Genomic DNA, 56,995 nt, shown 5'->3' with positions numbered 1-56,995 from the left:
CAGCGGCTTGCCCGCGACCTCGATCAGCGGTTTGGGACGGGTGGCGGTCAGCGGGCGCATCCGCTTGCCCAGCCCCGCCGCCATCACCATCGCGGTCGTGGGAACGGTGCCGCCGGGCAGCGGGCGCAAGGCACGCGGCCGGCTCATGCCGCCAGCACTCCGGGATCGCCGCGCAATTCGGGCGGGATATTGTCCGCGAACCATGCGGCGACGGGCGCCAGTACCGGCTGCGACAGGTCACGCTCCAGATAGGCCCAGACGCGCGGGCACAGGGCGGTGTAGCGCGCCTTGCCGTCGCGCTGCCAAAGGCGGGTGAAGATGCCGAGGATCTTGGCGTTCCGCTGCGCGCCCAGCACATGGTAGGCGTTCAGAAAGCCATCCCCCTCGCCCGTCGCGGCCAGATAGCGGGCCAGCATCGCCTCCTCGATCGACGGCTCCACGTCGCGGCGTGCATCCTGCAACAGCGAGACGAGGTCGTAGGCGGCGTGCCCGGCCAGCGCGTCCTGAAAGTCGAGCAGCCCCAGCGACCGCTGTGGGCCGACCAGCATCAGATTTTCGACATGATAGTCGCGCAGCACGGCGACCGGCTTGTCGGTCAGGCCGTGCGCGAACACCGCATCCCATGCCGCGCGGTAGCCGGCGGTATCGACTTGCCGCCCGACGGCGGGCGCATACCACTGGGTGAACAGATCCACCTCGCGGTGCAGGACCGCCGCGTCATACGGCGCCAATCCTTCCGGTGCATGCGCGCGCAGGGCGACCAGCAGGTCGACCGCCGCCGCATAGAGGGGCGTGGTCGCATCCGGATCCGCCTCGATCGCTTCGCGCATCCGGGCATCGCCGAAATCTTCGAGCAAGACCAGCCCGCGCGCCTCGTCCAGCCCCAGGATCGCCGGCGCAGCAAAGCCCTTGGCGGTCAGCCAGCGTGCGACCGACAGGAACGGCCGCGGGTCCTCATGCGGTGGCGGCGCATCCATCAGCACCGCGCTGCGCGTGCCGTCGGTCACCCGGAAATAGCGGCGGAACGACGCGTCGCCGGCGAGCGGCGCGATTGCTGCGCCCTCCCAGCCACAGGTCGCGAGAAAGGCGGGCGCATCGGCGGGCGGGGTCATATCGGCCATCGCTGCTCCCATGCCTCCGGCACCTTCGCTGTCAAGCGGCGACCGCCATCCGGCGTCATCTCCAGCGACAAAGCGAGGGCATCGGGCCATGCGTCGGGCCCCGCCCGATCGGGCCATTCCACGACCAGCAGCGAATCCCAGCGTGCTTCCTCCAGCCCCAGTTCCTCCAACTGGTCCGCGCTGTCCAGCCGATACAGATCGACATGCAGAACGGGGAAATCGACCTCGGGCGGGGCATAGGGCTGCACGATCGCGAAGCTGGGCGACGGCGCCTCACCCGCCAGCCCCAGTGCGGCGAGCAGGCCGCGCGCGATGCTCGTCTTGCCGGCGCCCAACGGCCCTTCCAGCGTGATCATGTCGCCGGGGCGTACACGGGTGGCCAGCGCACGGCCGAACGCCTCGGTGGCGGCTGCGTCGGGAAGGATCAGCATCACGCCGGGATAGAGCGACGGCGCTCCCAAGTCATCCCTGACGGCGCGGCAGGTCCACCGTCGCCAGCGTGCCCGCGCCCAGTTCGGATACCAGCGACACGGTGCCGCCATGCGTCTCGACGAATTGCCTGGCGAGCGGCAGGCCCAGCCCCAGCGCGCGCCCGCCGGTCGCCTTGATCGCAGGCTCGGCGAACCGGTCAAAGGCATGGGCGACCGCCTCGGCCTCCATACCGGGTCCGTCGTCGGACACGATGATCCGCGCCCGCGCCGCATCGCCGTCCGCGTGCAGCAGCACGCGACCGCCCTCCGGCGTATGCTCGATCGCATGCCGCAACAGGTGCTCCACCGCTTCCTTCAGCCGCCTGCGATCACCACTGATCCGCCCCACCGAGCGCGACACCTCCACCGCGAAGTCGAGCCGGCGCCGGTTCGCGGCTGACCGCAGCGTATCCGCCGCCGCGCGCACCACCTGCCCCAGATCGACATCCTCCAACCGCGCAGCGCCATCCGCCGCCACCGTCAGGTCGAGCACATCGTCGACCAGCAGGCCCAACCGCTCGGTCGACTCCAGGATCGCCTCGACATAACCCTTGGCCTGATCGGGCAGCGCGCCGGCATAGCCGCCGTGGAGCATTTCCGCGAAGCCGCTGATCGAGGTCAGCGGCGTGCGCAACTCGTAGCTCATGTTCGCGACAAAGGCGGTCTTCACCTTGTCCGCCGCTTCCAGCGCATCCGCCCGGTCGCGCAGCGCCTGTTCGGCGCGGCGGCTGTCGGTGATGTCCAGCATGGTGAACAATGCGTTGCCATCGGGCAGCGGCACGCCGGCGAACTCGAAATGCCGGCCATCGGCGAAGGCGACGCGCCCACCGCGCTGTTGCCGGTCCTGCGTGGCGGAGCGGACCAGTTCCGGCATCAGTTCGGCGCGGTTCGGCGTCATCAGCTTGTTGGCGATCTTGGCGGCCAGCGCGTCGACGCGCGGATGCGCCGCCAGGAACTCTTCCTCGACATCCCACAGGCTGCGGAAGCGGTTGTTCCACAACTGCAACCGGCCATCGGCGGCGAACACGCCCAGCGCCTCGAACAGATTGTCGAAGGTGGCGGAGCGCACGCGCAGCAACGTGTCGCGGGCGGAGGCGAGCTGCACCTGCTCGGTGCGATCCTCGAAGATCAGCAACAGGCCACCATCGGGCAGCGCCTGAGCCACGACGCGCAGGTGGATGCCGCCCGACAGGTGCCAATGTTCCTCGATCGCGCCCTCGGTCTGGCGGAACCATTCGTGGCGCTCCGCCCGCCAGCCGGGAAAGTCGCGCACTTCGGGCAGGCGCTTGGCCTCGCGCATCCGCTCCAGCACCCGGTCAAATTCGGGCCGGTCGGCCAGCCATTCGCTGCGCATCGCGAACATGCGCCGAAACGGCTGGTTGCAGAAGACGAGGCCGCGGTCCGGTCCGAACTGCGCCACGGCGGCCGAGAGGCGATCCAGCATCGCGCGCTGCGCCTCGGCAAAGCGCTTGGCGCCGGCGCGCGACTGTTCAAGATCCTCGATATCGATCGCAAAGCCCGCGATCCCGCCGGTGGGCAGCGGCACGTCGTAGATGCGCAGCGAGCGGCGGGCGCCGTCGATCGTGGCGGGCAGGATCTGCTCGTGCGGCCGCCCCTTGTCGCGCGCGGCCGCCGCCCCGGCAAGCGGGCCGCCCCGCCCCGATCCTTCCACCAGCTCCAGGCCGCGCGACACGACATCGGCGGCATCGCGCCCTTCGACCGCATCGACATAGGCGCTGTTGACCATGGTCAGGCGCAGATCCGCCTCGCGGTACCACATCGGCAGCGGCGCCGCCTCGATCAGCCCGGTCAGCGCCTCGAACGCGCCCCCCAGCCGAGCCGCCTCTCCGCCCAGCCGCGCGATCTCCGCCTCGCTCTCGGTGCCGTCAAACGCCCAAACGACGACGCTGCCGTTCGCGCCCAGTTCCAGCGGTGCACGCGCACCCTTCAGCACCAGCGACCGCCCCGAGCCCTGCGGGCGCAGCGCGCGGGTGAAGCTGCGTCCCCCGCGCTGTGCCGCGCCGACATCGGCGGTGAGCAACGCACCGTCCTGCGCCGATAGTCCGACCCCCTCGCCGACCAGCTCGGCCAGGAAACGCGGCACCTCCGAAAAGCCCAGCCAGTCGGCGAGCCGTGCGCTCATCTCCACCCGGCCGTCGGCACGCACCAGCATCGGCAGCGCGGGCGCGGAGCGGAGCAGCGCCGCAGCATGCGCCATCTCGCCTGCCCGCCGCCTTGCGGTCGTCCGGGCGGCGGTGCCGAAATAGAGCATCGCCGCCGATCCCAGCAGCAGGAGGCAGATGACCGCCCCCAATGCCAGCGCCTGGACCGTGTCGAGAACGATCATGCGCGGCGTGAAGGGCGGAGGCGAGTCATGGCGGCCGGCATGTAAACCGATAAACGCCGCCAGCGAAAGCCGATGCGCGGTGCCGCCCGAAAAGAAGAGCCGGCCGGACACATGGTCCGACCGGCTCTCTTGCATGCCCGTCGAAAGAGGTGCGGAGTTACATCTTCACCGACACGCCGACGTACGTGAAGCGGCCGATATTGTCGAAGATGGCGTCGTTACCGTTGCCGAGCAGCCCGTAGGGGGGCTTCTTGTCGGTGAGGTTGTCGACGCCGCCGTAGAAGCGGAAGCGGTCGTTGACGTCCACGGAGGCGCGGATGGCGTGGTAGAATACGCGCGGATAGTAGACGACGTCGGCATAATAGGGGTCGAGGGCCGGGACGCCGTTGGTGTCGTGCTGGGCCTCCCAGTCGGTGATCGACTGGCGTCCGATGTAGCGGACCTGGTAACCGAGCGTCCAGTTGTTGTGGGTGTAGTCGGCCGAGACGTTCACGTTCCAGATCGGATCGCCCAATTCGCCCTTGATCCGCTCGGGTTGCTGCGGATTGTCGAGATAGGGATAATCCGTCCGGTTGCGCACCCAGGTGCCCACCGCACGCAGCGCCAGGCGATCGTCGGCACCGAAGCGGTGGTTGTACGCGACATCCAGATCCAGACCCTTGGCACGCAGCTGGGCGAAGTTGACCGTGCTCTGCAACAAGGCCGGCTGCGCGAATTCGCCATTGGCCTGGCGCGGGTTGATCAAGCCGCAGAACTGGTTGTCCAGCGAGGCCGCGTCATAGCACGCATCCAGGATCGTCTGCGCCTCCACCGAGGCAATGACGTTGCCGATCTTGATGTCGTAATAGTCCGCGGTGATCGCCAGACCCGGCAGGAAGGACGGCTGCACGATCACGCCATAGGTCCAGCTCCGCGAGGTTTCCGCACCCAGGTTCGGGTTGCCGCCCGACAGGATCTCGGTGCTGCCCGCGCGCGCGCCGCTGTTGATGAAGCCGGCCGGCAGGCCCGCCGCCGCACAGTTCGCCGCGCGATTGGCACGACCCTGGCCGATGAAGTTGGCATCGCAAGGGTCGTCGACCTGCGCGAAATTCTGCGTCGCGGAGGAATAAAGGTCGCCCAGCGTCGGCGCACGCACCGCCTTCGAATAGTTCACGCGGAACTTGATGTCGCGGATCGGCGCATAGAGGCCGCCCAGATTATAGGCCCATACCGTGCCCGTCGCGCCCTTGTAGTCCGCCACGCGCACCGCGCCGGTCGCGGTCAACTCCTCGGCAAAGGGCAGATTGCGCAGCAGCGGCAGCTCCAGCTCGCCATATGCTTCCTTCACCTCGAACGAGGGGGGATTGAAGGCGGGAATGGCGTTCAGGAAGGTCGAGCCGCTGCTGACCAGCTCGTCATAGGCATAGCTGGCCGTCTCGCGACGATATTCGCCGCCGAGCGCAAAGCGCACCGGGCCGCCGGGCAGCTCGAACAATTGTGAACTGTCGCCGACCACGTTGGCGTTGATGTCGAACTGCGTCGCCTTGCCGCGCCGCTCGGACGTGGTGTTGATGTAGTTCAGCGCTTCCTGCGTCGGCGAACCGTTACCCAGCACGTTGATCGGCACGCAGTTCGGATCGGTGACGCTCGTCTGGTTGATCCGGCAGACGATCTGCCCCGCCGCATTGCGGACCGCATCGACCGCATTGTAGAAATTCTGGTTGAGGCGGTTGTTGTAGAAGGTCGAGCGGCTGCGGAACTCGCCGTAATTGACCGCGAAGTCGTACTTCCAGTCGCCGTTGAACGTACCCTCGGCGCCGACCACGATGCGGTAGGTGTCGCGGCGATCGAACTCGTCGCGCGTGCCGAAGTCGTTGTTGTTGCGGTTCAGGCGGAAGAAGTCCGCGCCTGCGGGCAGCAGCGAGCGGATCGTCGCGGCGGCGGCCGGTTGCAGATAGGGATTGTCCAGCGAGATCGGGATGCCGATCGACTGGCGGGTGAAGGCGTTGCTGGCGGGGCGGCGGATCGGATTGCCCGCGGCGTCGACATCGGCGACCGTGCCCTGCTCGCCACCCTGCGCAAAGGTCGGCGTGCCCTGGTTGAAGCTTTCGACGCGGACGAACTTCGCCTCGAAGAACGGCTTGAACGCATCCGACACGTCGTAGTGACCGATCAGATTGGCGACATAGCGGGTCAGCGCCGGGTTCAGCGTACCGCGATCGTTCAGCACGGCGCCGTCGCCGCCGTTGTTGTTGCCCGAGCCGATCGGGCGGAAATCGGTGCCGTAATTATATTCGCGCAGCGATCCGTCGGTGTTGAAGCCGAAGACGCGCGGCACGCCGGTGGGCAGGCAGCCCGCAGTCACGCCGGACCCGCAAGACAGGATGTTGCTGCCGTTATAGGCGATGAAGTTGCCGCCATTGTCGTAGCCGAAGCTGCGGACATCCGTCAGGAAGGTGCGGTTCGGCGTGGTGTTGTCCGCCGCCGGACTGTCGACCAGCTGGAACTGGCGACGACCGCTGAACGCGCCGGTCAGGTCGGGGCGGTCGGTATAGGTCAGCAGGTCCTGCTTGTTATATTCCAGCGCCAGCGCGATGTTGCCGCGCCCTTCCGCGAAATTCTTGCCGAAGGTGCCGGACAGGCGATAGGTGCCGCGGTCGCCCTTGTCGCTGGTGCCGCCCTGGGCGTTGAGCGAGACGCCGTCGAAATCGCGCTTCAGCACGAAGTTGACGACGCCGGCCATCGCGTCGGATCCATAGACGGCCGAGCTGCCGCCGGTGACCACGTCGACGCGGTCGAGCAGGTCGGTCGGAATGGTGTTGGTGTCGACCAGGAAGTCACCCTCGGACGAGGTGACGTGACGGCGGCCGTTGACCAGCACCAGCGTGCGGGTGACGCCCAGGCCGCGAAGGTCGAGCAGGTTGAGGCCCGAGGTGCCGATGAACTGCGTGGAGTTCGCCTGGCTGTAGGTGGAGCGCAGCGACGGCAGGTCGTTCAGCACGTCGCCGACCGAAACCGCACCGGTACGCGTCAGGTCCGCGACCGACAGGCTGGTCACCGGGATCGGCGAGTTCAGCGTCGGACGCGAAATGCGCGAGCCCGTCACGACGATCTCGCTGCCGGTGTCCTCCAGCGCCGGCGGCGCGACTTCGGTCTGCGGCGCGCCGATCTGGTTCTGGTCCGCCGATGGCGACTGCTCACCGACCGGCGTTGCGGTCTGCGCCGCCGCGGCGCCGGCTGTGCCCCCAAGGACGAGTGCGATGGTGGAAGCGGTGAGCGCCAGGCCCAACCTCCGAACGGATACGCAGTTCATGTCATAACCCTTTGACTACTCGGCATTACCGAGGTCGGGCGTCAGACACCTGCCAGAAACAAAGGGCAATGATCCTGCACTAGTTGACTGTAAATTTCTCCAGGTGTTGCCTCGATGCAACATCGCGCCGCAATTTTTGCAGCGCCGCGGTCGACGGGCCGGACATGATCATGCGTCGACACGAAAAAGCCGCGCCCGCCGATATGGCGAGCGCGGCTTCCGTTCCGCCGAGGCGGAATCGATCAGTAGCGGTAATGGTCCGGCTTGAACGGGCCTTCGACCGGCACGCCGATATAGCTGGCCTGCTTCTCGGTCAGCTTGGACAGCTGCACGCCCAGCTTCTCCAGGTGCAGCGCCGCAACCTTCTCGTCGAGGTGCTTGGGCAGGACGTACACTTCGTTCTTGTAGTTCTCGGACTTGGTCCAGAGCTCGATCTGGGCGAGCGTCTGGTTGGTGAACGAGGCCGACATCACGAACGACGGGTGGCCCGTCGCGCAGCCCAGGTTCACCAGGCGGCCCTTGGCCAGCACGATGATCTGCTTGCCGTCCGAGAATTCGACCAGATCGGTGCCCGGCTTCACCTCGGTCCACTTGTAGTTGGAGAGGGCGGCGATCTGGATCTCCGAGTCGAAGTGGCCGATGTTGCAGACGATCGACATCGGCTTCATCGCCTTCATGTGATCGGCGGTGATCACGTCGGCATTGCCGGTCGCAGTCACGAAGATGTCGGCACGCTTCACCGCCTCGTCCATCGTGACGACCTCGAAGCCTTCCATCGCCGCCTGCAGGGCGCAGATCGGATCGATCTCGGTGACGAGCACGCGCGCGCCGCCGTTGCGGAGCGACTGGGCCGAACCCTTGCCCACGTCGCCGAAGCCGGCGACCGCGGCGACCTTGCCGGCCAGCATCACGTCGGTGGCGCGGCGGATCGCGTCGACCAGCGATTCCTTGCAACCGTACAGATTGTCGAACTTCGACTTGGTCACCGAGTCGTTGACGTTGATCGCCGGGAAGGGCAGTTCGCCCTTCTTGGCGATCTCGTACAGGCGGTGGACGCCCGTGGTCGTCTCTTCCGACACGCCCTTCAGGTTCTTCACCGTCTCGGTCAGATAGCCCGGATACTTGGCGATGAACGCCTTGACCGAACGCTGGAACTCGACTTCCTCTTCATTCTCCGGCTCGCCGAAGGTCGCACCGGCCTCCAGCTTGGCGCCCCACAGCGCGAACATGGTCGCGTCGCCGCCATCGTCCAGGATGATGTTGGCGGTGGTGCCGTCAGTATCGGCGCCCCAGTTGAAGATGTCGCCGACATAGTCCCAATATTCGGCCAGCGTCTCGCCCTTTACGGCGAATACGGGAATGCCGGCGGCCGCGATGGCGGCGGCGGCATGGTCCTGCGTCGAATAGATGTTGCAGGTCGCCCAGCGCACGTCCGCGCCCAGCGCCACCAGCGTTTCGATCAGCACCGCGGTCTGGATCGTCATGTGCAGCGACCCGGTGATGCGCGCGCCCTTCAGCGGCTGCGACGCACCGAACTCGTCGCGCAGCGCCATCAGGCCGGGCATTTCGGTTTCAGCGATCTTGATCTCGGCGCGGCCGAAATCGGCAAGGCCGATATCCTTGATGACGTAATCGGTGGTCTCGGCAGCGAGCGCAGTGGCCACGAGCAAATCTCCTGGGTGTGTGAATGCCCCCGCCTCTACGCGCTATGCCCCCATGGATCAAACATAAAGATATCTTTATATGTCGATCCGAACTTCCGTCAGGCGGTTCCGCCGCCGATCACCAGCAGGCGCGGATCGACGCCAGCGGCGGCAAAGGCATGCGTCCACCGCTCCTCGGCCGGGGTATCGAACAACAGCGTGGTGTCGCCCGCGACGTTGAACCAGCCCGGCCGGGCCAGCTCGCCATCCAGTTGCCCGCCCTCCCAGCCGGCATAGCCCAGCGCCACCACCCAGCGTTCCGGCCCCGTGCCTTCCGCGATCGCCCGCAGCACGTCGACGGTGCCCGACAGCGCCCAGCGATCGGCCACGTTGATCGTGTCCTGGCCGCGCCATTCCAGCGAATGGACGACAAAGCCGCGGCGCGGCTCCACCGGCCCTCCGAAATGGACGGGAGCATCGGGTGCGGCGCCATGCGCGATCTGGAATTGATCAAGCAGGTCGTGCAGGGTCAGGCCCTCGATCGTCGCGCCCAGGCCGATGCCCAGCGCACCATGTTCGTCATGGCCGCACATCGCGATCACCGCGCGCTCGAACCGGGGGTCGCCCATGCCGGGCATGGCCAGAAGGAACTGGCCGGACAGAAAGGTCGCATCGTTCACGACGGCCAACATAGGCAGCCTGTCGCGCGCTCGCCACGCTTGAAATCAAGGTCGGATCGAACGCATGACCGCGCATGGGCCGCACGCACCTCCGCGTCGCGGCCGGGAGACCATGATGACGATCACCATCGGCGAACGCCTGCCCTCCGCCACGCTCGTCAAGGTGACGAGCGACGGGCCCGACCAGGTGGATGCCGCCAGCTATTTCGCCGGGCGCCGCGTGGCGCTGTTCGCGGTGCCAGGTGCGTTTACCCCCACCTGTTCGGCGCAGCATCTGCCCGGCTTCGTCGCGCAAGCAGAGGCGCTGAAGGCGAGCGGCGTGGACGAGATCGCCTGCACCGCGGTGAACGACGCCTTCGTGCTGCGCGCCTGGAGCAAGGCGAGCGGCGCGGACGGGGTGACGATGCTGGCCGACGGCAATGGCGATTTCGCCCGTGCGCTCGGCCTGACGATGGATGGATCGAAGTTCGGCATGGGCACGCGCAGCCGGCGCTACGCCATGCTGGTGAACGACGGCGTGGTCGAGCATCTGTTCGTCGAGCAGCCCGGCGAGTTCAAGGTGAGCTCGGCCGAGCATCTGCTGTCGGTCCTCTGATCCATACGGCACCCTGGGCGAGCGGGTCGGACCGCACGCGGAACGGTCTGCCCCGCCGGAGCGTTTTCGTTGTCGGACCGTATCGAGGGAGTCAGAACCATGACCACCAGGACTGAGACCGACGCCGAGCAGAAGAAGTCGCTGACCGAAAAGGCGCAGGACGCCGCCAAGACGGCCGGTGAGAAGGTATCCTCGGCATCCAGCGCCACCGTGCAGGCGGCCAAGGACCATCCCTATGCCGCGGCCGGGATCGCCGCGGGTGTCGCCGCCGCCGTGGCGGGTGCCGCGATCGGCGCGACCAAGCTGCGCGAAGGCGACAGCGAGGACGAGAAGACGTACAAGTCCGCCCAGTAAGGCCCTGATACCGTACCGATCCGGGGAGGGCCTGCTGTGCCCTCCCCTTCTCGTTCGGGCGTTCGGCCTGCCCCGCCTTGCCTCATGGCCGCATTGGTCCTAGCTCGTCGGGCATGACCCAAGCTGAAACCGTTGTCGCCGAACTGGACCGCCTCTACACCGCCTCCGTCGACCGGCTGAAGGCGGCGTTGACCGCCTATCTGGACGGCGGCACGGTTCCCGACGCCGCGGCCCGCGCCGAGGGCTGCTTCGCCTATCCGGAAATCCGCCTGTCGTTTCGCGGCGACGATGTCCGCCCGACGCCGATGCGCTCGTTCGGCCGCCTTGTCTCACCGGGCGACTACCGGATCAGCGTCACCAAGCCCGGCCTGTTCGCCGATTACCTTGTTGAGCAGCTGACGCTGCTGATCGAGGATTATGACGTAACGGTGGAGGCGGTGCCCGGCCGGCAGGAAATCCCCTTCCCTTACGTCCTCGACCCCGGCCACGCACTCAGCCTCGACCAGGTATCGGCGGCCGAGCTTGCCCGTTATTTTCCGGCCACCGAACTGGCCTTTATCGGTGACGAGATCGCCGATGGCTTGTGGCTGAGCATCGACGGCACCCGCCCGCTCGCGCTGTTCGACGCGCTGCGCACCGATTTCAGCCTGGCGCGGTTGCGGCACTATATGGGCACGCCGGCCGAGCACACGCAGCGCTTCGTGCTGTTCACCAACTATCACCGCTATGTCGATGAGTTCGTCCGCTGGGGCGCATCGCAACTCGGCGAGGGCAGCCGCTTCACCGCGCTGTCGGGCGCGGGCGGCATCGTCATCGAGAGCCCGGAGGATGTTGACAAGCTGGTGACCGACAGCGCGTGGCGCCGTCACCAGATGCCGGCCTATCACCTGATGGCAGAGGACGGCACCGGCATCACCCTGGTCAATATCGGCGTAGGGCCATCGAACGCCAAGACGATCTGCGACCATCTGGCGGTGATGCGGCCCGAGGCGTGGCTGATGATCGGCCACTGCGGCGGACTGCGCCCCAGCCAGCGCATCGGCGACTATGTCCTCGCCCACGCCTATCTGCGCGACGATCACGTTCTCGACGACGTCCTCCCCCCGGAAATCCCCGTGCCCGCGATCGCGGAGGTACAGGTGGCGATGGCGAAGGCGGCGGAGATTGTGTCGGGGCAGTCGGGGGACGAGTTGAAGCGGCGGCTGAGGACCGGGACGATCGTCACCACCGACGACCGCAACTGGGAGCTGCGTTACTCCAAGTCGGCGCTGCGTTTCTCGCTGTCGCGGGCGGTCGGCATCGACATGGAATCGGCGACGATCGCGGCGCAAGGCTATCGCTTCCGCGTCCCCTACGGCACGCTGCTGTGCGTCTCCGACAAGCCGCTGCACGGCGAGTTGAAGCTGCCCGGCCAGGCCAACCGCTTCTACGAGCGCGCGATCAACGAGCATATGCGCATCGGCATCGAGGCGTGCGAGCAGTTGCGGCTGGAGGGCGCCAAGCTGCACAGCCGCAAGCTGCGCGCGTTCAACGAGCCGCCCTTCCGTTAAGCAACCGGCGGGGGCGTCGGGCGTTACGGCACCGAATCAAATCGTTCGGAGCTTGCCATGGCCGACACCCCCGATACGCCGAAACCCCCGGCACCCAAATCGCCGCCGCGTCGCCGCTCGCCCTCCAAGTCGAGCGCGACCGCGCCCAAGCGTTCGCGCACCGCCAAGGCGGACAAGCTCGACAAGCCGGACAAGGCGGAAAAAAAGACAAAGGTCCCGCCCAAGCCGCGCTCGTCCAAGCGCAGCACGCCGCGCCCGGCGGCCGCGCCGGCCAAGAAGCCTGCCCAGACCAAGCGCACCGGCATCGACAAGGTCGGCGGGAAATGGGGGATCGCCACCATCGTCGGCGGGATCGCGACGGCCGGTGCCGCCGCGGCGGCGCTGCTGTCGCTGCGCGGCAGCACCCCGGCGAAGCACGCGCATCAGGCGGACGGCACCGACTCGTCGGACTCGTTCGAAGCCGGCATTGCCGACGAGGGCACCATTCCCGAATAAGCGGGGCAGCGCCCCCCTCCCGCGCCGCGGCGGGAGGGGGCAGCGTCTTACCAGCCCTGCGGCTTGCCCTTGTTCTGCTTGTCCAGCCACGCCTTCAGCGGCGCGAAATACTGGACCAGCGCCTTGCCCGACATCTGCCGGCTGCCGGTGAACACCTCCAGCGCGTCGGGCCACGGCTTGGACTGGCCCATCGCCAGCATCGCGTTCAGCTTCTCGCCCACCGCCTTGTTGCCATAGAAGGAGCAGCGGTGCAGCGGCCCCTTCCAGCCCGACTGCTTGCACGCCGCCTCGTAGAACTGGAATTGCAGCACACGCGCCAGGAAGTAGCGGGTATAGGGCACCGCCGCCGGGATGTGGTATTTGGCGCCCGGATCGAACTTGGTCTCGTCACGCGCGACGGGTGGCTTCACGCCCTGATATTGCAGGCGCAGCGCATCCCACCCCGCCTGATACTGGTCCGGCTTGATCGCGCCCGAAAACACGCCCCAGCGCCATTTGTCGATCAGCAGGCCGAAGGGCAGGAACGCGACCTTGTCCATCGCCTGACGCAGGAGCAGGCCGATATCCTTGTCCGCGCTCGGCACCCGGGCGGCATCCAGCAGGCCGATCTTCACCAGATAGTCCGGCGTGATCGACAGCGCGACGGTATCGCCAATCGCCTCGTGAAAGCCGTCATTGGCGCCGTTCTTGTAGAAGAAGGGCTGCTGGTTATAGGCGCGCTGGTAGTAGTTGTGGCCTAGTTCGTGGTGGATGGTGATGAAATCATCCGCATTCACCTTGGTGCACATCTTGATGCGAATATCGTCCACATTGTCGACGTCCCAGGCCGAGGCGTGACAGATCACCTCGCGGTCCGCGGGCTTCACGATCTGCGAACGCTGCCAGAAGGTCTCGGGCAGCGGCTTGAAGCCGAGCGAGGAGTAGAAAGCCTCGCCCTGCTTCACCATGCGCGTGGGATCGTAATTCTTCGCCTTCAGCAGGTCGCCGATGTCGTAGCCGACATCGCCGGCGCCGGCGGGCGCGACGATGTCATAGATGTTGCCCCATTCCTGCGCCCACATGTTGCCAAGCAGGTCGGCACGGATCGCGCCGGTCTTGGGCTGCACCGCATCGCCATATTTCTCGTTCAGCTTCCAGCGGACATAGGTGTGCAGCGCCTTGTACAGCGGCTCCACCTCGGCCCAGATCTGGTCGGTCAGCTTGGCGAACTGTTCGGGCGGCATGTCGTAGCCGGAGCGCCACAGCGCGCCGACATCGGCATAGCCCAGTTCCTTGGCGCCCTCGTTCGAGATCGCGCTCATCCTGGCATAGTCGGCCCGCATCGGCGCGCCGACATTGTCGTGCCAGCTGACCCACATCTCCTGCAACTTGGCGGGATCGCGCGACGTGCCCATCGCCTCCTCGATATCCGAGCCGTTGATCGGCTTGCCGTCGAGCAGGCCCTTGCCCTTGCCGTAGGAGGACGACATCCGCGTGGTCAGCGTCGCCAGTTCGGCGGATTGCCCGGCCGTGGTCGGCGCCGGCAGCGTGATGCCGCCGCGCATCAGGTCCAGCTTGCGCTTGGTGTCGTAGGACAGGCCGGGCAGCGCCTGGTAGCGCGCCGCGCCCAGGCCGTACTGGACCGCCAGGTCGGTCATCTCCGCACCCAACTTGGCAGCCAGCGCATCGGTATCGTCGGTGATGTAGGTGGCGTTCACCCAGGCGACGCGCTGCGCATCGACCGACCGATCGGCGCTGGTCTTCTCCGCCTCGGCAACGAAGGCGTCGGCGGTAGCAGGCGTGGCGGGAGCAGGCGTGGCGGGGGCGTTCTGGGCGACGGCAGGAGACGCAAGCGCGCAGGCAAGCGCGGCCGTCGAGATTACGGTGCGGATCATCGGGGTTCCCATTGGTATTTTCTGTAACGATCGTGGCGCGGCGGGCGGGGCGGCGTCAAGTGTATCGTCTTCACGCCCTCTCCCCTGTGGGGAGAGGAGTGTCGGGTGAACAGCGCGGGACGCTGTTCACCCGACACTGGCCCGCCGCGCGAGCGGTGGGAGGGTGAGGGGCTGCCACGGGCGCAGCATTGCTTGGCCACCCCTCACCCTCCCACTGCCTATGGGCAGTGGGCCCCTCCCTCTCCCCGGAGGGGAGAGGGAAAGTTATAGAAACGCTGCGATCGCCTGCCCCAGTTCCGGCTTGGCGACGCAGCTCATGTGGCCGCCGGGTATCTCCGTGTACGTCGCGTTCGGCAGCGTGTCCGCGAGGTCCTTCGCCGAGCCATTGTCGAAATCGTCGACGCCCGCCACCACCAGCGTCGGCTGCGCGAAGCCGCGGATCGTCTCCAGCGGGGTATCGGCAAAGGTCCTGAGGATGCCGAGCAGCGCCACCGGATCGCCGCCGGTGGTCTTCAGGAATGCCTCGGCCAGCCATTCGGGGCTGCCGCGCTTGTGCTGGCCCAGATTGGTCAGGATATGGGTGAAATGATCCACCCGGCGGTTGGTGTCGGTCAGGCCGTCGAGCCCCATGCCCGCGAAGATGATCCGCCCCGGCTCCGCACCGGTCGCCACCATGCGCGAGGTCGTTCGCGCGCCCAGCGAATAGCCGCCCAGATCATAGTCGCCGAGGTCGAGATGCTCGATCAGCGCATGGCCGTCGCGGGTCAGCACGTCGGGGAAATAGGCGGCATCGTCATGCGGCCGGGCGCTTTGCCCGTGCGCGCGCAGGTCCGGCATGATGACGCGGTAGCCCTTGGCCGCGATCGCCGCGGCATGGCCGTAGCGGATCCAGTTGGTGTTGGCGTCGGAGAAATATCCGTGGATCAGGACGATCGGACGCCCCGCCCCCATTTTATGCCACGCCAGGCGCGTGCCGTCGAAGCTGTCGAAATAGTGCGTTTCAATCGGGAAGTCGGCCAAGGCTATCCATCCATCGCTGGGTCACGCCCGCATTCTCGTCGGAGCGCATGCCCGGCAGGTGAGAGGTGTCCTGCCAGGCGGGGAGGATGCTTTCGCTAGCATAGTTGCGCACCGGCTTGAACCGGGTCGGATCGTCGAAGGACCCAAGGGTCAGGTCGATATTCCCCTCCCCATCGGCAAAGGCGAAGCCGAGCGGCGTGCCACACGTCGCGCAAAAGGGGCGCAGCGCGATCGGCGAGGATCGATACCAGTCGGGCTCGACCAGCCAGTGCAGCCGGTCGCGCGCGAGATTGACGAAGGCGGTGGCGGCAGCGCCCGTCGCCCGCCTGCACATCTTGCAATGGCACAGATAGGCCTCGTCGCCATCCTCGATCGTCGCTGCGTAGCGGATGCGCCCGCATTGGCAGCCACCGGTCATCGCCTCGCGCATGCGCTCCTGTCTCCTGCCGGGGGCGCAGCCATCGACGGGGGCGCCCGCTTCGGTTAGCATGCCCGATCCGCCAGCGGCCGCAAAGAGCCCGCAGCACCACGGAGAGGGTCCCTCCACCACAAAGCCGGACCCTTGATGCAAGCCGATACCGACCTTCCCCCCAGCCCGATCGGCCGCCCCCACAGCCTGCTCGAAGACGCCTATGCCCTTGCGATCGGGTGCATCCTCATCATCGTCGGCCTGTTGTTCCTGCATGCCGCCGGTCTGGTGACGGGCGGCATCGCCGGCGTCGCGCTGCTGCTGTCCTATCTCTTGCCGCTGCCGGCCGGCGTGCTGTTCACGCTCATCAACATCCCGTTCTTCATCTTCGCGCACAAGGTGATGGGCGCGCGCTTTGCGGTGAAGACGGTGCTGGTCAATGTCGGCATCGCCGCCTTTTCCGCGGCGACGCGCGTCTCGGTGCACGTCATCGACGTCCACCCCGCCTTTGCCAGCGTGGTCGGCGGCACGGTGATCGGCATGGGCATCCTGGCGCTCGCCCGGCATCAGGCCGGGGTCGGGGGCACCGGCGTCGTTACCCTATGGCTGCAACGCCGCCGCGGCTGGAACGCCGGTCACACCCAGATCGCGCTCGACGTGCTGATCCTGGGGCTCGCGGTGCCGGTGGTGACGGGTGCGCAACTCGCCTGGTCCGCGCTCAGCGCGGCCTCGATCAGCCTGATCCTGATCGCCTGGCACCGGCCGGGCCGGTATATCGGGCATTGACGTTCAAAGCCCTCTCCCCTCCGGGGAGCATCAGGTGACCAGCGCCCCGCGCTGTTCAGTCCATGCCGGGGGCATGGGCGACCTGATGCTGGTTGGGTGAGGGGTTGCTAGGCAGTGCTGCTCTGCTGGTCTGCCCCTCACCCTTCCCACTGCCTTGCGGCAGCGGGCCAGTGTCGGGTGAACAGCGCCCCGCGCTGTTCAGGCCATGCCGGGAGCATGACCGACCCAATACTCCTCTCCCCGCAGGGGAGAGGGAGACAGTGGATCAATCCGCCTTCTTCAGATGCCGCCGGCCGAGCAGTTCGGCGATCTGCACTGCGTTCAGCGCCGCGCCTTTCCGCAGATTGTCCGACACGCACCACAGCGACAGGCCGTTGTCGACGGTCGAATCCTCGCGCACGCGGCTGATGAAGGTCGCATAGTCGCCGACGCATTCCACCGGCGTGACGTAACCGCCATCCTCGCGCTTATCGACCAGCATCACGCCGGGCGCCTCGCGCAGGATGCTCTGTGCCTCCTCGGCCGAGATCTCGTTCTCGAACTCGATGTTCAGCGCCTCGGAATGGCCGACGAACACGGGCACGCGCACGCAGGTCGCGGTCACCTTCACCTTGGGGTCGAGGATCTTCTTGGTCTCGGCCACCATCTTCCACTCTTCCTTGGTGGTGCCGTCCTCCAGGAAGCTGTCGATGTGCGGGATCACGTTGAACGCGATCTGCTTGGTGAACTTCACCGGGGTGGCGGGGTCGCCGACGAAGATGTTGCGGCTCTGCTCGAACAGCTCGTCCATGCCCTGCTTTCCCGCGCCCGACACCGACTGGTAGGTCGCGACGACGACGCGCTTGACCGTCGCCTTGTCGTGCAGCGGCTTCAGCGCGACCACCATCTGCGCGGTCGAGCAATTCGGGTTGGCGATGATGTTGCGTGCCTTGTACCCGTCAATCGCATCCGGGTTCACCTCGGGCACGATCAGCGGCACGTCCGGGTCCATGCGGTAGAGCGACGAATTGTCGATCACCACGCAGCCCGCCGCCGCGAACTTGGGCGCATAGACCTTGGTCGCCTCCGACCCGATCGCGAACAGCGCGATGTCCCAGCCGGCGGGATCGAAATGCTCGATATTCTTGACGGTCAGCTGCTTGCCCGTCTCGCCATATTCGATCTGATCGCCCTGACTGCGCGACGAGGCGAGCACCGCGATCTCGTCGATCGGAAACTCGCGCTCGGCGAGGATGTTGATCATCTCGCGCCCGACATTGCCCGTGGCCCCTGCGACCACCACCCGGTAACCCATCACATACTCCTAGACCGATGTCGCGAGCCGGTAGCCTCTAAGCCCGCGACACGAAACCCCAAACATCCTTGTCCTGCCCGCAATTTTATTTCGCCGGTTTCTGTTTGACCTCGCGGTCGAGGAAATTCAGGATCGTGGTCCACAGATGCTCCGACACGCCCGGCCCGCCAACGCGGTGCGTCTGGCCGGGGTAGAACATCATCTCGAACGGCGTATCCGTCTTCTGCATCTCGGTGGCGAACACCGTGGCATTGTCAAGAAAGACATTGTCGTCGGCCATGCCGTGGATCAGCAGCAGCGGGTCCTTGATCTTCGCCGCCTCGCTCACCGCCTGCGAGATGGCATAGCTTTGCGGATCGGTGCGCGGATCGCCCAGATAGCGCTCGGTATAATGCGTGTCGTAGAGCTGCCAGTCGGTCACCGGCGCGCCCGACACCGCCGCGGCATAGACGCCCGGCGTCTTTTCCAGCATCTTGATCGACATATAGCCGCCATAGGACCAGCCATAGGTGGCGATCTTGTTCGCATCGACGAAGGGCAGCGTCTTCAGATACTCGGCCCCGGTCAACTGGTCCTCGACCTCCACCGTGCCCATGGCGTGGTAGATCTGGTCCTCGAACGCCTTGCCGCGATTGTACGAGCCGCGATTGTCGATCTGGAAGAAGATATAGCCCTGGTCGACCAGGAACTGGGGCAGCGCCCCCTGCCATCCGCGCGTCACCTGCTGGCCGGTGCCGGGTCCGCCATAATGCTGGAAGAAGACCGGGTATTTCTTCCCCGGCTCCAGCGGCGGCGTGATCATCTCCCAATGGAGCGTCGATCCGTCCTTCGCCTTCAGCGTGCCGAACTTCGTGTCCTGATGGCTTGCCAGATAGGGCGCATAGGGGTGCGCGCCCGCCACCGCATTCTCGTTGATCCATTCCAGCCGCTTGCCGGTCGTATCCGCCAGATAGACCTGGGTCGGCTGGCGGGGCCCTGAGCGCGAGATGATGAAGCGGCTCGCGCCGTCGTCCATCGACGCCGCATTGGTATAGCCGCGCTCGGTCAGCCGGGTGGCGCTGCCCGGCTTGTTCAGGTCGAGCACATAGAGATGCTGTTCCAGCACATCGTCCTTCGTGCCGGTGAAGTAGAGCCGCCCCCGGCCCTCATCGACGCCGACCAGGTTCGTGACCACCCAGTCGCCCTTGGTGAGCGCGGTCCACTTGCCCCCCTTGTAGCGATACAGATGCCCGAACCCGGTGCGTTCCGACCGCCAGATCAGGCTGCCGTCCTTCATCACGTGATAGGCGTCGGACAGGTTCAGCCAGCTCCGCTCCCCCGATTTCTCGGTGAACAGCACGGTGGATTTGCCGGTGGCGGGATCGACACGCAGCATGTCGAGCGTCTTCTGATCGCGGCTCTGGCGCTGGACCAGGAGCGCCGAGCCATCGGGCAGCCAGTCGACGCGCGCCAGATAGATGTCCGGGTCGCTGCCCAGGTCGACCTTCACCTTGCCCGACCCGTCGGGGCGCATCACGTAGAGGTCGACCAGCGCGTTGGGCGTGCCGGCGCCAGGATAGCGCTGCTCGTACACCTTGGTCCCCGTCGCGCCGATCGCCGCCCGCACCGCCACCTGCACCGGCGCCTCGTCGAACCGCTCGACCGCCACGAACCGCTCGTCCGGGCTCCACCAATAGCCGGTGAAGCGGTGCATTTCCTCTTGCGCGACGAATTCCGCCTCGCCGAAATGCACCGTGCCCCGGCCTTCGGTGGTCAGCGGGCGCGCCTCGCCGCCGCCCAGCGGCACCGCCCAGAGGTTCTGGTCGCGCACGAAGCTGACGAAGCCGCCCCTGGGGCTGACCACCGGGTTCAGCTCGCCGCCGGCCGTGTTGGTCAGCCGGCGGACCTGCCCGTCCAGCGTGGCGAGGTACAGGTCGCCGTCCAGCGGCACCAGGATGGTCTTGCCGTCGGGGGCCCAGTCATAGGTAACGATGCCCTTCGACCCGCCGATGCGGGCCCGCTCGCGCTGCATCTTTTCCGCCTCGGACAATTCGGCACCGGTGCCGACCGCCTTGGAATCGACCAGCATCCGCTCCGCACCGGTGCGCGTGTCGCGCGCCCACAGGTCCAGCCGCTCGCGCTCGTCGGCACGCGGGCGCAGAAAGGTCAGCAGCGTGCCGTCGGGCGACAGGCGCAGGCCCCTTGGCTGCGACCCGGACAGGTCCGGGCTGCCGAACACGCGGCCCAGCGTCAGTTCGCCCTGCTTGGCCGGCACGATCGCGCTGCGATCCGCGGCCTGGACCTGCTCACTCATCATCGCCGCCGTTCCCACCGAAGCCAAAGCCAGTCCCAGCACCCATGCGCGCATCCCGTGATCTCTCCGAACGGATCGTAGCTGCCGACACCCGTCGGCCAATGGGGGCGGGTTATCGCGGGCGTGGCCGCCTGCGTAAAGCCGTAACATCCGCCACCACTCGGCCGGCCCGCAAAACGATATCGCTAACAGTCTGTTAACGTTCCTGATCTACGGGTCTTGCTTTGCACCCCGGCGCTGCGCCGGCTTCCTGAAGGGCCGCGGCATGGCACTTTCCTCGGCACCGGGGCACGGCAGCCCCGGCGATTTCGACGCGATGGCGGCCGTCGACGGCATCGCCGCGCATGCGCACTGGCACCGGCTGCTCGCCCCGCATACGCCGCTGCGCGACCTGGCCGATGCGATACACGCGGTCACCGCCATCCATGGCAATCATCCGGGCATGATCGAATGTGCGCTCGCCCGCGCGGCGGAGGTCGATACCCTGCCCTGGCTGGTCGATGCCGCCGCCGGCTTCGCGGTGGAGCGCGCCTATCTGGCGCAGCTCGCCGCGGCGGCCGGCCCGCTTCCCTCCACCCCCGGCCAGTCGGAAACCGCCGCCGCACTGGCGCAACAGCGCCACACGCTGGAGGCGCTGGCCAATTCCGACCGGATCGGCTCCGCCACCGGCGCGGTCGCCGCCCTGCTTGCCGACTGGCGGGCGCTGCGCCACGTTCTCGATGCCGCCGCCGCGCGTTTCGGGGTCGAGGTGGTGGTGCCGATCCTGCCCCCCGCCAACCCGCCCGTTCCGGCAGCGGCGCTTGCCCTGCGCGCGCGCAGCTTCGGCGCCAGCCAGTTGTTCGCGCAGCATCGCGGCCTGTGGGGCCTGCTGGAGGCACGCGCCAGCGCCCGGCGCGGCTGATCCATGGGCCGGATCGCGCCGGGACGTTCTGGTAACCGGACCGGTAACCAGAATGGGCAACATCCGGTTGATGGGGATGGCGCTATCGTGCTGCCTATGAAGGGACTTCCCGGATTCGGCCTGATCGTATCGATCCTGTTCGCGGCACCTGCGGCAGGGCGGTCGCTGCTCGACTATGTCGGGCAGTGCGTTCCCTTTGCGCGCGAAGCCTCCGGCATCCGCATCTATGGCGACGCCTGGACCTGGTGGAAGCAGGCGGACGGCGTCTACAAGCGCGGCCATGCGCCCAAGGTCGGCGCGGTCATCGTCTTCGAGAAGACATCGCGCCTGCCGCTGGGCCATGTCGCGGTGGTCAGCCGCATCGTCGAGGACCGGGTGGTGATGCTGACCCACGCCAACTGGTCCCGCCAGAATGGCGAGCGTGGCCATGCCGAACAGGATGTCACCCTGTTCGACGTATCGCGCGGCAACGACTGGTCGGACGTAAAGGTCTGGTATCACGATTCCGAAGGGCTGGGCGGCACCACCTATCCCGTCTACGGCTTCATCTACGGCAAGGGCGAGACCGCGTCCGAACTCACCGGCAAGCATCCCGATGACGTCGGCGCACTGATCGACGCCTACGTGGCGCGCTGACCCCGGCTTCCGCGTCGATCACCGCCATGATAGGCTCCCGTCGTTGTCATGGGAGAGTTGATCGATGCGTGCTTCCGCCTTGCTCGCCTTCATGCTTGTCGCACCTGCGGCGTTTGCGCAGGAACAGCCCGCTTCGCCCCCGAAAGGGTGCACCCCGCACGCCGAAAAGGCCGTCGGTACAGCTACGCCGCGGCAGAGCAACTTGAGCGAGTTGCCCGATGCGGTGGAGATCCGCACCGTATGGCGCATGGTGGACGGCTGCCCCAAGCCGGTCGTGCTGCGCGACGGTGTCGGCAACAACCCCGATGCGCCGCGTCCTCCGGTCGATGGCGAAGTTGCCGCTCACCCCAGCCAATGACATCGGCCGGGCCGTCGGTTCACCGCTCCGGCTCGCTCACCACCCCGCCGGGCATCGGCAGCGCTGCGCCGGTCGTGCCCGGAAAGCTGATCGGCAGGCCTTTGAGCGTACGCACCGCCATATAGGCGAAGCCCTCCGCCTCCATCGCGTCGCCGTTCCAGCCCAGCGCGTCACTCGGCTCGGGCACGATCCCCGTCGCCTCGGCGATCATCCGCAGCATCGTCGGATTGTGCCGCCCGCCGCCCGCCACCAGCAGCCGCGTCGGCCGGCTGGGCAGATGTTCCAGCGCCTGCGCCACCGTCGCCGCGGTAAAGGCGGTCAGCGTCGCGGCTCCGTCCGCCGCCGAAAGCCCGCGGACCGCCTGAATAGTGAAGTCGTTGCGATCCAGCGACTTGGGCGGCGCTGCATCGAACCATGGATTGTCGAGCAGCGTGTCCAGCACGGTCGCCTCCACCCGCCCGCTCGCCGCCAGCGCGCCGTCCGCGTCGAAGCGGGCGCCGGTTTCCGCCTCCATCCAGCTATCGATCAGGCCGTTGGCGGGGCCAGTGTCGAACGCGACCAGCCCGCCGTCCGGTCCCACCCAGGTGATGTTCGCCACCCCACCCAGGTTCAGCACCGCGACCGGCAGGGTCAGCCCGGCGGTGAGTGCCGCGTGATAGACCGGCAGCAGCGGCGCGCCCTGCCCGCCCGCCGCGACATCGGCCGAACGAAAGTCCCACACCGTGGTGATGCCCGTCGCATTCGCCAGCGCGGCGCCGTCGCCGATCTGCCACGTCCAGCCACGATCGGGCCGGTGGGCCACTGTCTGCCCGTGAAAGCCGATCACGCCCACGTCCTCGGCCGCCACCCCGGCGTCGCGCAGCAACTTCTGCACCGCCAGCACATGGGTGCGCACGATCAGGTCGCCGGCCGCCACCACCGGCGGGCTCGGCCGCGGCTTGTCGAAGGACAGCGCCAGCACCGTGGCCTTCGCCAGTTGCGCGCGCGCCGCGTCGGAATAGGGCTCGCCCCGGAACGCGACCGGCCGCACCTGGCCCTCGCCATCGGTTTCGATCAGCGCGGCATCGACCCCGTCGAGCGAGGTCCCGGACATCAAACCGATCGCGAGCATGGCCAAGCATTCCCTTTCCCGCCCGTCATGACCGGGGGCGCCGGCAAAGTCGATAAACCTCGATCAAGATCGCTGCATCTGGAAAAGTCCGCCGGGATCGCTTATGTGCGCGCGATCCCATGGCAACCAAACTCCCCTCCCCGCCGCGTGTCGGCATGGTGTCGCTCGGCTGTCCCAAGAACCTGGTCGACAGCGAACGCATCCTGACGCAGCTCCGCTCCGATGGCTATCAGATGTCGCCCGACTATGCCGGCGCCGACGTCGTGCTGGTCAACACGTGCGGCTTTCTCGATTCCGCCAAGGAGGAATCGCTGGAGGCGATCGGCGAGGCGATCAAGGAAAACGGCCGCGTCATCGTGACCGGCTGCATGGGCAAGGAAGCGGAGGCGATCCGCACCCGCTTCCCCGACGTGCTCGCCGTCACTGGCGCCCATCAATATGAGCAGGTGGTGGAGGCGGTGCACGCCGCCGCGCCCGCCAACCTGTCGCCCTATCTCGACCTGATCCCCGATGCCGGGCTGAAACTGACGCCGCGGCACTACAGCTATCTAAAGATTTCGGAGGGCTGCAACCACCGGTGCAGCTTCTGCATCATCCCGTCCCTGCGCGGCGATCTGGTCAGCCGCCGCCCCGACGCGATCCTGCGCGAGGCGGAGAAGCTGGTGGAGGCCGGCACGCGCGAGTTGCTGGTGATCAGCCAGGACACCTCGGCCTACGGCATCGACATCCGCCGGACCCCGCGCCTGTGGAAGGGGCAGGAGGTCGTGCCGCACATGACCGACCTCGCCCGCGAACTGGGCCGGATCGCACCCTGGGTGCGCCTGCATTATGTTTATCCCTATCCGCATGTCGATCAGGTCATTCCGCTGATGGCCGAGGGGCTGGTGCTCCCCTATCTCGACATTCCGTTCCAGCATGCCGCCCCCTCGGTGCTGCGCCGCATGAAGCGGCCCGGCAACGACGCCAAGGTGCTCAGCCGCATCCACCGGTGGCGCGAGATCTGCCCGGACATCGCGATCCGCTCCACCTTCGTCGTCGGCTTCCCCGGCGAGACGGAGGAGGATTTCCAGTATCTGCTCGACTGGCTGGACGAGGCGCAGCTCGACCGGGTCGGCGCCTTCCGCTTCGAACCCGTCGAGGGGGCCGCGGCGAACGACCTGCCCGACCCCGTGCCGGAGGCCGTGAAGGAAGAGCGCTACGCCCGCATCATGGAAAAGACCGCGGCGATCTCGGCCGCCAAGCTCGCCGCCAAGGTCGGTCGCACCCTGCCCGTCATCATCGACGCGGTGGACGAGGAGGGCGGCGCCAATGGCCGCAGCCAGGCCGACGCGCCCGAGATCGATGGCGAGGTCTTCCTGCGCGACGCCGGCCACCTGTCGGTCGGCGATATCGTGCCGGTGGTGATCGAGGATGCCGACGACCACGACCTGTACGGCGTACCGGTGGCGCCGCGGACATAGGCGCGGCGCCGCTTTTCCGCGCGCCGCCGTTGCGCGCCGCCCCGGCATTTGCTTCGATGCCGGGCATGACCGGTTTCCGCATGCTGGCAGCGCTCGCGCTCGCCATTCCCGCCCCGCTTGCCGCACAGGCCCTGTCCCCGGACGAAGCGACCAGGATCGACGCGCTCGTCACCAAGACGCTGGCCGATACCGGCGTCCCCTCCGCCTCGATCGCGGTGGTGCGGGGCGGCCGCATCGTCCTTGCCAAGGCCTATGGCAAGCAGTCGGAGGCGGCAAAGCCCGCCGACGCGGCCGCGCCCTACCAGATCGCCTCGATCTCCAAGCAGTTCACCGCCGCCGCGCTCCTCCTGCTGGAGGATGACGGCAAGCTCAGCCTGGACGACACCGTCGCCCGGTACCTGCCCGGCATCACCGGCGGCGACCGCATCACGCTGCGCCAGTTGCTGTCGCACACCTCGGGCCTTCGCGACTATTGGCCGCAGGATTTCAGCTTCAAGGCGATGGCGACGCCCGTCACGCCGCAGGGCATCGTCGACCGCTGGGCCAAGGCGCCGCTCGACTTCCAGCCCGGCCAACAGTGGCAATATTCCAACACCGGCTATGTCGTCGCCGGCATGATCGCGGAAAAGGTGTCGGGCCAGCCGCTGATGCAGCTTCTGCAGACCCGCATCTTCGCGCCGCTCGGCATCCGCGCGCTGGATCAGGACGAGGCGGTGGGGCCCGGTTTCCCGCAAGGCTATGGCCGCTTCGCACTCGGCCCCGTCCATGCCGAGACGCCGGCCGCATCGGGCTGGCTCTATGCCGCGGGCCAGTTGTCGATGTCGGCGCAGGATCTCGCCAGATGGGACATCGCCCGCCTGAACCGCACGCTGCTTGCCCCCGACGACTGGAGTGCGCAGGAAACGCCCGTCCGCCTCGCCGACGGGTCGACCAACGGCTATGGCCTGGGGGTCAGCACCGGCACGCAGAACGGCCGCCGCTTTGTCGAGCATTCCGGCGAGGCGGTCGGTTTCCTGTCCGAAAACATCGTCTTCCCCGATGACAAGGCGGCGATCGTCGTTCTGACCAACAGCTGGTTTTCCGATGCCACCAGCCGCATCGCCGGCGGATTGCAGGCGATCGTCCTGCCCCCGCCCACCGCCTCCGCCGAGGATCAGGCCGCCCTCCCCCGCGCCCGCCGCCTGTACGACCAGTTGCGAAGCGGCACGCTCGACCGCACATTGCTGACCGAGGACGCCAACTTCTACTTCACCCCGCGCGCCCAGGCCGACTACCGCACCAGCCTGGCCGCGCTCGGCGAGCCCACCGCCTTCATCCAGACCGGCCGCACCCGCCTGCGCGGCGGCTTCGTCAATCGCACCTTCCGCGTAACCTACCCGAACCGCACGCTTTCGGTCAGCACCTATGCCGAGCCCGACGGCGCGCAGCGGTTCGAGCAATTCCTGGTGGCACCCGTTCAATGACGACCGACTTCACGCTTCTGCTGCAACCCGATCGCGGCCAATATGCGCGCACCATCACCGCGATCGCGCCGGATGACTTTGGGGCATGGTTGCACGACCAGCCCCAGGCGGTCCGCACCCAGGCCGCCGCCGCGCGCTTCACGGGCAAGGCCGGCACGCACCTGATCGTCACCGGGGAAAGCGACTGGCAGGTCGTCGCCGCCATCGCCGATCCGCACTCGCCCTGGGCACTCGCCCGACTTGCGGAGATATTGCCGGAGGGCGTCTACCGACCGGAGGGGGTCGAGGCCGGTCCCGCCGCGCTCGGCTGGCTGCTCGGCCAGTATCGCTTCACCCGCTACAAGGCCGGCGAGCCGACCGGGCAGCGAGTCCTCCTGACCCGCGACGCCGCGCATATCGAGGAAACCGTGCGCATTGCGGCGGCCACCGCGCAGGTCCGCGATCTGGTCAACACCGCGGCCGGCGATCTCGGCCCCGCCGAGCTGGAACATGAAATCGCCGAACTCGCCCGCCGCTTCGGCGCGGAGATCGCGGTGACGCAAGGGGAGGCGCTGGCCCGCGACTATCCGATGATCCACGCGGTCGGCATCGCCGCCACGCCGGATCGTGCGCCTCGCCTGATCGAACTCGCCTGGGGCGACCCCGCGCATCCCGGCCTCGCCATCGTCGGCAAGGGCGTTTGCTTCGACACCGGCGGCCTCGACATCAAGCCGTCCGCCGCGATGCGCCTGATGAAGAAGGACATGGGCGGTGCCGCCCACGCCATCGCGCTCGCCGGCCTCGTCATGGCCGCGCGCCTGCCCGTCCGCCTCCACCTCCTCGTCCCCGCGGTCGAGAATGCGGTGTCCGCCGCATCCTTCCGCCCCGGCGACGTGCTGCGCACCCGCAAGGGCCTGACCGTCGAGAACACGAACACCGATGCCGAAGGCAGGCTGATCCTGGGCGACGCGCTGACCCGCGCCGGCGAACATACCCCCGACCTGATCCTCGATTTCGCGACGCTGACCGGCGCCGCTCGCGTGGCGCTCGGCCCGGACCTGCCGCCGCTCTTCACCGATGACGAGGCGCTGGCCGGCGCCCTGCTTGCCGCGGGCACGGCAGAGGACGATCCTGTCTGGCGCCTGCCCCTGTGGGACGGGTACGACGACATGCTGAAATCGGACGTGGCCGACATGGTCAACGCTCCCGAAGGCGGCTTTGCCGGCGCGATCACCGCCGCCCTCTTCCTCCGCCGCTTCGTCCCGCAAGGCACCGCCTGGGCCCATCTCGACGTCTTCGCCTGGCGCCCCACGGCCAAACCCGGCCGCCCCAAGGGCGCCGACGCCTATGCCCTCCGCGCGGCGTATGCGATGCTGAAGAAGCGGTACGGGTGATTATTCCCTCTCCCCCACGGGGAGCATCAGGTAAACAGCGCCCCGCGCTGTTTAGTTCATGCCGGGGGCATGAACGACCTGATGCTGGAGAGGCCCGCTGCCGTCAGGCAGTGGGAGGGTGAGGGGCTGCCCAGCAGTGCAACGCTGCTTGCCCCCCAAAAAAAATCAAACCCCCGCCGCCGCCTCGATGATCGGCACGAATTTCGCCGCCGTTAAACTCGCACCCCCGACCAGCGCGCCGTCCACATCGTCCACCGCCAGGATCGTCGCGGCATTCTCCCCCGTCACCGATCCGCCGTACAGGATGCGCACCCCGTCCGCCGCATCGCCGATCAGCATGCGCAGCTTGGCGCGCGCGATCGCGTGGATCGATCCGATCTCCTCCAGCGTGGGCGTGCGGCCCGTCCCGATCGCCCAGCGCGGCTCATAGGCAAGCGTGAACCAGCTGCCGTCCGCATTGTCGGGCACCGACTTCTCGATCTGCGCCTGCACCACGCGTTCGGCGCGGCCGGCGTTGCGCTCGGCCTCCGTCTCGCCGCAGCACAGGATGACGTTCAGACCCTGCCGGTGCGCCGCCGCCGCCTTGGCCCACGCATCCTGGCTCGTCTCACCCTGATCGGCCCGCCGCTCGGAATGGCCGACGATGGTGAAGCTGGCGCCCACCTCCGCCACCATCGCCGCCGATATGCAGCCGGTATGCGCGCCCGCATCGCGCTCGTGCACGTCCTCGGCCCCGATCGCCACACCCGGCACCCGCGCCGCTGCCGGCCCGATCAGCGTGGCCGGCACCGCCACCGCGACATCGACCCCCGGCGCCGCATCCGCGGCCGCCACGATCGCGTCCAGCTCGCCGAGCGCGGCCAGCGATCCGTTCATCTTCCAGTTGCCCGCCACCAGTTTGCGCCGCGTCATCCCCGGATTCCCACTTCATCGTTATACATGTTCAACACCGATAGCGCGTCTGCGTTGCGGCACAAGCTTGATGCTTGCGCGCCCGCCTCTTAAAGCATCACCCGATTTTCTCCTGCCGATCGGTCGTCCATGCTCAGTTTCTTCCGCCGGATCATCAATTCCAAGGCCGGTGTCATCGTCACCTTCATCGTCCTGGGGGTGATCGCGATCGCCTTTGCGGCGGGTGACGTGTCGAACGTCACCAGCATGGGGGGCGGCATCGGCGGCGCGCAGGTCGCCAAGGTCGGCGATGCCAAGGTCGGCAATGCCGAGCTGCGCCAAGCGGTCGCCGCCGAGGTGGAAGCGTATCGCCGCGAACAGCCCACGCTCGATGTCGCGACCTTCATCGCGCAGGGCGGGCTCGACGGCACGCTGCAACGGATCGTCAACGGCATGGCGCTGGAGGAATTCGGCCATGACCAGGGCATGGTCGTCTCGCGCCGTGCGGTCGACGGCCAGATCGCCTCGATCCCGGCGCTGCGCGGACCCAATGGCCAGTTCGATCCCACGCTCTACCAGCGCATCCTGGCCGACCGGAAGATGACCGACCAGCAGGTGCGCACCGACATCGCCCGCGAACTGATCGGCCAGCAGCTTATCGCCCCCACCCAGGGCGCGACGCAGATGCCGCAGCAACTGGCGCTCCCTTATGCCTCGCTGCTGCTCGAAAAGCGCGCTGGCCAGATCGGCTTTATCCCGCTGACCGCGGTCGGCACCGGTGCCGCGCCCACGCCCGCGGAGATCCAGAGCTTCTACGGCCGCAACCTGTCGCGCTACACCCTGCCGGAGCGTCGCACGGTGCGCTATGCCGTGGTTTCGCCGCAGGCGGTCGCCGCGCGCGTCACCCCGACCGATGCCGAGATCGCCGCCTATTTCCGGTCCAACCAGTCCAGCTACGCCGCCAGCGAGAAGCGCACGGTCACCCAGGTCATCGTCGCCGACCAGGCCGGCGCGAATGCGCTTGCCGCCAAGGTGAAGGGGGGCACCGCGCTCGCCGCCGCCGCACAGGCCGCCGGGCTGGAGCCCTCCACGCAGGAAGGCGTCGACAAGGCCGCCTATGCCGCGACCACCTCCGCCGCGGTCGCCGATGCGGTCTTTGCCGCGTCGCAGGGTGCGGTCGTCGGCCCCTTGCGCGGTACGCTCGGCTTCGTCGTCGCGCGCGTCGATGCCGTCACCCAGGTGCCGGCGCGCACGCTGCAACAGGTTCGCGCCGACATCGTCGACACGCTGACCAAGCAGAAGTCCGCCGCCGCGCTCGCCGACCTGCGCAACAAGGTCGAGGATGCGCTGGCCGACAACGCCACCTTTGACGAGGTCGTCGGCGACCAGAAGCTGCAGGCGCAGGCGCTCCCCGCCGTCACCGCGCAGGGGCAGGCGCCCGACGCCCCCGCTTTCCAGCCCTCGGCCGAACAGCGCACCATGATCACCGCCGCCTTCACCGCTGAGGATGGCGATGCGCCGCAGGTGGTGCCGCTCGGCCAGGATGGCGGCTTCGCCGTCGTCGCCGTCGGTCAGGTCGTGCCCTCCGCCCCCCGCCCGCTGATGCAGGTGCAGAACGCCGTCATCGCCGATCTCAAGGCCGATCGTGCCCGCGCCGCGGCCCGCAAGGTGGCGAACGACGTGCTGGCCCGCGTCAACAAGGGTGCGGCGCTGGGCGCCGCCCTCGGCCAGACCGGCCTGTCGCTTCCCGCCATCCGCCCGATCGCCGCCGCGCGGGCGCAGCTGGCCGCGGCGCAGCAGACGCCGGCCGCCGCGCCGCTCGCGCTGTTGTTCAGCATGAAGCAGGGCACCACCAAGACGCTGCAATCGCCCGGCGGCGACGGCTGGTACGTCATCAAGCTGGACCGGATCGACCGTGGCGACGCCTCGAACACCCCTGACGCCGTCCGCGCCGCCCGCGCCGATATCGGTCGTCTTCAGGGCCGCGAATATGTTGAACAGTTCGTCCGCGCGGTCAGCAGGAATGTCGGCGTGAAGATCGATACCGGCAACGTCGCGGCGGTGCGCAACGAGTTGGTGAACGGGAGCAGCTCCAATAACTGATCCCGTCTCCGCGCTCGCCTCCGGCCGGCCGGCGCTGATCTGGCGCCGGCAGGTCGCGGATACCGAGACGCCGGTCGCCGCCGCCCTGAAGCTGATCGAGCCCGGCCGCGGCGACTTCCTGCTCGAATCGGTGGAGGGCGGCGCGACCCGCGGCCGCCACAGCCTGATCGGCCTTGCCCCCGATCTCGTCTTCCGCGCGCATGGGAAGGTCGCCGCGATCAACCGCCACTGGGCGACCGACCGCGACGCGTTCGCGGATTGCGCGCAGGATACGCTGGCGGCGCTCCGCACGCTGGTCGCCGAATGCCGCGCCGACGTGCCGGAGGGGCTGCCGCGCGCGCTGGCCTGTCTTGTCGGCTATTTCGGCTATGAAACCGTGGGGTTGGTGGAGGATCTGCCCCAGCCGGCGAGCGACCCGCTCAGTCTGCCGGACATGATCTTCGTCCGCCCCACCGTCATCCTCGTCTTCGACCGTCTCGCCGACGCCCTGTTCCTCGTCGCCCCGGCCTGGCCCGACGCCACCAGCGACGCCGCCGCCATCGTCGCCGATGCGGAGAGCCGCCTCGATGCGGTCGCCGCGCGCCTTGCCGCCACGCCGCTGCCGGCGCCCGTCCGCGCCGATCTCGACGAGCCCGCCTACACCCCCGCGCTCGCCCCCGGCCGCTACGGGGAAATGGTCGCCCGCGCGAAGGACTATATCGTCGCCGGCGACATCTTTCAGGTCGTGCTGGCCCAGCGGTTCGAGACGCCGTTTGCGCTCCCCCCCTTCGAACTCTACCGAAGCCTGCGCCGCATCAACCCCTCCCCCTTCCTATATCATCTTGATCTTCCCGGGTTTTCCCTGATCGGCTCCAGCCCCGAGATCCTCGTCCGCGTCCGCGACGGCGACGTCACCATCCGCCCCATCGCCGGCACCCGCCCGCGCGGCAGGACCGCCGCGGAGGACGAGGCGAACCGCACCAGCCTGCTCGCCGATCCCAAGGAACGGGCCGAACATCTGATGCTGCTCGATCTCGGCCGCAACGATACCGGCCGCGCTTCCGCACCGGGCAGCGTGCGCGTGACGGACAGCTACACGGTCGAACTCTACAGCCATGTGATGCACATCGTGTCGAACGTGGTCGGCACGCTGGCGCCGGAAAAGGATGCACTCGACGCGCTGTTCGCCGGCTTCCCCGCCGGCACCGTCAGCGGCGCGCCAAAGGTCCGCGCCTGCCAGATCATCGCCGAACTCGAACCCGAACGCCGCGGCGCCTATGCCGGCGGCGTCGGCTATTTCTCGCCCGACGGATCGATGGATAGCTGCATCGTGCTGCGCACCGCGGTGGTGAAGGACGGCATAATCCACGTCCAGGCGGGCGCCGGCATCGTCGCCGACTCCGACCCCGCCTATGAACAGCGCGAGTGCGAGGCCAAGGCCGGCGCCATCCTCGCCGCCGCCCGCGAGGCGGTCGCCCGCGCGGCGGAAGGCGGCTTCGGGCAGTAGGGGCGGCTTACTCCTCGCCGCCCGGCACCGCCCGCTCCGCTGCCGCATCGGCCCGGCGCTGTGCTGCGAAGTCGCGGTTCCAGGTCAGCGCGCAACCCGTCTGCCCGCCGGAGCCCACCGGCGAGCAGGTGTCCGGCAGGCCCGCCGCCGTCCGCCCGACCCGGTCCGCCACCGCGGCACGGTTCACCCAGCTCTGGTTCTGCGCCGCGATCGGCTGATCGTCGCGCAGGCCCTTGGGGATGCGGAACGGCTCGTCGTCGCGCCCGCACACCACCACCTCGTCCGCGGTGCTTTGCGGGCATTTCTGGTCGCCGGTCAGGGTCACGCTGCGCACGCGCTTGGGCGGCTGGCCGGTCTCGGCCTGCTGATCGGCCGCTGCGGCCTGGGTCTGTGCGAAAGCCGGCAGGGGCGACGCGACCAGCGCGGCGATCAACAGGGGGCGAAACATGGGCGAATTCTCCTTTGTTGGGAACAACGTCGGGCGCGGCGCATGGCTCCATGCTGAACCGCGCCGATCCGCCGGCGCTAAAGCCGCAACATCGCCGCGATGTGTCGGCACCCCTGACACTTTGCAACATCGTGACACGCGTCTATGGCGGCCTCCATGATCCTCGTCGTCGACAATTACGACAGCTTCACCTGGAACCTCGTCCACTATCTCCAGGAACTGGGGACCGAGGTGGAGGTGGTGCGCAACGACGCCATCTCGGCGGGCCAGGCGCTGTCATCGGGCGCCAGCGCCTTTCTGATCTCGCCCGGCCCCTGCACACCGACGGAGGCGGGCGTCAGCCTCGACCTCGTCGCCGCCTGTGCCGATGCCGGCCGCCCCCTGCTCGGCGTGTGCCTGGGGCATCAGGCGATCGGCCAGCATTTCGGCGGCAAGGTGGAGCGCGGCGGGCTGATGCATGGCAAGACCTCGCCCGTGCTGCATGACGGCTCGGGCATGTTCGCAGGGCTCCCCTCGCCCTTCACCGCGACGCGCTACCATTCGCTGATCGTCAACGACGTGCCCGACAGCCTGATCGTCAATGCGCGCGCGCAGGACGGCGCAGTGATGGGCTTCCGCCACGCGCATCTGCCGATCCACAGCGTGCAGTTCCATCCCGAAAGCATCGCCACCGAACATGGCCACGCCATGCTCGCCAACTTCCTCCGCGAAGCGGGGATCGCCTACCGCATGCCCGCGCATCTCGCGGCATGACCACGGTTTCCCTGCTCCCCGATACCGCCTCGCCGCTGTCGCGCGAGTCGGCCCGCGTCGCCTTTGCCGACATCCTTGACGGCCGCGCCACCGAGGCGGCGATCATCGTCTTCCTGACCGGCCTGACCGAACGCGGCGAGACCGCGATCGAGATCGCCGAGGCTGCGCGCGCCCTGCGCGAGCGGGTCGTCCCGATCCAGGCGCCACCCGGCACCGTCGATGTCTGCGGCACCGGTGGCGATGGTCATCATACGCTCAACGTCTCGACCGCGGTGGCGCTCGTCGTCGCCGCGCTCGGCGTGCCCGTCGCCAAGCATGGCAACCGTGCCGCCTCGTCCAAGGCGGGCGCCGCCGACACGCTGGAAGCGCTCGGCCTCGACATGGACCGCGCCGGCGCGGTGGCGGAGGCCAGCCTTGCCGATCTGGGCATCGCCTTCCTGTTCGCGGCCAATCATCACCCCGCGATGAAGCGGATCACGCCGATCCGCCGCACGATCGGCCGCCGCACCATCTTCAACCTGATGGGCCCACTCGCCAATCCGGCGCACGTCACCCGCCAGCTCATCGGCATCGCCCGCCCCGACTATGCCCCGCTCTATGCGGAGGCGCTGAACCAGCTCGGCACCCAGGCCGCACTGGTCGTCTCGGGCGAGGAGGGGCTGGACGAACTCTCCGGCGCCGGCCCCAGCATCGCCGTCTCGGTCGGGACGCTCACCGCACCCGCGACGATCACGCCCGAGGATGCCGGCCTGCCCCGCCATCCCGTCTCCGCGATCCGCGGCGGCGACGCCGCCCACAACGCCGCCGCGCTTCAGCGCCTGCTCGCCGGTGAGGAAGGCGCCTACCGCGACGCGGTGCTGCTCAACGCCGCCGCCGCGCTCCTCGTCGCGGGGCACAGCACGACGCTGGGCCGTGGCGCGGTCGCCGCTGCCCGCGTGCTGGACGACGGCGCCGCCGCCCGCCTGCTCGATCAATGGATTGCCTACCGATGACGACGATGCTCGACCGCATCCTGGAAACCAAGCGCGCCGATGTCGCCGCGCGCAAGGCGACGATCTCGCACGCCGATCTCGACCAGCGGATCGCCGGGCAAAGCGCCCCGCGCGGCTTTCGCGCCGCGCTCGATGCAAGGACCGGCCACGCGCTTATCGCCGAGGTAAAGAAGGCAAGCCCCTCCAAGGGCCTTATCCGCGAGGATTTCGATCCCGTTGCCCATGCCCGCGCCTATGAAGCCGGCGGGGCCGCCTGTTTGTCGATCCTGACCGACGAACGCTGGTTCCAGGGATCGGACGCCTATCTGGAGGCGGGCCGAAACGCCGTGTCGATCCCCGTGCTGCGCAAGGATTTCATGATCGACCCGTGGCAGGTGCACGAGGCACGCGCGCTGGGCGCCGATGCCATCCTCATCATCGTCGCCGCGCTGGACGACGCGCAGATGCAGGAGATCGAGGCGGCGGCCCTCGAATGCGGGATGGACGCGCTGGTCGAGGTGCACGACCTGTCCGAGATGGAGCGCGCCGCGCGCCTCCGCTCGCGTCTGATCGGCGTCAACAACCGCAACCTGAAGACGTTCGAGGTGAACTTCCAGAACACCTATGATCTGGTCGGCTACGCGCCGCAGGGCTGCACCTTCGTGGCCGAAAGCGGCCTCACCAGCCGTGCCGACCTCGATGCGATGGCGCAGCACGGCATCCACTGCTTCCTGATCGGCGAAGCGCTGATGCGGCAGGCCGATGTCGAGGCCGCGACCCGCGCGCTGGTCGGTTGATGCCGGGGCTGACGCATATCGACGCGGACGGCGCGGCCCGCATGGTCGATGTCGGCGACAAGGCGGTGACGCAGCGCCAGGCGGTCGCGTCGGGTCGCATCACCATGTCGCGGCAAGCGGCCACCGCCATTGCCGAGGGTCGCACGAAGAAGGGCGACGTGCTGGCGGTCGCCCGCGTCGCCGGCATCATGGCGGCCAAGCGGACCAGCGACCTGATCCCGCTCTGCCACCCGCTGCCGCTGACGAAGATCGAGATCGATCTGGCGCTGGACGACAGCGGCGTCACCGCCACCGCGACCGCCGCCACGGCGGGGCAGACGGGGGTGGAGATGGAGGCGCTGACCGCGGTGTCCGTCACGCTGCTGACGCTGTACGACATGGCCAAGGCGCTCGACAAGGCGATGGTCCTGTCCGATATCCGCCTCCTCGCCAAGCAGGGGGGCAAGTCGGGCGACTGGGTCGCCCCTGTGGGCGCAGCTGCTCAGATTTCGTAGCAGAACCCGTCGCGCGCAGCGGCCGCCTGCCCGGCCCGACCGCTCATCCGCGCATGCAGCCGCCGGATCGTGTCACTGCCCGTGGTGGTGAACAGCGCCGGCACCGCGGCATGCACCATGCAGGCCAGCCCGCCGCCCAGCATCGCCAGCCCGAACCGGCTCGCGGTGCGCGCATGGTCGAGATAGCTTTCACCCACCGCACGCGGGTGCCGGGCGAAAACGGTATCGAGAACGGAAAGGGCTCGCATCGGCTTCTCCTTGGGCGGATAGGATATCGCATCCGTCCATCAGGGATCAACCACGGACCCTTGCCGCCCCGACGCCGTTCTCCCCCGGCCGCTTTGCGAAGGATATCGCCATTTCCGCCGCCACCCCGCTCGTTCCCGTCACGCAGGCACAGGCACGCCTGCTCGCGCTCGCCGTGCCCGTGTCCACCGAAACGCTGCCGCTGCGCGACGCGGCGGGTCGCTGGGCCGCGGCCGACATCGTCGCCGCCCGCACGCAACCCGCGGCCGACCTGTCGGCGATGGACGGCTATGCGATCCGCTTCGACGACATGCCCGGCCCGTGGCAGGTGATCGGCGAAAGCGCCGCCGGGCGCCCCTTCGACGCATCGGTCGGCGCACGCCAGGCGACCCGTATCTTCACTGGCGCCGCCCTGCCCCCCGGCACCGATACCGTGCTGATCCAGGAAGAGGCCGGGCGCGACGGCGCCAGCCTGACCCTCACCGGCGAAGGCCCGGCGCACGCCGGACGCAACGTCCGCCCCCGCGGGCTCGACTTCCACACCGGCCAGCGGCTGGTCGCCGCGGGCGAGCGTCTCACCCCCGCCCGCATCGCCGTCGCCGCGACGGGCGGGGTCGCCGTCCTCCCCGTCCGCCGCCGCGTGCGCGTCGCGATCGCCGCCACCGGGGACGAGCTGGTCGCGCCGGGCAGCGACGCCAGCGGCCTTGCGCTCCCCGAATCGAACGGCGTCATGCTCGCCGCGATGCTGGGCGACCTGCCGGTGGAGATCATCGACCTCGGCATCCTGCCCGACGACCTGGACGCGCTGACCCGCGCCTTTGCCGGCGTGCGCGCCGACCTGCTCGTCACCACCGGCGGCGCCTCGGTCGGCGATCACGACCTCGTCCGCCCCGCGCTCGCCGCGGCCGGTGGCACCATCGACTTCTGGCGCATCGCGCTGCGCCCCGGCAAGCCGATGATGGCCGGCCGGCTTGGCGACGCGCTCGTGCTTGGCCTGCCCGGCAATCCCGTATCCGCCTTTGTCACCGCCATGCTGTTCGTGAAGCCCCTCGTCGCCGCCTTGGCCGGCGCCGCCGACCCGCTCCCCCGCCCGGCCCTCGCCCTGCTCGGCGAAACCCTCCCCGCCAACGGCCCGCGCACCGACTATCTGCGCGCCGAACTCCGCGACGGCCGCGCCTACGCCTCCACCATCCAGGACAGTTCCATGCTCCTGACCCTCGCCCGTTCCACCTGCCTGATCGTGCGCGAGCCGCACGCCCCCCCGGCACAGGCGGGCGACTCGGCGGAAATCCTGCCCCTCGCTTGACGCAAGCCGAAACGTTCCTTATAAGTTCCACGTCTGTTCTGGACGGAGGTTCCGCGATGCTCACGCGCAAGCAGCACGAGCTGATCTGCTTCATCAATGACCGGTTGACGGAGACGGGCGTGTCCCCGTCGTTCGAGGAGATGAAGGACGCGCTCGACCTCAAGTCGAAGTCGGGGGTCCACCGCCTGATCTCCGCGCTGGAGGAACGCGACTTCATCCGCCGCCTGCCCAACCGCGCCCGCGCGCTGGAGGTGCTGCGCATGCCGGAGCGCCCGGCCGAGCCGAAGGCGGCTGCGGCACCGGCGTCGCCCGTCGGCACCACCGCGCCCGCCGCCGCCGCCAGCCCGATCCCGGCCAACGACGTGCTGGAAATCCCGCTGCACGGCCGCATCGCCGCCGGCCTGCCGATCGAGGCGTTCGAGGGGTCCTCGACACTGGCCGTCCCGGCCGCGCTGCTCGGCTCGGGCGAGCATTATGCGCTGGAGGTATCGGGCGATTCGATGGTCGAGGCGGGTATCCTCGATGGCGACTACGCTCTGATCCGCCGCACCGAAACCGCGCGCGATGGCGAGATCGTGGTCGCGCTGATCGACGACAGCGAGGCGACGCTGAAATATTTCCGCCGCGAGGGCGCGATGGTGCGGCTCGATCCCGCCAACCGCTCCTATGATCCGCAGCGTTATGCGCCCGCGCAGGTTCGGGTGCAGGGCAAGCTGTCCGGCCTTCTCCGCCGCTACGACTGATCGCGGCGGAACATGACCGCGCCGGTCCCGCCGATGTCGCACGCATCGCGAGACCGGGGCCGGTCATGCGATTATCGTACGCGCCTTCCCCCGCGTCACCATTTGGCCGCGCAATTGTAGCGATCCGGTAACCAAATCACGTCACCAGCCCCGCCAAAGGGGCGCAATGTCGCCCCATAGGGGGACGACGATCATGACCGCACATATCTGGCGCGCCGGTGCCGCATCCATCGCGCTTCTCGCCGCGCAGCACGCCACCGCCCAGGTCGCCGACACGGCAACGCTGGTCGCCGACAACCCCGCTCCCGGCGGCGACGGACAGGACATCGTCGTCCTCGGCTTCGGCCAGACCCGTCAGGTGCAGACGATCACCGCCGCCGATCTGGAACGCCTGCCGCCGGGTACCTCGCCGCTGAAGGCCGCCGCCAAGCTGCCCGGCGTCAATTTCCAGTCCGCCGACGCGTTCGGTGCCTATGAATGGTCGACGCGCATCTCGCTGCGCGGCTTCAACCAGAACCAGCTCGGCTTCACGCTCGACGGCGTGCCGCTCGGCGACATGAGCTATGCCAACGTCAACGGCCTGCACATCAGCCGCGCGATCATTTCCGAAAATATCGGCAGCACCACCGTTGCGCAGGGTGCGGGCGCGCTCGGCACCGCCTCGACCAGCAATCTGGGCGGCACGCTGCAGTTCGAAAGCCGCGCCCCTGCCGACACCGCCGATCTGGTCGCCTCCGGCACCTATGGCAGCAACGACACGGTTCGTGCCTTCGTCCGCGCCGATAGCGGCGATCTGGGGGGCGGGCTCAAGGGCTATCTGTCTTATGGCTACCTGACCACCGACAAGTGGAAGGGCTTTGGCAGCCAGCGCCAGCATCAGGCGAATGCCAAGCTGGTCAAGGAGATGGACGGGCTCGGCAGCATCACCGGCTTTGTCAATTTTTCCGACCGGCGCGAGATCGACTATCAGGATCTCAGCCTCGGCATCATCGCACGCCGCGGCCTGCGGAACGACAATATCGGCAACGATTATCCGCTGGCGATCCGCATCGCGCAGGTGTTCAACAACCAGAACGCTCGCGCCGCCAACCCCGCCGCCGCGCTGCCCTTCCCCGGTGCCGGTCTCGCCTTCCCCACCGGCATCGGCACCGTCGACGACGTCTATTTCAACGCCGCAGGTCTTCGCCGCGACTGGCTGGGCGGCCTCACCTTCGACATGCGCCTCGCCCCCACCCTCACCCTCACCACCACCAGCTACTACCACCACAACAAGGGCCAGGGCTCCTGGATCACTCCCTATCTCGCCACCCCGGCCGGCGCACCCGACGATGCCGGCCAACCCATCACCGCCCCCGCCCCGCTGTCCTACCGGACGACCGAATATGGCATCGACCGCGCCGGCAATGTCACGCGCCTGGCCTATGACCTGGGCCCCAATCGCTTCGAAGTCGGCGGCTGGTACGAGAGCAACACCTTCCGCCAGGCGCGGCGCTTCTACGGGCTGGCCGGCGGCACCGTGCCGAACCGCGACGTACTCCGCTTCCAGGACAATCCCTTCGCCACCCAGTGGAACGGCAAATACGATACCGAGACGCTGCAATATTTCATCGCGGACTCGCTCGATATCGGCCGGCTGACGATCAACGCCGGGTGGAAGGGCACGCGCGTGCGCAACCAGGCGAACCTCCTGACCGGTACGCTCGTCGCTGGCCGGATCGAGTCCAAAGACTGGTTCCTCCCGCAAGCCGGCCTCGTTTTCCGCCTCGGCTCGGGCGCCGAAATGTTCGGCAGCTATTCGGAAAACATGCGCGCCTTCGTGTCGTCCGCCACCTCCGGCCCGTTCGCGACCACCCAGACCGGCTTTGATGCGATCCGCGGCACGGTGCGCCCCGAAACCTCGAAAACGGCGGAGGGCGGCGTGCGCCTGCGTCGCGGCGGGCTGCAACTGTCGGCGGTCGGCTATTATATCGACTTCTCGAACCGCCTGCTCGTCTTCGCCAACGGGTCGAGCATCCAGGGCAATCCGCCGACGCTCAACAATGCGGGCGACGTCGAAAGCTACGGCGCGGAGGCATCCGCCTTCTACAGCATCCCCACGACGCCCTTGTCGCTGTTCGCCAGCTATTCCTACAACCGCGCCACCTATCAGGACGATGTCCTGAGCGCCGCCGGCGCCGTGCTGTCCCCGACCGCCGGGCGCACCGTGGTCGACACGCCCGAACACATGGCCAAGGGCGAGATCGTCTATGACGACGACCGCTTCTTCGCCCGCGCCGGCGTCGACTACATGACCAGGCGCTATTTCACCTATCTGAACGACCAGTCGGTCGGCGCCCGTGCGCTGGTCGATGCCAGCATCGGCTACCGCTTCACCGACGCGCCCGGCCTCCTGCGCGGCTTCACGATCGAGGCAAGCGTCACCAACCTGACCGATAAGGACTATATCTCCACCATCGGCACCAACGGCTACACCGCCAGCGGCGACAACCAGACGCTGCTCGCCGGCGCACCGCGTCAGTGGTTCGTCACGCTCCGTCGCGGCTTCTGATCGCGGCCGGGGGAGATGCGGGAACGATCCGCCTCCCCCGGCGCTGTTGGCCGGAACGCCATCAGGAGAGAAGGCCATGGAAGACAATCGCGTGTGGAGCTTCGAGGAAAGCCTCTGGACCGCCGACCATGAACATTATGCCGAGTCGATCGACGACGAATGCCTGATGGTGATCCCGCAGCCGCCCTATGTGGTCACCGGCGCGCAGGCGGTGGAGGCGGTGTCCAACACCCCGCGCTGGAGCAAGGTCGCCTTTTCCAACCAGCAGATTGCCCGCCCGCAGGAAGGGCTGATCGTCATCGCCTATCACGTCCGTGCCGAGCGCGAGGGTGAGCAGCCCTACGAGGCGCATTGCACCAGCACCTATCGCCGTCTGGCGCATGAGGACTGGAGCGTCATCCAGCACCAGCAGACGCCGCCCCTCGCCGCCAGCGTCGAGCAATAGGCCGCCACCGCCGGGGGGTGTCAGATCCCCCCGGCGATCACCACCCGTCCCTCGGCCTCCAGCGCGGTGGTCAGGTCCGCCAGGCACCGGTCGACCAGTGCCGCATCCGGGCTGCGCACGACGAAGTTCGCCCCCGTCCGCCCTTCGCGGAAGAAGGGATAGCTGCCGATCGATACGCCCTCATGGGCCTTCTCGGCGCTGCGCAGCATGTCGGCGACCTCGCTTTCCGCCACCCAGCAGCCGATCGTCCCCGACACCACCGGCCGCCCGCCCTCCAGCGTGCCCGTCAGCCGGTCGAGCATGCCCGCGGTGATGTGCGGCACCCCGGCCATGATGAAGATGTTCTCGACATGGATGCCCGGCGCACCCGACACCCGGTTCTCGATCAGCGTCGCGCCGTCCGGTACCCGCGCCATCCGCGCGCGCGCCTCGGTCAGCCCGCCGCGCGTCGCGTAATAGGCCTCCAGCACCGCCATCGCCTCCGGGTGGTGGACGACGCCCACCCCCAGCGCTTCGGCAATCGCATCCACCGTAATGTCGTCATGCGTCGGCCCGATCCCGCCGGTGGTGAACAGATAATCGTTGCGTGCGCGCAACGTATTCACCGCCTCCACGATCGCCTCCGTCCGGTCGCTCACCACCCGCACCTCGGCCAGCCGGATGCCCTGCACGTTCAGCCAGGTCGCGATCTGCGCGACATTGCGGTCCTGCGTGCGGCCCGACAGGATTTCGTCGCCGATGACGACCAGTGCCGCCGTCCAGATGCGTTCTTGGGTCATGGCCCCTGCCATAGCCTCGCAAAAGCGTCGCCGCCACGCTATATCGCGCGCCATGACCGACTATGTGACCGTCTCCCCCGATGCGCCGGAAGGGCGCACCGGCGCGATCAAGCTCCATGGCCCCGCCGCCTTTGCCGGCATGCACAAGGCCGGGCGCCTTGCCGCCGAAACGCTCGACATGCTGGTGCCGCACATGGTCCCCGGCGTCACCACCGGCGAGATCGACCGGCTGATCTACGACTTCGTCACCGCCAATGGCGGCTATCCGGCGACGCTCGGCTATCGGGGCTATACGCACTCCACCTGCATCTCGATCAACCATGTCGTCTGCCACGGCATCCCCTCGGAAAAGCCGCTGAAGTCGGGCGACATCGTCAATGTCGACGTCACGCCGATCGTCGATGGCTGGCACGGCGACACCAGCCGCATGTACCTGATCGGCGACGTACCGCTAAAGGCGCGCCGGCTGGTCGAGATCACCTATGAATGCCTGATGCTCGGTATCGAGCAGGCGCGGCCCGGCAACCATATGGGCGACGTCGCCCATGCCATCCAGCGCCATGCCGAGCGGCACCGCTACGGCGTCGTCCGCGATTTCTGCGGACACGGCCTCGGCCAGCTCTTTCACGACGCGCCCGAGGTCGTCCATGTCGGCCGCCCCGGCACCGGCCCCGAACTGCGCCCCGGCATGATCTTCACCATCGAACCGATGATCAACATCGGCCGCCCCGACGTGAAGCTGCTCGACGACGGCTGGACCGCGGTAACCCGCGACCGCTCGCTGTCCGCGCAGTTCGAACACTCGATCGGCATCACCGAAGAGGGTTGCGAGATCTTTACCCTCTCCCCCGCCGGCCACACCATGCCGCCTTACGCCTGAAGCCCCCTCTCCCCCTTGGGGAGAGGGGCTTACCCTCTAATCGAACCCCCGCCCGAACACCGACCACCCCGTCCGCCGCGCGATCATCTCCAGCGCGCGCACGCCCAAAATGCTGTTGCCATGCTGGTCCAGGTTGGACGACCACACCGCGATAGCCGCGGTATCGGGCACGATCGCCAGGATGCCGCCCCCGACCCCACTCTTGGCCGGCAATCCGACGCGCAGGGCAAAGTCGCCCGATCCGTCATAATGGCCGCACGTCATCATCAGCGCGAGCACCTTGCGCATCCGCTGCGCCTCGGCGTCGGCCGCATCGTCGCCCCGCACCCGCGCGTCATGCGCCAGGAACAACCCGGCCCGCGCCAGCGCGCCGCAATCCAGCGAGATCGCGCATTGCCGGACATAGGCCTCCATGACGTCGTCCGGTTCCGACTTCAGGTTGCCGTGATGCCGCATGAAGCTCATCATCGCCCGGTTCAGGTCGCCGCCCTCCTCCTCGCTGGCCATGACCTCGTCGTCCAGCGGTACGGCATCCACCCCCAGCTGCCGCGCGACCAGCGTTTCGGCCCGCTCGACATCGCAGTCTACCAGCATGTCGACCACCACCAGCGCGCCGGCATTGACGAAGGGGTTGCGCGGCAGGCCCTTGGTCCGCTCCAGATCGATGATCGAATTGAACGGATCACCCGAAGGCTCGCGCCCCACCCGCTCGAACACCCGGTCCCCGATCGCACACAGCGCGCGTTCCAGTGCGAACACCTTGGCGATGCTCTGGATCGGAAAGCGCGTATCCGCCGCGCCGGCGGTCAGCACCGTGCCGTCCAGCGTCGCGATCGCCGCCCCGAACGGGCCGGGCTCGGCACCGTCGTCCTTGGCGTCCGCCGATGCCTCGATCTCGGCGGCATCCCGCGTGATCTCATCGGCCACCTCGTGCAACATCTCGTTCAACCCGTCGTGCAATCATCGTCTCCTGACTGACCATGTTCCTCAACCAGTGACGCCATCTGGCGGGTCCAACAATCATCCCCCGCCGCTGTCCTACAGGGCCGGCTTCGGCTATCCTCCTGCCATGTCCCGAACCGCCCATCTGCCTCCTGTTGCGATTGCAACAATAGTAAGTGGACACGCGCTCTGGGGCGCTAGTGTCCACTTCCGCAAAATCTGCCCCTCGCGCCGGGGTGACGAACGCCCACGGCCCCGCTAAAGGCGCGCTCCATGACTGAGATCACTGCAGAGATCGTCGCCGAACACGGCCTGTCCCCCGAGGAATATGAGCGCGTCCTCCACGCGCTCGGCCGCGAACCCAATCTCGTCGAACTCGGCATCTTCTCGGTCATGTGGTCCGAGCATTGCAGCTACAAGTCGAGCCGCATCCACCTGAAGAAGCTGCCGACCGAGGGCCCGCAGGTCATTTGCGGCCCCGGCGAGAATGCCGGCGTGATCGACATCGGCCCGGGCCCGGACGGGAAACCGCAGGCGGCGATCTTCAAGATGGAGAGCCACAATCACCCCTCCTATATCGAACCCTATCAGGGCGCGGCGACCGGGGTCGGCGGCATCCTGCGCGACGTGTTCACCATGGGCGCGCGGCCGGTCGCGAACCTGAACGCGCTGCGCTTCGGCCGTCCCGACCACCCCAAGATGCGCCACCTGATCGCTGGCGTCGTCCACGGCATCGGCGGCTATGGCAACTGCGTCGGCGTGCCGACGGTGGGGGGAGAGGTGAACTTCCACCCTGCCTATGACGGCAACATCCTGGTCAATGCGATGACCGTCGGCGTCGCCGACACGGACAAGATCTTCTATTCGGCCGCCAGCGGCATCGGCAATCCGATCGTCTATGTCGGGTCCAAGACCGGCCGCGACGGCATTCACGGCGCCACCATGGCCTCTGCCGATTTCGGCGAGGATGCCGATGCCAAGCGCCCGACCGTACAGGTCGGCGACCCCTTTACCGAGAAGCTGCTGATCGAGGCCTGCCTCGAACTGATGGCATCGGACGCGATCGTCGCCATCCAGGACATGGGCGCCGCCGGCCTCACCTCCTCCTCGGTCGAGATGGCGTCCAAGGGCGGCGTCGGCATCGAACTCATCATGGACGACGTGCCGCAACGCGAAACCGGCATGACCGCCTATGAGATGATGCTGTCGGAAAGCCAGGAGCGCATGCTCATGGTGCTGAAGCCCGGCCGCGAGGACTTCGCCGAAGCCATTTTCCGCAAATGGGAACTCGACTTCGCCGTCATCGGCCGTGTCACCGATACCGGCCACATGGTGCTGCGCCACAAGGGCGAGGTGGTGTGCGACATTCCCCTCGCCCCGCTCGCCGACGATGCACCACTCTACGATCGCCCGCACGTCCCCACCCCCAAGCTGCCCGAACTGACGGGCGTGCCGAGCTGCAAGGACCCGGCGGCCGACCTGCTGACCCTGATGGGCTCGCCCGACATCGCCTCGCGCCGCTGGATCTGGGAACAATATGACCACATGGTCGGCGCCAACACCGTGCAGCGTCCCGGTGGCGACGCGGCGGTGGTGCGCGTGCACGAGACGAGCAAGGCGCTGGCGATGACCACCGACTGCACGCCCCGCTACTGCTTCGCCGACCCGGTCGAGGGCGGCAAGCAGGCGGTGGCGGAGGCGTGGCGCAACCTGACCGCGGTCGGCGCGACGCCGCTGGCGATCACCAACTGCCTCAACTTCGCCAATCCGCAGCGGCCCGAGATCATGGGCCAGATCGTCGGTTGCCTCGACGGCATGGCGCAGGCGTGCCGCGCGCTCGACTTCCCGATCGTGTCGGGCAACGTCTCGCTCTACAACGAGTCCAAGGCGACCGGCGGCGGCTCGGCGATCCTGCCCACCCCCGCCATCGGCGGCGTCGGCCTGCTCCAGAATTGGGAACAGTCCGCCACGATCGCGTTCAAGGGCACCGGCGACGTCATCGTCCTGATCGGCACCCCCAAGGGCCATCTCGGCCAGTCGCTCTGGGTGCGCGAGATCCACGGCCTTGATGGCAAGGATGCCGGTCCGCCGCCCTCGGTCGATCTTGCCGAGGAACGCCGGGTGGGCGACGTGGTCCGCGCCGGCATTCTCGCCGGCCATCTGACCGCCGTCCATGACGTGTCCGATGGCGGTCTGGCCGTCACGCTCGCCGAAATGGCGCTTGCCGCAAATATCGGCGCACTGATCCAGCTGCCTGAGCGCGGCGAGGCCTGCCGCCAGCTCTTCGCCGAGGATCAGGGCCTCTACGTCGCGACCATCGACGACGCCGCGCTGCTCGACTTCCTCACCGCCGCGCACGCCGCCGGCGTGGAGGTCGAACGCATCGGCCGCACCGCCGGCTCCCGCCTGATCTTCGAGCGCGAGGACGGCGACTTCGTCGTCAAGCTGGACGACCTGCGCACCGCCCATGAAGGCTTCTTTCCCAAGCTGATGGGTGCCGACGCCGCCCTGGCCTGAACGCTGAACCACCCTCTCCCCTCTGGGGAGAGGGCCCGCTGCCGAAGGCGGTGGGAAGGGTGAGCGGCAGCCAAGCAGAGCCACCAATGGGCAGCTCTCAAGCCGTGCCGGTCTCCGCCACCTTGTTCGCATCCCGCCTGAGCACGGCATAGCCCACCGCCGCCGACACCAGCGACGCGATCAGCACGCCCAGCGATGCCGTCTCGCGCATCTCGCTATCCCCGAACGCCAGCCCGGCGATGAACAGCGAGATGGTGAAGCCGATCCCCGCCAGCGCGCCGATCGCCGCCACCATCGGCCACGTCACCTTGTCCGGCCGCTCGGCAAAGCCCAGCAGCGACGCGATCCAGGTAAAGCTCATGAAGCCCAGCGGCTTGCCGACCGCCAGCCCCGCCACGATGCCCAGCACCAGCGGCGACGTCACCGCGCCCATCAGCTCGGCCGAAAAATGGATGCGGACGTTGGACAGCGCGAACAGCGGCAGCACCACATAGGTCACCCACGGGGTCAGCGTCTCGATCACCCGGCCGCTCGTCACGTTGGTCGCGCTGGTCATCTCCTGCAGATAGCCCAGCCGGTCCTCGGCCTTTTGCTGCGCCTCCATCGCCTCGTCCTGATCGTCGCTTTCCTCGGCGGTGCGATGCGCCTTCTGGAACTCGTCGATGCGGCGCTGCACACGCTCGGCGAACTTGCCCTGGTCCAGCCGCGGCGTCACCGGCACGGTCAGGCCGATCAGCACACCCGCGATCGTCGCATGCACACCCGATTCGAACACCCCGCCCCACAACACCATCGCCAGCACCACATAGGGCACCGACGATACCCAGCCGAGCCGCCGCAATCCGATGATCCCGCCGAGCGCGCCCGCCGCCACCACCAACCCGCGCCAGTCGATCGACTCGGTATAGGCAAAGGCGATCACCAGCAGTCCGCCGACATCGTCCACCGCGGCAAAGGCCAGCATCAGCGCGCGGACGCCGGCCGGCAACCGGTCGGAAAACAGCGCGATCAGCGCCAGCCCGAACGCGGTGTCCATCGTCACCACCGTCCCCCAGCCCACCGCCTCCGGCCGGCCATGGGTGATGGCCAGGAACAGCAGCACCGGCACGACCATGCCGCCGATCGCGCCCGCCAGCGGAAACGCCGCGGTCCGCCACCGCGACAGCGCACCGCCGACGATTTCGCGCTTCACATCCGCACCGATGATGACGAAGAACAGCGGCAACAGCGCGTGGTCGATCCACTCGGCCAGCGAATGCGACACGCCGCTCCCGCCAAAGGCCAGCGTGAAATCGGTGTCCCAGAAATTCTCGAACGTGCCGGCAAAGGCGGTGTTGGTGCAGATCAGCGCGACCAGCGTCGCCACCGCCAGCGGCCCGCCCGTCACCTCGTGCCCGGCAAAGAACGGCCCGACCTTGTGCAGGAACGCCGCCGCCGCCGGTGAATGATGCGCGCGGGCGGTGGTGCGCCCGGTCATGCGAGGAGACAATCCCATGGCAACCGAATGCCTTGGACGGCCATAGAGTTGCATGCGCCACTCTGCCATGGTCGCCCGATGCCCGAAGCTGCCACCGCCAATCGATTACTGTCGTTGGATGTGATCCGCGGCGTCGCGGTCATGGGCATTCTGCTCGCCAACCTGCCCGCCTTCGGCCTGCCGGAGGCGGCGTATTTTTCCCCGCTCGCCTGGGGCGGCACCGCGCCTGCCGACCTCTTCGCCTGGTTCGTCACCTTCGTCTTTATCGAGGGCAAGATGCGCGGCCTGTTCTCCTTCCTGTTCGGCGCCTCGATCCTGCTGGTCACCGACGCAGCGGAGCGCCATGGGAACAGCGCGGCCGCCACGCATTACCAGCGCATGACGACGCTCTTCCTGATCGGCTGCGCGCACCTCTACCTGATCTGGCTGGGCGACATCCTTGCTCATTATGCGCTCGTCGGCGCCATCGCCTTCCTGTTTGCCGGCCTGTCGGTCCGCTGGCTGATCGCCACCGCACTACTGCTTCTGACCTATGCCACCATTTCCAGCGCGCTCGGCGCCGTCATCCTGTTCGACAGCGCGGCGCAGGACAGCCCGCACGCGGTCGCCATCTGGAACAGCTTCGCCATCGCCTTCGGCGTCCCGCCGCGTGCCGACATGCTCGCCCAGATCGACGCGATGCGCGGATCATGGGCCGATGCGGTGGCGTGGCGCTGGCACCACGCGGCCGACCCGCTCACCGTGCTACCGGTCCTCGCCCCCGAAACGCTCAGTGCCATGCTGCTCGGCATGGCCGGTTATCGCACCGGCTTTCTGACCGGTGCGTGGTCCCGCGCCCGCTATCGCCGCTGGGCCGCGCTCTGCCTCGGGGTGGCGCTTCCCGCCTATGCGTTGCTGGGTATCGTCACCATGCGCCACGGCTTTGCGATGCCCTGGGTCTATCTGAACGCCATGGTTCTGGCGGAGCCGCTGCGTACGCTGGGCTTTGTCGGCTATGCCGCCTTGCTGATGCTGGCCCTGCGCCCCGGCGGATCGCTTACCACCCGCATCGCCGCGATCGGCCGCACCGCCTTTTCCAACTATCTCGGCACCAGCCTGCTTATGGTCGTCGTCTTCAACGGCTGTGCGCTGTTCGGCGCATTGTCACGCGCGCAGCTTTATCTCACCGCCCCGCCTGTCTGGGGGCTGATGCTGCTCTGGTCGAAACCCTGGTGCGACCGCTTCCATCACGGCCCGCTCGAATGGCTGTGGCGCAGCGCTGCGCGGGGGGAATGGCAGTCGATGCGCCGGATCAGCGGCTGACGCGTCGCCCGAACCCGCCACCCGCGACCGGCCGGCGCGGCACGACGGGGCTCGCCTCGCGCTCCAGCAGCGTCAACGTATCCTCGAACAGCCGGCGCAGCCGTGCGACATGCTCCAGCGCCTCGTCCGGCGTGTCCTGCTGCTCGACACTGTCGCGCGCGATCCCCTCGATCGTCTCCGCCAGCGTCGCCAGCGGCTCCGCCCCGAACTGGCGGGCCTCACCCTTCAGCGTATGGGCCGGGATGACCATTGCGGCCGCACTGGCGCCGCGCATCGCGCCCTCGATCGCGGATACCGACTTGTACCCGTCCTCCCGGAAATAGCCCAGGATGCGGACAAAGCCTTCACCCAGCTCCCCGCGCGCCTGTTGATAGGCGTGCCAGTCCACCAACGTGCTACCCTCGAACGACACAACAGCCCCTTTCGCGCGCCCCCAGCGCCCAGATCGGGCACCCTGATCGCATCATCGGGTAAACAGTCGGTAACGGCGAGCCGGGAAATTCCCTGTGCAGCGAAGTATTTCGGCGTCAGCGGTCCTTGTCGTAAGGATTTTTCGGCGCGCGCAGGGTCAGTCGGATCGGCACCGCGCCGAAATCCAGGTCGCGCCGCATCGAATTGACCAGATACCGCTCATAGCTGGCGGGCAACTGATCGACGCGCGTACCGAAGATGACAAAGCTCGGCGGCCGCGTCTTCACCTGGGTGACGTAGCGCATCTTGATCCGCTTGCCGCCGGGCGCAGGCGGCGGGTTCGCCTCGATCGCGCGCTCGAACCAGCGGTTCAACTCGCCCGTGCCCACGCGCCGCGACCAGGCCGCCCGCGTCTCGAACGCCACCTGGAGCAGCGTGTCCAATCCCTTGCCGGTCGCCGCCGACACGGTCAGCAACGGCACCCCCTTCACCTGGCTGAGCCCGTCCTCCAACGCCTTTTTCACGCCGTTGAACAGCGAAGATGGCCCCTCGGCCACGTCCCATTTGTTCAGCGCGATGACGAGCGCCCGGCCCTCTTCCAGCACCCGGTCCGCGATGCGCAGGTCCTGCGCCTCCAGCCCCAGCGTCGCATCGAGCAGCAGCACCACCACCTCGGCAAAGTCGACCGCGCGCAGCGCGTCGGCGACCGACAGCTTTTCCAGCTTGTCCTGCACCTTGGCGCGCTTGCGCATGCCCGCCGTATCGATCAGCCGCACCTGACGCTCGGCGCCCTTGCCATCGGTCCAGGTCCAGTCGATCGCGATCGAATCGCGGGTGATGCCGGCTTCCGGCCCGGTGATCAGCCGATCCTGCCCCAGGAAGCGGTTGACCAGCGTCGACTTGCCCGCATTGGGCCGCCCGACGATCGCCAGCTTCAGGATCGCGTCGGGGCTTTCGTCATCCTCCTCGGGCTCGTCCACCTCCTCGCGGTCGATATAGGGCAGCAATGCTTCGAACAGGTCGCCGATGCCCTCGCCATGCTCGGCGGACAACTGCACTGGATCGCCGAAACCCAGCGCCAGCGCCTCCAGCACGCCCTGTTCCGCCGCGCGCCCCTCGGCCTTGTTGACCGTCAGCACGATGGGCGTGTTCGATCCGCGCAGCCAGCGGGCGATCTCCTCGTCCAGCGGCACCACGCCGGCGCGCCCATCGACGACGAACAGCGCGACATCGGCATCCGCCACCGCCGCCTCGGTCTGGCGCCGCATCCGGCCGGGCAGCGTGTTGGGATCCTCGTCCTCGTAACCGGCGGTATCGATGATGCGGAAATCGAGGCCGAGCAGATGCGCGTCGCCTTCGCGCCGGTCGCGGGTCACGCCGGGGCGGTCATCGACCAGCGCCAGCTTCTTGCCGACCAGGCGGTTGAACAGCGTCGACTTGCCGACATTGGGGCGGCCGACGATCGCGACCACGGGGAGTTTAGCCATGCCAGCGCGTTAGCGAAGCGCGAGCGTTTCGTCACGCCCGCGCTTCACCTTCGTCACACAATGGATCGGCCGGCGTCACCGATAGGCGACAATATGCCCCTTCACGTCCAGCGTATAGAGCGTGGAATTGGCGACGATCGGCGGCAGGGTGAACTGCGTCTTGGCCTCGATCGTCGTCTGCACCGCGCCGTCGCCGGTGTTGGCGTAGACGATCTCGCCCTCGCTGTTGGTCAGGATCAGGCGGTTGCCCGCCAGCACCGGGCCGAACCAGGTGATCGCGCCCGACTTCTTCTTCTCGTTGCGGAAGCGCGGCAGTTGCGAGATCCAGCGCACCTTGCCGCTGGCGCGCGACAGCGCCACCAGACGGGCATCGTCGGTCACCAGGAACAGCCACTCGCCCGCGATCCACGGCGTCTCGATGCCGGCGAAGTTCTGCTCCCACAGCCGCTGGCCGGTGGACAGCTCCAGCGCCACCATGCGTCCGCCCTGCCCGACCGCATAGACGCGGCCTTCATCGATCACCGGCGCCGCGTCGATATCCGACAGGCTGGACACCGAGGTCGAGATGGTGGTGCGCGAAAGTGCGTCCTGCCACAGCACGCGGCCATTCTCGTAGCGATAGGCGTTCAGCTCGCCGCTGGAGAAGCCGACCACCACCGAGCCCTGGCTGGCCGCCGGCGCCGCGACGCCGAACACGCCCTGCGTTTCCAGCGTGCCCTGCTGCGCCCATTGCACCTTGCCGTCGGCCTGGCTGATCGCGAACAGCTGATTGTCCTGCGACAGCACATAGACGACGCCGTTGGCGACCGTCGGCGCCCCGCGCAGCGGCCCGCCCGGCTTGGCCCGCCACTGGATGCTGCCGTCCGCGGCATTCACCGCCACCACGTCGCCCAGCCCGTCCGTCGCATAGACCCGGCCATCGTCGAAACTGGCGCCGCCGCCGAACCGCGCCGGACGATTGGCATCGCCCTCGGTCAGCTTGGCGGACCAAAGGGGCGCACCCGTATCCGCGGCAAAGGCATGCAGCACCGCGGCCACGTCCACCACGAACAGCTTGCCGTCCGCCACCACCGGCGCCGCGGCCAGCGGCTCGCGCACCGATCCGCCGTTGATCGTCGCTTCCCACAACCGGGCCGGCTGCTCGCCCAGCGCCAGCTGGCCCATCGACTTGGCCGCATTGCCACCCGGCTGCGCCCACGCGTCGTTGGGTGCGGGCGCGGGCAGCGTCACCTGCACGTCGGCGATCGTCTGATCGGCCTCGGCCCCGGATTCGGACGCCAGGATCGGCACGCGGTTGCCCACGGTCGGCGTCTTCTTCGGCGCGCCCTTGAAGATGCCGCACGCGCTCAAGGCCATGAGCGCCGCCAGCATCACGGGCGTCCGGAACTGCTTCGTCATTGCGTCTTGGTGTCCTCGTTACGGGTAACGGCGTCCACGCCCAATACACCGGCCATCTGAACCGCACGTTGCCGCAGCGTGTCGGGTACGTCCTTGTCCTGTGCGATCTGACCGAACAGGCGGCCCGCCTGATCGCGGCGGTTCATGCGCAGTTGCGCCACCGCCACCATCTCGCCCGCGCTCCCGAAATAGGGATTGCCGGGCACCGCAACGGCGCGCAGCCGCTCGACCACCACCTGCGGCTTCAGCGTGTCATATTCCGCCGCGGTCTGGCGGATCAGCGCCAGGTCGCGGAACGGCTGGGCCAGCGACGTATCGGCCGCCACCGCGGCGAACTTGGCCGCCGCACCCTTCAGATCGTCCTTCTGCAACAGGATGTCGGCCTGGGTGAATTGCGCCAGAACGCGATAGCCGTCGCGGTCGGAGGTGGCGAGCGGTGCCAGCTTGGCACTGGCGCCCTTCACATCGGCCGCGGCCAGCGCATCATAGGCCGCCTGCAACTGCTCGCCCTCGGCGCCGGCCGCCTCGCGCTGGCGATGCTGCCAGAACAGATAGGCGCCGAACAGGGCCAGCCCGATCACGATCGCGCCGATCACCCACAGGCCCCAGCGCGTCCAGAAGCTGGTCATCTGGTCGCGACGCAGCTCGTCGTCCACCTCGCGCATGAAGGCTTCTTGGGATTGGGGCGTGAGGGCCAAGACGGGCTCCAGAGAAGAAACGGATCGATGAAGCCGCGACCTTTAGCCGCGACCGCGCCCAAACGGAAGCGCGTCGATCTTCCGGGCGTTTTGCGCGGTGGTGCCTAGTTCAGTCCCTGGCGGGGTAGAGCTGTTCCGAACCGGGAAAGGCCCGCGCCTTCACCTCGCCGGCATAGGCCTCTGCCGCCGCTGCGATACGCCCGCCCAGATCGTCGTAACGCTTCACGAAGCGCGCGGTGCGCTCGAACATGCCCAGCATGTCGTCCACCACCAGCACCTGCCCGTCGCACTGCGCCGAGGCACCGATGCCGATCGTCGGGCACGCCACCGTTTGTGTGATCGCCACCGCGATCGGCTCCACCACGCCCTCGATCACGATCGCAAAGGCACCGGCTTCCGCCACCGCGCGCGCATCCGCGACGATCTTGGCGGCTTCCTCCGGCGTTCGCCCGCGTGCGCCATATCCCCCCAGCACGTTCACCGCCTGCGGCGTCAGGCCGACATGCCCCATCACCGGGATCCCGCGCTCGACCAGGAAGCGGACGGTCGGCGCCATCGCCTCGCCCCCTTCCAGCTTCACCGCCGCCGCGCCGGTTTCCTTCAACAGCCGCGCCGCACTGGCAAAGGCCTGTTCCGGGCTCGCCTCATAGCTGCCGAACGGCATGTCGATGACGACCAGCGCGTGATAGCTGCCGCGCACCACCGCGGCCCCGTGCGCCACCATCATCTCCAGCGTGACCGGCACCGTCGACGGCAGGCCGTAGATCACCTGCGCCAGGCTGTCGCCGACCAGCAGCATGTCGCAGTGCGGGTCCAGCAACTGTGCGGTGCGCGCGGTATAGGCCGTCAGCATCACCAGCGGCTCACCCCCCTTGCGCCGCACGATCGCGGGCACCGTCATCCGCTTCATCGGCACGGGCGTCGGGGTGGCGCGACTCGTCGCGGTGTCGAGGGTATAGGTCGTGGACATGGCCACCGTTTAGCGCGCCGCGTCCGCGACCTCCACCCGGTCAGCCGAAGATCGCCGCGTAACGCTCCGGCTTGAACCCGGCCTCCAGCACCTCGCCATGCACCAGCATCGGCCGCTTGATCATCGACGGCTGCGCCGCCATCAGCGCCACCGCCTTGTCCGCATCCAGATCCTGCCGCGCTTCCTCGGGCAGCTTGCGGAACGTCGTACCCGCGCTGTTCAGCACCTTGTCCCATCCCAGCCGCTCGACCCAGTCCCGCAGCAGCGCCGCGTCGGCCCCGGCCGCCTTGTAGTCGTGAAAGTCGTAGGCGACCCCTGCCTCCTCCAGCCAGGCCCGCGCCTTTTTCATCGTGTCACAGGCCTTGATCCCGTACAGCCGCGTCATCGTCGCTCCCCATGTTGCATCGGTAATGCTCCCTCCCTGTAGGGCGAGATCGTGCCTGTTCGGGAACAAAGAAATTGGCCGACGATTATCTCCCCCTGACTCTTTCAGTCGTGAAACAAATGGGGTGAACCATAATGAAGAAAATGATCGTTCTCGGCGTCGCCGCTGGCCTCGTCTCGCTTGCCGCGTGCAACTCCACCCCGCGCGAGCAGGCCGCCGAGAATATCGAGGCGAATGCCGAGGCGCTGGCCGACAACCTCGAAGAGGCGGCGGACAACGCCACTACCGAGGCTGGTGAGGATCGCCTCGAGAACCGTGCCGATGCGGTGCGCGAGATGGGCGAGAACCGCGCCGAGGACATGCGCACCAACGATCCCGACACCAACCTGTCGAACGGCATCTGATTTCGGCGGACAGACCGAGTTGCTCCCAAGCGCAAATCGGACTGGAGGGGCGTTCAAGGCGACTTGGACGCCCTTTTCCGTTGCAAAGGCTATTGCTGGCGCCCGGTGCGCATCTACCATAACGCCCGGCGCCCAGCGCTCTGTTTTGCGTGCCATTCGTGGATGATACGACCATGACCGCCCATCCCTTCTATGCGATCCACCGGCACGGCATGGTCCGCGTCGCCGCCGCCACGCCGGTCGCCACCGCCGGCGATCCGCTCGCCAATGCGGATGCCGCGCTGCTGCTCGCCCGCCAGGCCGATGCGCAAGGGGTCGATCTGGTCGTCTATCCCGAACTCAACCTCACCTCCTACGCGATCGACGACCTCCACCTGCAAAGCGCGCAGCACCGTGCGACCCTCGCCGCCCTCGCGCATGTGGCGGCAGGCAGCGCCGATCTGGCGCCGCTGCTCCTGATGGGCGCCGCGCTGCCCCGCAACGGCCGCCTCTACAACTGCGCCGTCGCGATCAGTCGCGGGCGTATCCTCGGCGTCGTGCCCAAGACCTTCCTGCCCAACTACCGCGAATATTATGAAAAGCGCTGGTTCGCCAGCGGCGCCGGGCTGACCAGCCTCACCATCGATCTGGGCGATATCGGCGCGGACATACCCTTTGGCACCGATCTGCTGTTCGGCGCGACCGACCTGCCCGGCTTCGTCGTCCATGCCGAGATCTGCGAGGATTACTGGGCGCCGAACCCGCCCTCCACCGCCGGTGCGCTCGCCGGCGCGCTTATCTGCGCCAATCTGTCCGCCTCCAACATCGTCATCGGCAAGGCCCGCGAACGCGCACTCCTGTCCGCGGCGCAATCGGCCCGTGCGGTGTGCGCCTATATCTATTCGGCCGCCGGCATCGGGGAGAGCACCACCGATCTCGCCTGGGACGGTCAGGGCATGATCTACGAACTGGGCGAAATGCTCGCCTCGTCGCAGCGTTTCGTCCATGCCCCCACCCTCACCACCGCCGACATCGACGTCGAGCGCATCGCGCAGGAACGGCTGCGCTTCGGCACCTTCAACGATGCCGCGCGCGAGGCGGGGCACCCGGAAACCCGTTTCCGCCGCATCGCCTTCGACCATCGGCCACACTGCGCCGACATGGGTCTGACGCGCGACATCCGCCGCTTCCCCTTCGTCCCCAACGATCCCGACAAGCGCGACGCGGACTGTTACGAGGCGTTCAACATCCAGGTCGAGGCGCTGGTCAAGCGCCTGTCCGCCGCGCGCGCCGAAACGCTGGTGATCGGCGTGTCCGGCGGGCTCGACTCGACGCACGCGCTGATCGTCGCGGCCAAGGCGATGGACCGGCTCGAAAAGCCGCGCTCCGCGATCCTCGGCTTCACCATGCCGGGTTTCGCCACCGGCGAGGGTACCAAGGCCAAGGCGTGGAGCCTGATGCGCGCGCTCGGCATCACGGCAGACGAGATCGACATCCGCCCCGCCGCGCGCCAGATGCTCACCGATATGGGCCATCCCTTCGCCGAAGGGCAGCCGGTCTATGACGTGACGTTCGAAAACGTGCAGGCGGGCCTGCGTACCGATTACCTCTTCCGCCTCGCCAACCAGCGCGGCGGCCTCGTGCTCGGCACCGGCGACCTGTCCGAACTCGCGCTCGGCTGGTGCACCTACGGCGTGGGCGACCAGATGAGCCATTATGCGGTCAATGCCGGCGTGCCCAAGACGCTGATCCAGTTCCTCATCCGCTGGTGCATCCGCACCGGCCAGTATGATGCGGAAACCGATCAGGTGCTGACCGAGATACTGGCGCAGGAAATCTCGCCCGAACTGGTCCCGGCCGACGAGAGCGGCGCGCTGCAATCCACCGAGTCGATGATCGGCCCCTACGCGCTCAACGACTTCTTTGCGCACTACATCATCCGGCACGGTCTGGCGCCGTCCAAGATCGCGTTTCTGGCCTGGCACGCCTGGCGCGATGTGGAGGCGGGACGCTGGCCGGCCGACTTCCCCGCCGACGCCCGCGTCGCCTACGACCTCGCCACCATCCGCCACTGGCTGGAGCGCTTCCTCGTCCGCTTCTTCCGCACCAGCCAGTTCAAACGCTCCGCCCTCCCCAACGGCCCCAAGGTCTCCGCCGGCGGCGCACTCTCCCCCCGCGGCGACTGGCGCGCCCCCTCCGACGGCGTCGCCGAACCGTGGCTACAGGAACTCGTCGCAAACATGCCCTGACGCGCCTGCATTATATTGCCAAATCAGCCTCACAGGCGCATTATGACCGGCCTATGACAGTGCCTCCACCGGATGGATCGCGCGATCGCCGGATCGAGGACCCATCGAATCTTTGGATAATCCACCCCGCGGGGCGGCTGCTGCTGCCGTTCGCGCTGCGGGCGGGCGTGTCGGCGAACAGCGTATCGGTCGCCGGCCTGTGCCTGGGCACCGCCGCGGCGCTGGCCTATGCGCAATATGAACGGCCGGCCTTTGCCGTGCTTGGCCTGTTGCTGTCGGTCGGCTGGCTGATCGCGGACGGGCTGGACGGCATGGTCGCCCGCGCCACGCGGACCTCCAGCGCCTTTGGCCGCTTTCTGGA

52 protein-coding genes (2 of these 52 running past the window's edge) are annotated in these 56,995 nt (G+C 68.1%); 27 read left to right on the top strand and 25 right to left on the bottom strand.

Annotation, left to right across the window (positions count from 1 at the left end; all coding sequences use genetic code 11):
- The 7 genes from NPJ82_RS07190 to NPJ82_RS07160 all read right to left on the bottom strand — a co-directional run.
- Positions 1-147 carry the start of a nucleotidyltransferase family protein gene (locus tag NPJ82_RS07190; protein WP_267349508.1) on the bottom strand. 609 nt of this gene lie to the left of the window's left edge, so only the first 147 of its 756 coding nucleotides appear in the window; the start codon lies at positions 145-147; its stop codon lies beyond the left edge, outside the window.
- Entirely contained in the window at positions 144-1,112 is a 969-nt protein-coding gene (locus NPJ82_RS07185) for a phosphotransferase (RefSeq protein WP_342658977.1), read from the bottom strand. Before NPJ82_RS07185 ends, NPJ82_RS07190 begins: the two co-directional genes overlap by 4 nt.
- On the bottom strand, positions 1,109-1,552 hold the full coding sequence (gene tsaE / locus NPJ82_RS07180; RefSeq protein ID WP_342658833.1) for a tRNA (adenosine(37)-N6)-threonylcarbamoyltransferase complex ATPase subunit type 1 TsaE: 444 nt from the start codon (positions 1,550-1,552) through the stop codon (positions 1,109-1,111). Before tsaE ends, NPJ82_RS07185 begins: the two co-directional genes overlap by 4 nt.
- Before the next feature lie 31 nt (positions 1,553-1,583).
- The gene (locus tag NPJ82_RS07175) at positions 1,584-3,938 is read right to left on the bottom strand and encodes a PAS-domain containing protein (RefSeq protein WP_342658832.1); all 2,355 of its coding nucleotides are present in this window, start codon (positions 3,936-3,938) and stop codon (positions 1,584-1,586) included.
- 157 nt (positions 3,939-4,095) lie between these two features.
- A complete protein-coding gene (locus NPJ82_RS07170; RefSeq protein ID WP_342658831.1) occupies positions 4,096-7,230 on the bottom strand; it encodes a TonB-dependent receptor in 3,135 nt (1,044 codons plus the stop codon).
- 242 nt (positions 7,231-7,472) lie between these two features.
- Entirely contained in the window at positions 7,473-8,894 is a 1,422-nt protein-coding gene (gene ahcY / locus NPJ82_RS07165) for an adenosylhomocysteinase (protein WP_112382659.1), read from the bottom strand.
- A 98-nt stretch (positions 8,895-8,992) separates the two neighbouring features.
- Positions 8,993-9,565: a YqgE/AlgH family protein gene (locus NPJ82_RS07160; protein WP_112382438.1), complete on the bottom strand. Its 573-nt coding sequence runs from the start codon at positions 9,563-9,565 to the stop codon at positions 8,993-8,995.
- A 103-nt stretch (positions 9,566-9,668) separates the two neighbouring features.
- Between NPJ82_RS07160 and NPJ82_RS07155 the strand changes: the two genes are divergently transcribed.
- The 4 genes from NPJ82_RS07155 (at position 9,669) to NPJ82_RS07140 (ending at position 12,547) form a co-directional block, all read left to right on the top strand.
- On the top strand, positions 9,669-10,148 hold the full coding sequence (locus NPJ82_RS07155; protein WP_267349527.1) for a peroxiredoxin: 480 nt from the start codon (positions 9,669-9,671) through the stop codon (positions 10,146-10,148).
- Positions 10,149-10,247: 99 nt separating this feature from the next.
- The gene (locus NPJ82_RS07150) at positions 10,248-10,502 is read left to right on the top strand and encodes a hypothetical protein (RefSeq protein ID WP_149681631.1); all 255 of its coding nucleotides are present in this window, start codon (positions 10,248-10,250) and stop codon (positions 10,500-10,502) included.
- A gap of 113 nt (positions 10,503-10,615) precedes the next feature.
- On the top strand, positions 10,616-12,052 hold the full coding sequence (locus NPJ82_RS07145; RefSeq protein ID WP_112382440.1) for an AMP nucleosidase: 1,437 nt from the start codon (positions 10,616-10,618) through the stop codon (positions 12,050-12,052).
- Positions 12,053-12,109: 57 nt separating this feature from the next.
- A complete protein-coding gene (locus tag NPJ82_RS07140) occupies positions 12,110-12,547 on the top strand; it encodes a hypothetical protein (RefSeq protein WP_112382441.1) in 438 nt (145 codons plus the stop codon).
- Positions 12,548-12,594: 47 nt separating this feature from the next.
- Here the strand turns inward: NPJ82_RS07140 and NPJ82_RS07135 are convergent, their stop codons facing one another.
- The 3 genes from NPJ82_RS07135 to NPJ82_RS07125 all read right to left on the bottom strand — a co-directional run bounded on the left by NPJ82_RS07135 (position 12,595) and on the right by NPJ82_RS07125 (position 15,871).
- Positions 12,595-14,421, bottom strand: coding sequence for a M2 family metallopeptidase (locus NPJ82_RS07135; protein WP_342658830.1), 1,827 nt, complete (start codon positions 14,419-14,421; stop codon positions 12,595-12,597).
- Between the two features lie 264 nt (positions 14,422-14,685).
- Positions 14,686-15,441, bottom strand: a complete 756-nt coding sequence (locus NPJ82_RS07130) for an alpha/beta fold hydrolase (protein WP_342658829.1) — start codon at positions 15,439-15,441, stop codon at positions 14,686-14,688.
- Positions 15,422-15,871 carry a GFA family protein gene (locus tag NPJ82_RS07125; RefSeq protein WP_149681983.1) on the bottom strand — a complete coding sequence of 150 codons (450 nt, stop codon included), beginning with the start codon at positions 15,869-15,871 and terminating at the stop codon, positions 15,422-15,424. Before NPJ82_RS07125 ends, NPJ82_RS07130 begins: the two co-directional genes overlap by 20 nt.
- 135 nt (positions 15,872-16,006) lie before the next feature.
- Here NPJ82_RS07125 and NPJ82_RS07120 point away from each other — a divergent pair, with 135 nt between their 5' ends.
- Entirely contained in the window at positions 16,007-16,636 is a 630-nt protein-coding gene (locus tag NPJ82_RS07120) for a YitT family protein (protein WP_267349515.1), read from the top strand.
- A 265-nt stretch (positions 16,637-16,901) separates the two neighbouring features.
- Here the strand turns inward: NPJ82_RS07120 and NPJ82_RS07115 are convergent, their stop codons facing one another.
- Both NPJ82_RS07115 and NPJ82_RS07110 read right to left on the bottom strand, forming a co-directional pair.
- On the bottom strand, positions 16,902-17,930 hold the full coding sequence (locus NPJ82_RS07115) for an aspartate-semialdehyde dehydrogenase (RefSeq protein ID WP_112382446.1): 1,029 nt from the start codon (positions 17,928-17,930) through the stop codon (positions 16,902-16,904).
- Positions 17,931-18,015: 85 nt separating this feature from the next.
- On the bottom strand, positions 18,016-20,223 hold the full coding sequence (locus tag NPJ82_RS07110) for a DPP IV N-terminal domain-containing protein (protein WP_342658976.1): 2,208 nt from the start codon (positions 20,221-20,223) through the stop codon (positions 18,016-18,018).
- A 265-nt stretch (positions 20,224-20,488) separates the two neighbouring features.
- Between NPJ82_RS07110 and NPJ82_RS07105 the strand changes: the two genes are divergently transcribed.
- From NPJ82_RS07105 to NPJ82_RS07095, 3 genes are all read left to right on the top strand, one after another.
- A complete protein-coding gene (locus NPJ82_RS07105) occupies positions 20,489-21,124 on the top strand; it encodes a hypothetical protein (RefSeq protein WP_342658828.1) in 636 nt (211 codons plus the stop codon).
- A 96-nt stretch (positions 21,125-21,220) separates the two neighbouring features.
- A complete protein-coding gene (locus tag NPJ82_RS07100; RefSeq protein WP_342658827.1) occupies positions 21,221-21,760 on the top strand; it encodes a CHAP domain-containing protein in 540 nt (179 codons plus the stop codon).
- Between the two features lie 202 nt (positions 21,761-21,962).
- Positions 21,963-22,118 carry a hypothetical protein gene (locus tag NPJ82_RS07095; protein ID WP_342658826.1) on the top strand — a complete coding sequence of 52 codons (156 nt, stop codon included), beginning with the start codon at positions 21,963-21,965 and terminating at the stop codon, positions 22,116-22,118.
- 19 nt (positions 22,119-22,137) lie between these two features.
- Here NPJ82_RS07095 and NPJ82_RS07090 read toward each other — a convergent pair whose 3' ends face one another.
- A complete protein-coding gene (locus NPJ82_RS07090) occupies positions 22,138-23,229 on the bottom strand; it encodes an anhydro-N-acetylmuramic acid kinase (RefSeq protein ID WP_342658825.1) in 1,092 nt (363 codons plus the stop codon).
- Between the two features lie 119 nt (positions 23,230-23,348).
- Here NPJ82_RS07090 and rimO point away from each other — a divergent pair, with 119 nt between their 5' ends.
- From rimO to NPJ82_RS07075, 3 genes are all read left to right on the top strand, one after another.
- A complete protein-coding gene (gene rimO / locus NPJ82_RS07085; RefSeq protein WP_342658824.1) occupies positions 23,349-24,689 on the top strand; it encodes a 30S ribosomal protein S12 methylthiotransferase RimO in 1,341 nt (446 codons plus the stop codon).
- Positions 24,690-24,754: 65 nt separating this feature from the next.
- Positions 24,755-26,152: a serine hydrolase domain-containing protein gene (locus tag NPJ82_RS07080; protein WP_342658823.1), complete on the top strand. Its 1,398-nt coding sequence runs from the start codon at positions 24,755-24,757 to the stop codon at positions 26,150-26,152.
- A complete protein-coding gene (locus tag NPJ82_RS07075; RefSeq protein ID WP_342658822.1) occupies positions 26,149-27,525 on the top strand; it encodes a leucyl aminopeptidase family protein in 1,377 nt (458 codons plus the stop codon). The genes NPJ82_RS07080 and NPJ82_RS07075 overlap by 4 nt, the downstream gene beginning before the upstream one ends.
- Before the next feature lie 165 nt (positions 27,526-27,690).
- On the opposite strand, the gene tpiA is transcribed toward NPJ82_RS07075, so the two are convergent.
- Positions 27,691-28,437, bottom strand: a complete 747-nt coding sequence (gene tpiA, locus NPJ82_RS07070; RefSeq protein WP_342658821.1) for a triose-phosphate isomerase — start codon at positions 28,435-28,437, stop codon at positions 27,691-27,693.
- 129 nt (positions 28,438-28,566) lie between these two features.
- On the opposite strand from tpiA, the gene NPJ82_RS07065 reads away from it, so the two are divergent.
- Positions 28,567-30,519 carry a peptidyl-prolyl cis-trans isomerase gene (locus tag NPJ82_RS07065; protein ID WP_342658820.1) on the top strand — a complete coding sequence of 651 codons (1,953 nt, stop codon included), beginning with the start codon at positions 28,567-28,569 and terminating at the stop codon, positions 30,517-30,519.
- Entirely contained in the window at positions 30,512-32,005 is a 1,494-nt protein-coding gene (gene trpE, locus NPJ82_RS07060) for an anthranilate synthase component I (protein ID WP_342658975.1), read from the top strand. The genes NPJ82_RS07065 and trpE overlap by 8 nt, the downstream gene beginning before the upstream one ends.
- Positions 32,006-32,012: 7 nt before the next feature.
- Here trpE and NPJ82_RS07055 read toward each other — a convergent pair whose 3' ends face one another.
- Positions 32,013-32,453, bottom strand: a complete 441-nt coding sequence (locus NPJ82_RS07055) for a hypothetical protein (RefSeq protein ID WP_112382457.1) — start codon at positions 32,451-32,453, stop codon at positions 32,013-32,015.
- 156 nt (positions 32,454-32,609) lie between these two features.
- Between NPJ82_RS07055 and NPJ82_RS07050 the strand changes: the two genes are divergently transcribed.
- Genes NPJ82_RS07050 through moaC form a run of 4 tightly spaced genes read left to right on the top strand, consistent with a single transcriptional unit; the run spans position 32,610 to position 35,468 of the window.
- Positions 32,610-33,206 (top strand): aminodeoxychorismate/anthranilate synthase component II, encoded by a 597-nt coding sequence (locus tag NPJ82_RS07050; RefSeq protein ID WP_112382662.1) that lies wholly within the window; start codon positions 32,610-32,612, stop codon positions 33,204-33,206.
- Positions 33,203-34,198 carry an anthranilate phosphoribosyltransferase gene (trpD, locus tag NPJ82_RS07045; protein WP_342658819.1) on the top strand — a complete coding sequence of 332 codons (996 nt, stop codon included), beginning with the start codon at positions 33,203-33,205 and terminating at the stop codon, positions 34,196-34,198. The genes NPJ82_RS07050 and trpD overlap by 4 nt, the downstream gene beginning before the upstream one ends.
- Complete coding sequence (trpC, locus tag NPJ82_RS07040) at positions 34,195-34,974, top strand: indole-3-glycerol phosphate synthase TrpC (RefSeq protein ID WP_342658818.1); 780 nt, start codon at positions 34,195-34,197, stop codon at positions 34,972-34,974. Before trpD ends, trpC begins: the two co-directional genes overlap by 4 nt.
- A complete protein-coding gene (moaC, locus tag NPJ82_RS07035) occupies positions 34,974-35,468 on the top strand; it encodes a cyclic pyranopterin monophosphate synthase MoaC (protein WP_342658817.1) in 495 nt (164 codons plus the stop codon). Before trpC ends, moaC begins: the two co-directional genes overlap by 1 nt.
- On the opposite strand, the gene NPJ82_RS07030 is transcribed toward moaC, so the two are convergent.
- Positions 35,456-35,716, bottom strand: coding sequence for a DUF6356 family protein (locus NPJ82_RS07030; RefSeq protein WP_149681648.1), 261 nt, complete (start codon positions 35,714-35,716; stop codon positions 35,456-35,458). The two genes, moaC and NPJ82_RS07030, sit on opposite strands and share 13 nt — an antisense overlap.
- Before the next feature lie 110 nt (positions 35,717-35,826).
- On the opposite strand from NPJ82_RS07030, the gene NPJ82_RS07025 reads away from it, so the two are divergent.
- The 4 genes from NPJ82_RS07025 to NPJ82_RS07010 all read left to right on the top strand — a co-directional run bounded on the left by NPJ82_RS07025 (position 35,827) and on the right by NPJ82_RS07010 (position 40,756).
- A complete protein-coding gene (locus tag NPJ82_RS07025; protein WP_342658974.1) occupies positions 35,827-37,020 on the top strand; it encodes a molybdopterin molybdotransferase MoeA in 1,194 nt (397 codons plus the stop codon).
- A gap of 56 nt (positions 37,021-37,076) precedes the next feature.
- Positions 37,077-37,763 carry a transcriptional repressor LexA gene (gene lexA, locus NPJ82_RS07020; RefSeq protein ID WP_112382463.1) on the top strand — a complete coding sequence of 229 codons (687 nt, stop codon included), beginning with the start codon at positions 37,077-37,079 and terminating at the stop codon, positions 37,761-37,763.
- A gap of 193 nt (positions 37,764-37,956) precedes the next feature.
- The gene (locus NPJ82_RS07015; protein ID WP_342658816.1) at positions 37,957-40,311 is read left to right on the top strand and encodes a TonB-dependent receptor; all 2,355 of its coding nucleotides are present in this window, start codon (positions 37,957-37,959) and stop codon (positions 40,309-40,311) included.
- Positions 40,312-40,387: 76 nt separating this feature from the next.
- Positions 40,388-40,756: a DUF4440 domain-containing protein gene (locus tag NPJ82_RS07010; RefSeq protein WP_112382465.1), complete on the top strand. Its 369-nt coding sequence runs from the start codon at positions 40,388-40,390 to the stop codon at positions 40,754-40,756.
- A gap of 20 nt (positions 40,757-40,776) precedes the next feature.
- On the opposite strand, the gene NPJ82_RS07005 is transcribed toward NPJ82_RS07010, so the two are convergent.
- On the bottom strand, positions 40,777-41,535 hold the full coding sequence (locus NPJ82_RS07005) for a molybdopterin-binding protein (protein ID WP_112382466.1): 759 nt from the start codon (positions 41,533-41,535) through the stop codon (positions 40,777-40,779).
- 52 nt (positions 41,536-41,587) lie between these two features.
- On the opposite strand from NPJ82_RS07005, the gene map reads away from it, so the two are divergent.
- Positions 41,588-42,415 (top strand): type I methionyl aminopeptidase, encoded by an 828-nt coding sequence (map, locus tag NPJ82_RS07000; protein ID WP_149681654.1) that lies wholly within the window; start codon positions 41,588-41,590, stop codon positions 42,413-42,415.
- A gap of 36 nt (positions 42,416-42,451) precedes the next feature.
- Here the strand turns inward: map and glsA are convergent, their stop codons facing one another.
- Positions 42,452-43,375: a glutaminase A gene (gene glsA, locus NPJ82_RS06995; protein ID WP_342658815.1), complete on the bottom strand. Its 924-nt coding sequence runs from the start codon at positions 43,373-43,375 to the stop codon at positions 42,452-42,454.
- A 255-nt stretch (positions 43,376-43,630) separates the two neighbouring features.
- Between glsA and purL the strand changes: the two genes are divergently transcribed.
- The gene (gene purL / locus NPJ82_RS06990; RefSeq protein ID WP_342658814.1) at positions 43,631-45,874 is read left to right on the top strand and encodes a phosphoribosylformylglycinamidine synthase subunit PurL; all 2,244 of its coding nucleotides are present in this window, start codon (positions 43,631-43,633) and stop codon (positions 45,872-45,874) included.
- A 97-nt stretch (positions 45,875-45,971) separates the two neighbouring features.
- Here purL and nhaA read toward each other — a convergent pair whose 3' ends face one another.
- Positions 45,972-47,351, bottom strand: coding sequence for a Na+/H+ antiporter NhaA (gene nhaA, locus NPJ82_RS06985; protein WP_240313471.1), 1,380 nt, complete (start codon positions 47,349-47,351; stop codon positions 45,972-45,974).
- Positions 47,352-47,429: 78 nt separating this feature from the next.
- Here nhaA and NPJ82_RS06980 point away from each other — a divergent pair, with 78 nt between their 5' ends.
- Positions 47,430-48,653 carry a DUF418 domain-containing protein gene (locus NPJ82_RS06980; protein ID WP_342658813.1) on the top strand — a complete coding sequence of 408 codons (1,224 nt, stop codon included), beginning with the start codon at positions 47,430-47,432 and terminating at the stop codon, positions 48,651-48,653.
- Here the strand turns inward: NPJ82_RS06980 and NPJ82_RS06975 are convergent.
- The 6 genes from NPJ82_RS06975 to NPJ82_RS06950 form a co-directional block, all read right to left on the bottom strand.
- Complete coding sequence (locus NPJ82_RS06975) at positions 48,643-49,065, bottom strand: Hpt domain-containing protein (protein ID WP_112382471.1); 423 nt, start codon at positions 49,063-49,065, stop codon at positions 48,643-48,645. The genes NPJ82_RS06980 and NPJ82_RS06975 overlap by 11 nt on opposite strands.
- A 115-nt stretch (positions 49,066-49,180) precedes the next feature.
- Positions 49,181-50,551: a ribosome biogenesis GTPase Der gene (gene der, locus NPJ82_RS06970; RefSeq protein ID WP_149681659.1), complete on the bottom strand. Its 1,371-nt coding sequence runs from the start codon at positions 50,549-50,551 to the stop codon at positions 49,181-49,183.
- A 75-nt stretch (positions 50,552-50,626) separates the two neighbouring features.
- A complete protein-coding gene (locus tag NPJ82_RS06965) occupies positions 50,627-51,949 on the bottom strand; it encodes a PQQ-binding-like beta-propeller repeat protein (protein WP_342658812.1) in 1,323 nt (440 codons plus the stop codon).
- Positions 51,946-52,614 (bottom strand): tetratricopeptide repeat protein, encoded by a 669-nt coding sequence (locus NPJ82_RS06960; protein ID WP_240313472.1) that lies wholly within the window; start codon positions 52,612-52,614, stop codon positions 51,946-51,948. Before NPJ82_RS06960 ends, NPJ82_RS06965 begins: the two co-directional genes overlap by 4 nt.
- A gap of 142 nt (positions 52,615-52,756) precedes the next feature.
- A complete protein-coding gene (gene panB, locus NPJ82_RS06955; RefSeq protein ID WP_342658811.1) occupies positions 52,757-53,617 on the bottom strand; it encodes a 3-methyl-2-oxobutanoate hydroxymethyltransferase in 861 nt (286 codons plus the stop codon).
- A 40-nt stretch (positions 53,618-53,657) separates the two neighbouring features.
- Entirely contained in the window at positions 53,658-54,002 is a 345-nt protein-coding gene (locus NPJ82_RS06950) for an ArsC family reductase (RefSeq protein WP_342658810.1), read from the bottom strand.
- A gap of 134 nt (positions 54,003-54,136) precedes the next feature.
- On the opposite strand from NPJ82_RS06950, the gene NPJ82_RS06945 reads away from it, so the two are divergent.
- The 3 genes from NPJ82_RS06945 to NPJ82_RS06935 form a co-directional block, all read left to right on the top strand.
- Positions 54,137-54,406: a hypothetical protein gene (locus NPJ82_RS06945; RefSeq protein WP_112382477.1), complete on the top strand. Its 270-nt coding sequence runs from the start codon at positions 54,137-54,139 to the stop codon at positions 54,404-54,406.
- Positions 54,407-54,579: 173 nt separating this feature from the next.
- Entirely contained in the window at positions 54,580-56,634 is a 2,055-nt protein-coding gene (locus NPJ82_RS06940; protein WP_342658809.1) for an NAD(+) synthase, read from the top strand.
- A gap of 53 nt (positions 56,635-56,687) precedes the next feature.
- On the top strand, positions 56,688-56,995 hold the beginning of the coding sequence (locus NPJ82_RS06935) for a CDP-alcohol phosphatidyltransferase family protein (protein ID WP_342658808.1). Its footprint extends 565 nt past the window's final position; the window shows 308 of its 873 coding nt (coding positions 1-308); it begins with the start codon at positions 56,688-56,690; the stop codon falls past the right edge of the window.

The organism is Sphingomonas sp. NY01, assembly GCF_038809135.1.
GTDB lineage: Bacteria > Pseudomonadota > Alphaproteobacteria > Sphingomonadales > Sphingomonadaceae > Sphingomonas > Sphingomonas carotinifaciens.
The sequence above is the reverse complement of the archived record's forward strand: the minus strand, read 5'-3'. Positions and strand labels throughout refer to the sequence as shown.

Coding starts and splice junctions, on each gene's coding strand:
- NPJ82_RS07185 (WP_342658977.1), bottom strand. CDS start 1,112: ATGACCCCGCCCGCCGATGCGCCCGCCTTTCTCGCGACCTGTGGCTGG.
- tsaE (WP_342658833.1), bottom strand. CDS start 1,552: ATGCTGATCCTTCCCGACGCAGCCGCCACCGAGGCGTTCGGCCGTGCG.
- NPJ82_RS07175 (WP_342658832.1), bottom strand. CDS start 3,938: ATGATCGTTCTCGACACGGTCCAGGCGCTGGCATTGGGGGCGGTCATC.
- NPJ82_RS07170 (WP_342658831.1), bottom strand. CDS start 7,230: ATGAACTGCGTATCCGTTCGGAGGTTGGGCCTGGCGCTCACCGCTTCC.
- NPJ82_RS07160 (WP_112382438.1), bottom strand. CDS start 9,565: ATGTTGGCCGTCGTGAACGATGCGACCTTTCTGTCCGGCCAGTTCCTT.
- NPJ82_RS07155 (WP_267349527.1), top strand. CDS start 9,669: ATGACGATCACCATCGGCGAACGCCTGCCCTCCGCCACGCTCGTCAAG.
- NPJ82_RS07150 (WP_149681631.1), top strand. CDS start 10,248: ATGACCACCAGGACTGAGACCGACGCCGAGCAGAAGAAGTCGCTGACC.
- NPJ82_RS07145 (WP_112382440.1), top strand. CDS start 10,616: ATGACCCAAGCTGAAACCGTTGTCGCCGAACTGGACCGCCTCTACACC.
- NPJ82_RS07140 (WP_112382441.1), top strand. CDS start 12,110: ATGGCCGACACCCCCGATACGCCGAAACCCCCGGCACCCAAATCGCCG.
- NPJ82_RS07135 (WP_342658830.1), bottom strand. CDS start 14,421: ATGATCCGCACCGTAATCTCGACGGCCGCGCTTGCCTGCGCGCTTGCG.
- NPJ82_RS07125 (WP_149681983.1), bottom strand. CDS start 15,871: ATGCGCGAGGCGATGACCGGTGGCTGCCAATGCGGGCGCATCCGCTAC.
- NPJ82_RS07120 (WP_267349515.1), top strand. CDS start 16,007: ATGCAAGCCGATACCGACCTTCCCCCCAGCCCGATCGGCCGCCCCCAC.
- NPJ82_RS07115 (WP_112382446.1), bottom strand. CDS start 17,930: ATGGGTTACCGGGTGGTGGTCGCAGGGGCCACGGGCAATGTCGGGCGC.
- NPJ82_RS07110 (WP_342658976.1), bottom strand. CDS start 20,223: ATGAGTGAGCAGGTCCAGGCCGCGGATCGCAGCGCGATCGTGCCGGCC.
- NPJ82_RS07105 (WP_342658828.1), top strand. CDS start 20,489: ATGGCACTTTCCTCGGCACCGGGGCACGGCAGCCCCGGCGATTTCGAC.
- NPJ82_RS07100 (WP_342658827.1), top strand. CDS start 21,221: ATGAAGGGACTTCCCGGATTCGGCCTGATCGTATCGATCCTGTTCGCG.
- NPJ82_RS07090 (WP_342658825.1), bottom strand. CDS start 23,229: ATGCTCGCGATCGGTTTGATGTCCGGGACCTCGCTCGACGGGGTCGAT.
- rimO (WP_342658824.1), top strand. CDS start 23,349: ATGGCAACCAAACTCCCCTCCCCGCCGCGTGTCGGCATGGTGTCGCTC.
- NPJ82_RS07080 (WP_342658823.1), top strand. CDS start 24,755: ATGACCGGTTTCCGCATGCTGGCAGCGCTCGCGCTCGCCATTCCCGCC.
- NPJ82_RS07075 (WP_342658822.1), top strand. CDS start 26,149: ATGACGACCGACTTCACGCTTCTGCTGCAACCCGATCGCGGCCAATAT.
- tpiA (WP_342658821.1), bottom strand. CDS start 28,437: ATGACGCGGCGCAAACTGGTGGCGGGCAACTGGAAGATGAACGGATCG.
- NPJ82_RS07065 (WP_342658820.1), top strand. CDS start 28,567: ATGCTCAGTTTCTTCCGCCGGATCATCAATTCCAAGGCCGGTGTCATC.
- NPJ82_RS07055 (WP_112382457.1), bottom strand. CDS start 32,453: ATGTTTCGCCCCCTGTTGATCGCCGCGCTGGTCGCGTCGCCCCTGCCG.
- NPJ82_RS07050 (WP_112382662.1), top strand. CDS start 32,610: ATGATCCTCGTCGTCGACAATTACGACAGCTTCACCTGGAACCTCGTC.
- trpD (WP_342658819.1), top strand. CDS start 33,203: ATGACCACGGTTTCCCTGCTCCCCGATACCGCCTCGCCGCTGTCGCGC.
- trpC (WP_342658818.1), top strand. CDS start 34,195: ATGACGACGATGCTCGACCGCATCCTGGAAACCAAGCGCGCCGATGTC.
- moaC (WP_342658817.1), top strand. CDS start 34,974: ATGCCGGGGCTGACGCATATCGACGCGGACGGCGCGGCCCGCATGGTC.
- NPJ82_RS07030 (WP_149681648.1), bottom strand. CDS start 35,716: ATGCGAGCCCTTTCCGTTCTCGATACCGTTTTCGCCCGGCACCCGCGT.
- lexA (WP_112382463.1), top strand. CDS start 37,077: ATGCTCACGCGCAAGCAGCACGAGCTGATCTGCTTCATCAATGACCGG.
- NPJ82_RS07015 (WP_342658816.1), top strand. CDS start 37,957: ATGACCGCACATATCTGGCGCGCCGGTGCCGCATCCATCGCGCTTCTC.
- NPJ82_RS07010 (WP_112382465.1), top strand. CDS start 40,388: ATGGAAGACAATCGCGTGTGGAGCTTCGAGGAAAGCCTCTGGACCGCC.
- NPJ82_RS07005 (WP_112382466.1), bottom strand. CDS start 41,535: ATGACCCAAGAACGCATCTGGACGGCGGCACTGGTCGTCATCGGCGAC.
- map (WP_149681654.1), top strand. CDS start 41,588: ATGACCGACTATGTGACCGTCTCCCCCGATGCGCCGGAAGGGCGCACC.
- purL (WP_342658814.1), top strand. CDS start 43,631: ATGACTGAGATCACTGCAGAGATCGTCGCCGAACACGGCCTGTCCCCC.
- nhaA (WP_240313471.1), bottom strand. CDS start 47,351: ATGACCGGGCGCACCACCGCCCGCGCGCATCATTCACCGGCGGCGGCG.
- NPJ82_RS06980 (WP_342658813.1), top strand. CDS start 47,430: ATGCCCGAAGCTGCCACCGCCAATCGATTACTGTCGTTGGATGTGATC.
- der (WP_149681659.1), bottom strand. CDS start 50,551: ATGGCTAAACTCCCCGTGGTCGCGATCGTCGGCCGCCCCAATGTCGGC.
- NPJ82_RS06965 (WP_342658812.1), bottom strand. CDS start 51,949: ATGACGAAGCAGTTCCGGACGCCCGTGATGCTGGCGGCGCTCATGGCC.
- NPJ82_RS06960 (WP_240313472.1), bottom strand. CDS start 52,614: ATGCGCGAGGTGGACGACGAGCTGCGTCGCGACCAGATGACCAGCTTC.
- panB (WP_342658811.1), bottom strand. CDS start 53,617: ATGTCCACGACCTATACCCTCGACACCGCGACGAGTCGCGCCACCCCG.
- NPJ82_RS06950 (WP_342658810.1), bottom strand. CDS start 54,002: ATGACGCGGCTGTACGGGATCAAGGCCTGTGACACGATGAAAAAGGCG.
- NPJ82_RS06945 (WP_112382477.1), top strand. CDS start 54,137: ATGAAGAAAATGATCGTTCTCGGCGTCGCCGCTGGCCTCGTCTCGCTT.
- NPJ82_RS06940 (WP_342658809.1), top strand. CDS start 54,580: ATGACCGCCCATCCCTTCTATGCGATCCACCGGCACGGCATGGTCCGC.